The organism is Sphingobium fontiphilum (genome assembly GCF_014196635.1).
Taxonomy (GTDB): domain Bacteria; phylum Pseudomonadota; class Alphaproteobacteria; order Sphingomonadales; family Sphingomonadaceae; genus Sphingobium; species Sphingobium fontiphilum.
The window spans coordinates 1-56768 of sequence record NZ_JACIEB010000005.1; the positions used below are offsets into that span (position 1 = coordinate 1).

General features: G+C 65.5%; 50 protein-coding genes, 1 tRNA gene and 1 CRISPR repeat array (1 of these 52 running past the window's edge). Of the genes, 35 read left to right on the forward strand and 16 right to left on the reverse strand.

What is annotated here, in order from left to right; all coding sequences use genetic code 11:
- The first annotated feature begins 687 nt into the window (after positions 1–687).
- The 8 genes from cas3 (at position 688) to cas2e (ending at position 9581) form a co-directional block, all read left to right on the forward strand.
- Complete coding sequence (gene cas3, locus GGR44_RS10890) at positions 688–3273, forward strand: CRISPR-associated helicase Cas3' (RefSeq protein ID WP_183955633.1); 2586 nt, start codon at positions 688–690, stop codon at positions 3271–3273.
- Positions 3274–3656: 383 nt separating this feature from the next.
- Complete coding sequence (locus GGR44_RS10895; RefSeq protein ID WP_183955634.1) at positions 3657–5144, forward strand: type I-E CRISPR-associated protein Cse1/CasA; 1488 nt, start codon at positions 3657–3659, stop codon at positions 5142–5144.
- Positions 5144–5683, forward strand: coding sequence for a type I-E CRISPR-associated protein Cse2/CasB (gene casB / locus GGR44_RS10900; protein WP_183955635.1), 540 nt, complete (start codon positions 5144–5146; stop codon positions 5681–5683). Before GGR44_RS10895 ends, casB begins: the two co-directional genes overlap by 1 nt.
- The gene (cas7e, locus tag GGR44_RS10905; RefSeq protein ID WP_183955636.1) at positions 5680–6867 is read left to right on the forward strand and encodes a type I-E CRISPR-associated protein Cas7/Cse4/CasC; all 1188 of its coding nucleotides are present in this window, start codon (positions 5680–5682) and stop codon (positions 6865–6867) included. The genes casB and cas7e overlap by 4 nt, the downstream gene beginning before the upstream one ends.
- The gene (cas5e, locus tag GGR44_RS10910; RefSeq protein WP_183955637.1) at positions 6867–7583 is read left to right on the forward strand and encodes a type I-E CRISPR-associated protein Cas5/CasD; all 717 of its coding nucleotides are present in this window, start codon (positions 6867–6869) and stop codon (positions 7581–7583) included. Before cas7e ends, cas5e begins: the two co-directional genes overlap by 1 nt.
- The gene (locus tag GGR44_RS10915; protein WP_183955638.1) at positions 7580–8350 is read left to right on the forward strand and encodes a type I-E CRISPR-associated protein Cas6/Cse3/CasE; all 771 of its coding nucleotides are present in this window, start codon (positions 7580–7582) and stop codon (positions 8348–8350) included. The genes cas5e and GGR44_RS10915 overlap by 4 nt, the downstream gene beginning before the upstream one ends.
- Positions 8350–9216, forward strand: a complete 867-nt coding sequence (gene cas1e, locus GGR44_RS10920; RefSeq protein ID WP_183955639.1) for a type I-E CRISPR-associated endonuclease Cas1e — start codon at positions 8350–8352, stop codon at positions 9214–9216. The genes GGR44_RS10915 and cas1e overlap by 1 nt, the downstream gene beginning before the upstream one ends.
- A gap of 17 nt (positions 9217–9233) precedes the next feature.
- Positions 9234–9581: a type I-E CRISPR-associated endoribonuclease Cas2e gene (gene cas2e, locus GGR44_RS10925; RefSeq protein ID WP_183955640.1), complete on the forward strand. Its 348-nt coding sequence runs from the start codon at positions 9234–9236 to the stop codon at positions 9579–9581.
- Positions 9582–9600: 19 nt separating this feature from the next.
- Positions 9601–12190: a CRISPR direct-repeat array (repeat unit 29 nt; unit sequence GGTTCCCCCGCACCCGCGGGGATAGTCCC).
- 224 nt (positions 12191–12414) lie between these two features.
- Here cas2e and GGR44_RS10930 read toward each other — a convergent pair.
- The 3 genes from GGR44_RS10930 to GGR44_RS10940 form a co-directional block, all read right to left on the reverse strand.
- A tRNA-Gly gene (locus GGR44_RS10930) sits at positions 12415–12488 on the reverse strand.
- Positions 12489–12571: 83 nt separating this feature from the next.
- The gene (trpE, locus tag GGR44_RS10935) at positions 12572–14086 is read right to left on the reverse strand and encodes an anthranilate synthase component I (protein ID WP_425511315.1); all 1515 of its coding nucleotides are present in this window, start codon (positions 14084–14086) and stop codon (positions 12572–12574) included.
- A gap of 2 nt (positions 14087–14088) precedes the next feature.
- Positions 14089–16038 carry a peptidylprolyl isomerase gene (locus tag GGR44_RS10940; RefSeq protein ID WP_183955642.1) on the reverse strand — a complete coding sequence of 650 codons (1950 nt, stop codon included), beginning with the start codon at positions 16036–16038 and terminating at the stop codon, positions 14089–14091.
- Positions 16039–16232: 194 nt separating this feature from the next.
- Here GGR44_RS10940 and tpiA point away from each other — a divergent pair, with 194 nt between their 5' ends.
- The 8 genes from tpiA to GGR44_RS10980 all read left to right on the forward strand — a co-directional run bounded on the left by tpiA (position 16233) and on the right by GGR44_RS10980 (position 23084).
- Complete coding sequence (gene tpiA / locus GGR44_RS10945) at positions 16233–16973, forward strand: triose-phosphate isomerase (protein WP_183955643.1); 741 nt, start codon at positions 16233–16235, stop codon at positions 16971–16973.
- 306 nt (positions 16974–17279) lie between these two features.
- On the forward strand, positions 17280–17654 hold the full coding sequence (secG, locus tag GGR44_RS10950) for a preprotein translocase subunit SecG (RefSeq protein ID WP_183955644.1): 375 nt from the start codon (positions 17280–17282) through the stop codon (positions 17652–17654).
- Between the two features lie 86 nt (positions 17655–17740).
- Positions 17741–19375 carry a CTP synthase gene (gene pyrG / locus GGR44_RS10955; RefSeq protein ID WP_183955645.1) on the forward strand — a complete coding sequence of 545 codons (1635 nt, stop codon included), beginning with the start codon at positions 17741–17743 and terminating at the stop codon, positions 19373–19375.
- A 134-nt stretch (positions 19376–19509) separates the two neighbouring features.
- Positions 19510–19689, forward strand: coding sequence for a TonB-dependent receptor (locus tag GGR44_RS10960; RefSeq protein WP_183955646.1), 180 nt, complete (start codon positions 19510–19512; stop codon positions 19687–19689).
- Positions 19683–20498 (forward strand): hypothetical protein, encoded by an 816-nt coding sequence (locus GGR44_RS10965; protein WP_183955647.1) that lies wholly within the window; start codon positions 19683–19685, stop codon positions 20496–20498. Before GGR44_RS10960 ends, GGR44_RS10965 begins: the two co-directional genes overlap by 7 nt.
- 51 nt (positions 20499–20549) lie before the next feature.
- The gene (locus GGR44_RS10970) at positions 20550–21053 is read left to right on the forward strand and encodes a sterol desaturase family protein (RefSeq protein ID WP_183955648.1); all 504 of its coding nucleotides are present in this window, start codon (positions 20550–20552) and stop codon (positions 21051–21053) included.
- A 65-nt stretch (positions 21054–21118) separates the two neighbouring features.
- A complete protein-coding gene (lgt, locus tag GGR44_RS10975; RefSeq protein ID WP_183955649.1) occupies positions 21119–22003 on the forward strand; it encodes a prolipoprotein diacylglyceryl transferase in 885 nt (294 codons plus the stop codon).
- A complete protein-coding gene (locus GGR44_RS10980) occupies positions 21993–23084 on the forward strand; it encodes a class I SAM-dependent methyltransferase (RefSeq protein ID WP_343052327.1) in 1092 nt (363 codons plus the stop codon). The genes lgt and GGR44_RS10980 overlap by 11 nt, the downstream gene beginning before the upstream one ends.
- 4 nt (positions 23085–23088) lie before the next feature.
- On the opposite strand, the gene GGR44_RS10985 is transcribed toward GGR44_RS10980, so the two are convergent.
- Both GGR44_RS10985 and GGR44_RS10990 read right to left on the reverse strand, forming a co-directional pair.
- Positions 23089–23955: an alpha/beta fold hydrolase gene (locus GGR44_RS10985; protein ID WP_183955650.1), complete on the reverse strand. Its 867-nt coding sequence runs from the start codon at positions 23953–23955 to the stop codon at positions 23089–23091.
- Positions 23948–24616: a TetR/AcrR family transcriptional regulator gene (locus GGR44_RS10990; RefSeq protein ID WP_183955651.1), complete on the reverse strand. Its 669-nt coding sequence runs from the start codon at positions 24614–24616 to the stop codon at positions 23948–23950. The genes GGR44_RS10985 and GGR44_RS10990 overlap by 8 nt, the downstream gene beginning before the upstream one ends.
- A gap of 121 nt (positions 24617–24737) precedes the next feature.
- On the opposite strand from GGR44_RS10990, the gene GGR44_RS10995 reads away from it, so the two are divergent.
- Genes GGR44_RS10995 through GGR44_RS11005 form a run of 3 tightly spaced genes read left to right on the forward strand, consistent with a single transcriptional unit; the run spans position 24738 to position 28888 of the window.
- On the forward strand, positions 24738–26207 hold the full coding sequence (locus tag GGR44_RS10995; protein ID WP_246344563.1) for an efflux transporter outer membrane subunit: 1470 nt from the start codon (positions 24738–24740) through the stop codon (positions 26205–26207).
- Positions 26200–27351 (forward strand): EmrA/EmrK family multidrug efflux transporter periplasmic adaptor subunit, encoded by a 1152-nt coding sequence (locus GGR44_RS11000; RefSeq protein WP_183955653.1) that lies wholly within the window; start codon positions 26200–26202, stop codon positions 27349–27351. Before GGR44_RS10995 ends, GGR44_RS11000 begins: the two co-directional genes overlap by 8 nt.
- A gap of 7 nt (positions 27352–27358) precedes the next feature.
- Positions 27359–28888, forward strand: a complete 1530-nt coding sequence (locus GGR44_RS11005; protein ID WP_183955654.1) for a DHA2 family efflux MFS transporter permease subunit — start codon at positions 27359–27361, stop codon at positions 28886–28888.
- Here GGR44_RS11005 and GGR44_RS11010 read toward each other — a convergent pair.
- Positions 28842–29822 carry an NAD(P)/FAD-dependent oxidoreductase gene (locus GGR44_RS11010; RefSeq protein ID WP_183955655.1) on the reverse strand — a complete coding sequence of 327 codons (981 nt, stop codon included), beginning with the start codon at positions 29820–29822 and terminating at the stop codon, positions 28842–28844. The two genes, GGR44_RS11005 and GGR44_RS11010, sit on opposite strands and share 47 nt — an antisense overlap.
- A 147-nt stretch (positions 29823–29969) precedes the next feature.
- Between GGR44_RS11010 and GGR44_RS11015 the strand changes: the two genes are divergently transcribed.
- Positions 29970–30557, forward strand: a complete 588-nt coding sequence (locus tag GGR44_RS11015; RefSeq protein WP_221214353.1) for a LuxR family transcriptional regulator — start codon at positions 29970–29972, stop codon at positions 30555–30557.
- 33 nt (positions 30558–30590) lie between these two features.
- On the opposite strand, the gene GGR44_RS11020 is transcribed toward GGR44_RS11015, so the two are convergent.
- Positions 30591–30965 carry a DUF805 domain-containing protein gene (locus GGR44_RS11020; protein WP_343052336.1) on the reverse strand — a complete coding sequence of 125 codons (375 nt, stop codon included), beginning with the start codon at positions 30963–30965 and terminating at the stop codon, positions 30591–30593.
- 158 nt (positions 30966–31123) lie between these two features.
- Complete coding sequence (typA, locus tag GGR44_RS11025; protein ID WP_183955657.1) at positions 31124–32944, reverse strand: translational GTPase TypA; 1821 nt, start codon at positions 32942–32944, stop codon at positions 31124–31126.
- A gap of 219 nt (positions 32945–33163) precedes the next feature.
- Between typA and GGR44_RS11030 the strand changes: the two genes are divergently transcribed.
- The 3 genes from GGR44_RS11030 to GGR44_RS11040 are packed head-to-tail and all read left to right on the forward strand — an operon-like array spanning position 33164 to position 35271.
- On the forward strand, positions 33164–34381 hold the full coding sequence (locus tag GGR44_RS11030; protein ID WP_183955658.1) for a toxic anion resistance protein: 1218 nt from the start codon (positions 33164–33166) through the stop codon (positions 34379–34381).
- A gap of 4 nt (positions 34382–34385) precedes the next feature.
- Positions 34386–35102: a hypothetical protein gene (locus tag GGR44_RS11035; RefSeq protein WP_183955659.1), complete on the forward strand. Its 717-nt coding sequence runs from the start codon at positions 34386–34388 to the stop codon at positions 35100–35102.
- 16 nt (positions 35103–35118) lie between these two features.
- Positions 35119–35271, forward strand: a complete 153-nt coding sequence (locus GGR44_RS11040) for a hypothetical protein (RefSeq protein ID WP_183955660.1) — start codon at positions 35119–35121, stop codon at positions 35269–35271.
- On the opposite strand, the gene GGR44_RS11045 is transcribed toward GGR44_RS11040, so the two are convergent.
- From GGR44_RS11045 to GGR44_RS11060, 4 genes are all read right to left on the reverse strand, one after another.
- A complete protein-coding gene (locus tag GGR44_RS11045) occupies positions 35246–35584 on the reverse strand; it encodes a PilZ domain-containing protein (RefSeq protein ID WP_246344565.1) in 339 nt (112 codons plus the stop codon). The genes GGR44_RS11040 and GGR44_RS11045 overlap by 26 nt on opposite strands.
- A gap of 169 nt (positions 35585–35753) precedes the next feature.
- Positions 35754–36881, reverse strand: a complete 1128-nt coding sequence (prfB, locus tag GGR44_RS11050) for a peptide chain release factor 2 (RefSeq protein WP_183955661.1) — start codon at positions 36879–36881, stop codon at positions 35754–35756.
- A 131-nt stretch (positions 36882–37012) separates the two neighbouring features.
- A complete protein-coding gene (locus GGR44_RS11055) occupies positions 37013–39541 on the reverse strand; it encodes a penicillin-binding protein 1A (protein ID WP_183955662.1) in 2529 nt (842 codons plus the stop codon).
- Positions 39542–39756: 215 nt separating this feature from the next.
- Complete coding sequence (locus GGR44_RS11060) at positions 39757–41013, reverse strand: N-acetylmuramoyl-L-alanine amidase (RefSeq protein ID WP_183955663.1); 1257 nt, start codon at positions 41011–41013, stop codon at positions 39757–39759.
- Between the two features lie 533 nt (positions 41014–41546).
- On the opposite strand from GGR44_RS11060, the gene GGR44_RS11065 reads away from it, so the two are divergent.
- From GGR44_RS11065 to GGR44_RS11085, 5 genes are all read left to right on the forward strand, one after another.
- Positions 41547–44279, forward strand: a complete 2733-nt coding sequence (locus GGR44_RS11065; protein ID WP_221214354.1) for an Rne/Rng family ribonuclease — start codon at positions 41547–41549, stop codon at positions 44277–44279.
- 137 nt (positions 44280–44416) lie between these two features.
- Positions 44417–45757: a M48 family metalloprotease gene (locus GGR44_RS11070; RefSeq protein WP_183955895.1), complete on the forward strand. Its 1341-nt coding sequence runs from the start codon at positions 44417–44419 to the stop codon at positions 45755–45757.
- Entirely contained in the window at positions 45754–46521 is a 768-nt protein-coding gene (locus GGR44_RS11075) for a DsbA family protein (protein ID WP_183955664.1), read from the forward strand. The genes GGR44_RS11070 and GGR44_RS11075 overlap by 4 nt, the downstream gene beginning before the upstream one ends.
- A gap of 12 nt (positions 46522–46533) precedes the next feature.
- A complete protein-coding gene (locus tag GGR44_RS11080) occupies positions 46534–46758 on the forward strand; it encodes a DUF2188 domain-containing protein (protein ID WP_183955665.1) in 225 nt (74 codons plus the stop codon).
- A 104-nt stretch (positions 46759–46862) separates the two neighbouring features.
- The gene (locus GGR44_RS11085; RefSeq protein WP_183955666.1) at positions 46863–47297 is read left to right on the forward strand and encodes a response regulator; all 435 of its coding nucleotides are present in this window, start codon (positions 46863–46865) and stop codon (positions 47295–47297) included.
- On the opposite strand, the gene GGR44_RS11090 is transcribed toward GGR44_RS11085, so the two are convergent.
- From GGR44_RS11090 to GGR44_RS11100, 3 genes are all read right to left on the reverse strand, one after another.
- Positions 47245–48768, reverse strand: a complete 1524-nt coding sequence (locus GGR44_RS11090) for a PAS domain-containing protein (protein ID WP_183955667.1) — start codon at positions 48766–48768, stop codon at positions 47245–47247. The genes GGR44_RS11085 and GGR44_RS11090 overlap by 53 nt on opposite strands.
- On the reverse strand, positions 48761–50044 hold the full coding sequence (gene murA / locus GGR44_RS11095) for a UDP-N-acetylglucosamine 1-carboxyvinyltransferase (RefSeq protein WP_183955668.1): 1284 nt from the start codon (positions 50042–50044) through the stop codon (positions 48761–48763). Before murA ends, GGR44_RS11090 begins: the two co-directional genes overlap by 8 nt.
- Before the next feature lie 83 nt (positions 50045–50127).
- Positions 50128–50694, reverse strand: a complete 567-nt coding sequence (locus tag GGR44_RS11100; protein WP_183955669.1) for an HNH endonuclease — start codon at positions 50692–50694, stop codon at positions 50128–50130.
- Positions 50695–50794: 100 nt separating this feature from the next.
- Here GGR44_RS11100 and gluQRS point away from each other — a divergent pair, with 100 nt between their 5' ends.
- Genes gluQRS through GGR44_RS11115 form a run of 3 tightly spaced genes read left to right on the forward strand, consistent with a single transcriptional unit; the run spans position 50795 to position 52522 of the window.
- Complete coding sequence (gluQRS, locus tag GGR44_RS11105; protein ID WP_246344597.1) at positions 50795–51703, forward strand: tRNA glutamyl-Q(34) synthetase GluQRS; 909 nt, start codon at positions 50795–50797, stop codon at positions 51701–51703.
- Between the two features lie 9 nt (positions 51704–51712).
- Positions 51713–51949 carry a twin transmembrane helix small protein gene (locus tag GGR44_RS11110; protein WP_183955670.1) on the forward strand — a complete coding sequence of 79 codons (237 nt, stop codon included), beginning with the start codon at positions 51713–51715 and terminating at the stop codon, positions 51947–51949.
- A 3-nt stretch (positions 51950–51952) separates the two neighbouring features.
- Positions 51953–52522 carry a cob(I)yrinic acid a,c-diamide adenosyltransferase gene (locus GGR44_RS11115; protein ID WP_183955671.1) on the forward strand — a complete coding sequence of 190 codons (570 nt, stop codon included), beginning with the start codon at positions 51953–51955 and terminating at the stop codon, positions 52520–52522.
- Between the two features lie 7 nt (positions 52523–52529).
- On the opposite strand, the gene GGR44_RS11120 is transcribed toward GGR44_RS11115, so the two are convergent.
- Positions 52530–54560 (reverse strand): lytic transglycosylase domain-containing protein, encoded by a 2031-nt coding sequence (locus tag GGR44_RS11120; RefSeq protein ID WP_425511318.1) that lies wholly within the window; start codon positions 54558–54560, stop codon positions 52530–52532.
- 149 nt (positions 54561–54709) lie between these two features.
- Here GGR44_RS11120 and dapA point away from each other — a divergent pair, with 149 nt between their 5' ends.
- The 4 genes in view from dapA to GGR44_RS11140 are tightly spaced (at most 52 nt apart) and all read left to right on the forward strand, a layout consistent with a single transcriptional unit that may run on beyond the window.
- Positions 54710–55588 (forward strand): 4-hydroxy-tetrahydrodipicolinate synthase, encoded by an 879-nt coding sequence (gene dapA, locus GGR44_RS11125; protein ID WP_183955673.1) that lies wholly within the window; start codon positions 54710–54712, stop codon positions 55586–55588.
- 46 nt (positions 55589–55634) lie between these two features.
- Positions 55635–56117: an SsrA-binding protein SmpB gene (gene smpB / locus GGR44_RS11130; protein WP_183955674.1), complete on the forward strand. Its 483-nt coding sequence runs from the start codon at positions 55635–55637 to the stop codon at positions 56115–56117.
- Complete coding sequence (locus GGR44_RS11135; RefSeq protein WP_183955675.1) at positions 56117–56710, forward strand: DUF2062 domain-containing protein; 594 nt, start codon at positions 56117–56119, stop codon at positions 56708–56710. Before smpB ends, GGR44_RS11135 begins: the two co-directional genes overlap by 1 nt.
- Before the next feature lie 52 nt (positions 56711–56762).
- Positions 56763–56768 carry the 5' portion of a hybrid sensor histidine kinase/response regulator gene (locus tag GGR44_RS11140; protein WP_183955676.1) on the forward strand. Its footprint extends 2415 nt past the window's final position, so 6 of the gene's 2421 nt are visible here — the first part of the coding sequence; its start codon is at positions 56763–56765; the stop codon falls past the right edge of the window.

The window sequence follows — 56768 nt, forward strand, 5'->3', positions numbered from 1 at the left end:
GCAAGCAGGTCAGGAACGGAATGCTGTCACCTCTCGAGTTCGAACGGCAGCAGATTTTGAAAGCGGAAGGCGTCTAGAAAACTAGGGGCTACTCAGTGTAGCAAAGCGGAACAAACGCCGCACTGGAAGCCTTGAAGGTTTTTTGTCGCCTGGGAGCGATCGTTTGCTTTCGTTTCCAAGCGGTTCAGAGCTCAACCGAGCAAGTGATTGGTTTTGGGATGGGCCATCTTGATGCTGACGGACCGATTATATGGCGCACTGTTTCCGGCCTGCTCATGGACGCACGAATAGCGGGTTTTGGCAACGGCAGCCGTTCGGGCACGGGTTAGGAACGTCTTGAGTTGGTCGGCAGCCGCCGGCTCGGCCAGACGAGCAGAGCCGCCAACAGAGTCGCCATTAGCTGCGCCGAATCTGGTCTTCAGAACCGGCCGTTCATTAAGTATTATTGCATAGTCACTGTATGAGCGTAGACTGGGATGTCTAGCACCAGCCTCGTCGGCTACTTCCTCGGGGAATTCAGCTCGTCGCGTTGCCTATCCTTGACGCGCTACGCGGGCCCACGCGACCCTCCCGCGAAAGCGTTCGTGCTGGGGTCGCGAAGAGACATTCAGGTTCCGGGAGGCCGACACAGATAGCCATGCTTCGCGACCAGGACTACGCTGTCATGACAAAGCCGATTGCTAAATAGTGTTCGTTGCGATTACCAAGCACGAGATGGATCAATTTCGGGCTGCAACACCTTACGCCTGGGCCAAGCTCGATGAAACCGGTGCTCTCCCGTTATCCGATCATGGGGCGGACGTCGGCGCGACGCTGGGTGCCCTGCTAGAACAACCGCACTGGATCGCGCTTCTCGAACATGCGGCGCAGCGCCCGCTTTCGCCGCTCGATCTGGAACGACTGCGTGTGCTGGCCTATCTGCATGATCTTGGAAAAGCCAACCGGGGGTTCTGGGCCCGTCAGTTCGCCGGATCGCCCATTGTGGGACACACTAACGAAACGGGTGCGTTGTTCTTTTCCCGCCTTGCTCGTGAGCCCGCTGTCGTCCCGCTCAATGCGCTGATCGACGATTGGGGGTGCTGGGAGCATTTCGTGGCGGTGATGGCGCACCACGGCACGCCCTTGCGCATCTATACTTCGGAAACGAAAAATCTCGAACCGGGCAATCGGTCCCAAAACTGGCAAGCCGATGCGCATTATGACCCAATGGCGCAGCTAGCTGCGCTTATGGGCGACGTCGGGCAGCGGTTTCCGGCAGCGTTCGGGCCGGGACGGCACCTGCCCGACAATCCCGCCTTCGTCGCGCTGCTGGGTGGGATGGTGACGCTGACCGACTGGCTCGGCTCGGACCCCACCTTGTTCCCCGTTGGCGAGCCGCATCTGGAAATGCGGGAACGCCTGCGCGCGGTCTCGGCACCGGCGGCGATCCACTCACGCGGGCTGGCTCACGAATCAATCGTGGTTCGCAATTTCCACGAAGCATTCGGCTTTGGACCGCGCGGCGCACAAGCGGAGGCGAGCGATCCGGCGCTGGGGCGCATCGCCCTGCTGGAAGCGGAGACAGGTTCCGGCAAGACAGAGGCCGCGATCTGGCGCTGGCTGGCCCTGCGCGAGGCGGGAGCCGTCGACGGCCTCTACTTTGCCTTACCCACCCGCGCGGCGGCGGTACAGTTGCACGGCCGAATCAACGCGGTGCTCGAACGATTGACTGGCGGCGCCGTCAACGCCGTTCTTGCCGTTCCTGGCTATATCCGCTCAGGCAGGGATGAGGCGGACCGTGTGCGCGACGATGAGGAGCGCTTGCTGCCCGGCTTCGATGTCGTCTGGCCGGATGGACAGGCGAACGACGGACGTTGGGCCGCCGAACATCCGAAGCGCTTCCTTGCCGCGCGCGTGGCGGTGGGAACGATCGATCAGGCGCTCATGGCTGGCCTGCAATTGCGCCACGCGCACTTCAGGGCGACGATGCTGGCCCGCAGCCTGCTGGTTGTCGATGAAGTGCACAGTTCCGATCATTTCATGGGCGAGGTGCTGCGCGCGGTCTTGCGCAATCACACCACGCTCGGCGGTCACGCCTTGCTGCTTTCCGCGACGCTCACCGCCGAGATGCGCGCAAGATTGCTCGATCCGTTCGCCCCCGCGCTCGAATTTCCTGCGCTCGATGAAGCAGTGGCGACGCCTTATCCCGCGCTTTCGGGATCCCACGCCCCGCCCCGCCCAGTCGGAAGCGATAAGAGGCGGGAAAAGCCTGTAAAGCTGACGCTGCTCGGCGCGATCGACGATCCCCAAGGAATCGCGGCACGGGCGGTCGAGGCAGCGCGAAAGGGAGCCTCGGTACTGATCGTGCGCAACAGCGTGAATGGCGCTGTCGCGGTCGCGCAAGCTGTGGAAGCGCTGGCTCCCGAACTAGCATTTCGGGCCGGGCACGTCGCCACGCTTCACCACAGCCGCTTCGCCCCCGATGATCGGCGGCTGCTGGATGCGGCAGTGGAAACGGCGTTCGGCAAGGGACGCAGCGCGCAGGGTCGCATCTTGTGCGGCACCCAGACGCTCGAACAAAGCCTCGACATCGACGCTGACTTGCTGCTGACCGACCTTGCCCCGATGGATGTGCTGTTGCAGCGGATTGGCCGCCTGCATCGGCATGACCGGCATGACCGGGGTACGTTCCTGAACGCTGAAGCCATCGTCCTCGCCCCAAAAGAGCGCGATCTTTCCCTATATCTCGGCCGAGTGCGCGATCGACACGGGCTTGGCCCCATGGCCGATGGTGGTGGCGTCTATCCCGACATGCTGGCGATCGAGGCCACATGGCGGCTGATCGAAACCAATTCCGAAATCGCCATCCCAGCAGACAATCGCCGCCTTGTGGAAGAGGCGCTTCATCCGGATCGGGCCGATGCGCTCCAGCAGGAACTGGGTACCGACTGGATGAACCACCTTGCCCAGCAACAGGGTATCGCCATAGCAGACCGACAAACCGCTCAAGCTGCAGCGCTGGACGTGCGGATACCATTCAGTGAGCTAGTCTTCCCCAAGGACATGGCAATCGCGACTAGGCTTGGCGCGCGGGACAGGCTGGCTATGTTCGATTCGCCGGTGCCAGGGCCGTTTGGGACGCAAGTCGAGCGCTTGACCGTACCCGATTGGATGGCTCGGGGCATTTCGACGGAGGCGGTCCCAGAAGTTTTGATATCCGGCGACGTCTTGCGCTTTGCTTGGGATGACGCCAGCTTCATCTATGACCGCTTCGGTTTGCGGCGAAGCACATGATGCGGGCCAGAGCGGAGCCTGCATGCCAGACTCCGCTCTGGCCTTTTCATGATGAGCATGCCATTAGCAACATGGCACAATTCTCCTTTCTCCCTAGGCTGGGAAACGAGGCTGTGTCGCACAGGCGGCGCCGTCAGCGCCCCTCGACTGAGTGGGATCACACTCCCACTCAGTCGAGATATCGAAAGCAACGCGGCAGATCAAGAAGAAAGATCACAACAAAGTCCGACTTCAATAAAAGGTTGTATTGACAATTGACCTCCTTGCGCTACCACTGCTCCGCATTCCACGTCTTTGCGTGGATAGCCCCCTTTTAATTGAAGTCGGCCTTTGGGGGATTAAGGTTCCCCCGCACTCGCGGGGATAGTGATGGTGGAGAAAGCATGCTTCGCTGGATCGGGCCAAGAATGGAGGAACAAGGCGATCTGTTCGCCTTGTTCGCTGCGCTTTCGCGGAGCGAAGTGGAGAGCTTTCCCGCGCTGCGTCCGCATCAGCGGCAGGCATGGCATTCATTTCTGGTGCAATGCGCGGCGATGGCGCTCATCCGAGCGGGGCAAGCCTCCTTGCCAGCCGACCCGGCGGCATGGCGCGCGTTGCTGATCGGCCTGACCCCTGAGTGGCCGGAAGGCGAGGCGTGGGAACTGGTGAGCCAGGACTGGCTGAAGCCCGCCCTGCTCCAGCCCCCGCTCGAAACGGCTGAAGATCGCAAGGATTTCAAGACGACCATCGAAACCGCCGATGAACTCGACATGCTCGTCACCTCGCGCAACCACGATGTGAAGGCGGCGCGGATCAGCGCCGGGCGCGATGACGACTGGCTGTTCGCGCTGGTCACTTTGCAAACGATGGAGGGCTTTCTCGGCGCGGGCAATTACGGCATTTCGCGCATGAACGGAGGCTTTGCCAACAGGATGGCCTTGGGCATCCAACCTGCGGGCAACCTCTCCGCCGCTTTCGCACGCGATGTGAAGAGGCTGGTCGAGGTTGCGGCAAGCAACGCCCGGTCGGGCAAGGGAATCGCCGTGCTCTGGGCCATGCCGTGGGACGGGACGCGACAGTTGTCATTTGCGCAGCTCGATCCCCTGTACGTCGATATCTGCCGCCGGGTGCGCCTGAAACGCGACGCGGACGGCGCGCTTTGCGCGATGACGGCGGGTTCGAAAGTAACGCGCGTGGCAGCGGCGGGGCTGAACGGCAATACCGGCGATCCGTGGGCGCCGATCCGCTTGTCGGACAACGCCAGCATCTCTGCTTCGCCTGGCACATTCGGCTACCGCAAATTCACGGAATTGCTCGACCGGGCAAAAACCGGACGGCCCTTGCTCTCCCTCCCCACTGAAAGCGACGCTGCCGAAGGGCTGGCCATCTTTGCCACCGCTCTGGTGCGCGGACAGGGCAAGACCGAGGGCCTTCATCGCCGCGTTATCCCGGTTTCCCGGTCCCGAAAGGGAGGGCGTCTTGGCGATGCGTTTCTCGACCGCATGGGGCAGGTGGCCCAGGTTCGTGCGGTCGAAGCGGGAGAAGTCCGCAAGCGGCTGCGGATGGCGACAATGTCGCTGATGCAGGGTGGTCCGACATCGCTGAGGCTGGACGACGATTCCAGTGCGCGCAAGTGCGAGACGTGGCTGCAATCCTTTGAGCTTGGCGTTGATCGCGTCTTTTTCGATCCGGCTTTCTGGGACGAATTCGAAGAGGCGGAAGGCAATCACCGTCTTGTCTGGCGCACCATGCTGACTGGTCTTGCCAACGACGTTTTCGAACAGGCCGCCGAAGCCGCGCCGCGCACCGACGTTCGCCGGGTCCGCGCCCAAGCGATTGCTCGCAACATGCTGGACGCCACACTGGCGGCCTATATCAGGGAGGTTCGCTGATGGACGTTGACGGCCACGAAGGCGGCGCCACGCCAAAAGACCCCGTCGCATCCATCGGCGGCCAGCTGCCGCACCTTTCCACCGGCAACCGTGCCGCGTTGCGCCGCATATTCCTGACCAGATCCGCCGACGCGGACGGTGTAGTCATGGGTCTGCTCAGCGCGGCTGAGGTCCCCGAGGCCGAATGGCGCGGGCCCGCATCGTTGAAGCGATGGCGGCTGATCGCGCATGTCGCAGCAACCTTGTCGGGCACGGCGGGCGTGAATCCCCATTCGCCCATGCGTCCGCTGGGGCAAGCGCTCCAAGCCGCCGGTTTCTCCGAAAACCGGCTGATGCGGCTTACCACCGCCCGTGGCCCTGCGCTCATCGATCAAATCGTTCACGCCGCGCGGTATCTGGCGCAGGCCGGGCAAGTGCAGATCGATCTGCGCACCGTCCGCGCGCTTGTCAGTGACCGCGCGGATATTGCCGAGGATGCGCGCCTGCGCATCGCTCGCGACTACTATTCGGCTGCCTACAAAGCCAAGGAGAAGCCATGACACCGCGGTTCTTACAGATCCACTTCCTCAGCGCATGGCCGGGCGCACTGCTCAACCGTGACGATGCGGGGCTCGCCAAGCGCCTGCCGTTCGGCCCGGCAACCCGCACGCGAATTTCCTCGCAGTGCCTCAAGCGGCACTGGCGCATGGCTGACGATCCGCGAGGGCTTCACGCGCTAGCGATGGAAAACGGCGTCGCAGGCGAACGCAGCAAAGTCGCCATCGAGCGGCTGGTCACAGGGCCACTGCGCGACAAGTTCGCGACCGATCTTGTCGATGCGGTAGAGGCTGAATTCATCGCGAAATACTACGGCAAGAAGGCGATCGACCCCAAGCAGCGGCAGGCGCTGCTGTTTGGGCAGCCGGAAGTGTCATTCCTGCGTGACGAAGCCGAAAGAATACTGGCCGAAAGCACGACCGCAAAGGAAGCCGCCGCCGCCGCGCAGGCCTTTGCGAAGGAGCAGCGGGCCAATCTTTCCGCGCTCGGCGATCAAGTCGCGCTGGCGCCGGGGCTTGAGGCCGCCCTGTTCGGTCGGATGATGACGTCCGATGTGCGCGCCAACACCGATGCGGCCATTCACGTCGCCCACGCCTTCACCGTCCACGACGAACAGCCCGAACTTGATTACTTCACCGTGGTTGACGATTTGCGGAGCCGCGAGGACGATGGTGATTCCGGCGCCGCCGGCGTGTTCGACACCGAACTCACCTCCGGGCTTTATTACGGCTACGTCGTAGTCGACGTGCCGCAGCTGGTTTCCAACCTGACTGGCTGCCACCGCAAGCATTGGGACAGCGAAGAAGACCGCGAATTGGCCGCCCGCGTGGTCGAGAACCTCGTTTGGCTGATCGCGGAAATTTCGCCGGGAGCCAAGAAGGGCTCAACCGCGCCATACAGCCGCGCCGAATTCATCCTGATCGAGGCTGGAGAACGTCAACCGCGCACACTGGCCAACGCCTTCCGAGAGCCGGTGTCACTGGCGTCGCACCACAACGAAAGCCTGGGACGTCGCAGCGCCGATGCGCTTGCCCGCCACCTTGCCGATCTCGATGAAACATACGCCACGGGCGAGGTGCGCAGGCAGATGGCGTTGCCCGACATGGCCTTGGGTGGGGTCGAGCGCCAGCCTCTCGCTGCCATCGCAAGCTGGGCCGGCGGACTGGTGCGGGATGCCCGCTGCTGATGTCCGCACATCTCGTCCTGCGACTTGAAGCGCCGCTGATGAGCTTTGGCGGCGACATGGTCGATGCCTTCGGCGTCGTGCGCGATTTTCCGTCGCGATCCATGATCACCGGCCTTATCGCCAATGCGCTGGGCTGGGACCGTGCGGAGGCGGATCGACATGAGGCGCTGCAGGCGCGCCTCGTCATGGGATCGGTCCGCCTTCGCGAAGGGCGCCGGGTGCGGGATTTTCAGACTGCGCAACTCGGGGCTGCGGACAAGGGCTGGACAACTCGGGGCAGGCCCGAAGGACGGTCAGGCGGGGCGGGAACTTACAACTCGCCTCACATCCGCTATCGCGATGCCGATGCCGATGCACTGGTTCTTGTCGTCCTCCGCCTCGGTCCGGCAGACGGCGCGCCCGATTTGGGCACCGTTGCTGCGGCGCTGAACATGCCGGAACGACCTCTTTTCATCGGCCGTAAGCCGTTCCTGCCATCCACCCCCGTCGTTGCCGGACACGTCGAGGCCGAAACCGTGCTAGATGCCTTGCGCGCCGTGGTCGCGCGCTTCGCCCCCGCTCCGACCGGAAGCTACGCTGCGCAGTGGCCCATCGGCGAAGGCAACGCGGAGCAGGCGCGGATCGAGGAGTTGACCGACGGGCGCAGCTGGCCTTCGGGCGTCCATGCCGGTCTGCGCCGCACGATGAATGCCCGGATCAGCGGAGAAGTCGCATGAGCGGGCTGCACCTCGTCCGCATCGCGCTCGATCGCCCGGCGCTGATGGCTTTCGCCGTCGCCCGCCACCGGTCCGACGATGATTTGGGATACGCGCTACACCTGGCGTTGCGGCTGCGCTTTGGCGATGCCGCGCCGCAGCCGTTTCGCCTGGAAGAGCCGCCGGGGCGCGCGCCGTTCTTGATCGGCTATACTGCAAACGGTGTTGCGCTTAACGCAGCCCACGCGCTCCCGCCGGTGGATGCAGCGTTGGAGGCGATCTTTCCCTCGGCTCCCGAATGCCGCCCGATGCCCGAATTGTGGCAGCCGGGCGCACGGTTCCGCTTCAAGGTCCGCGTCCGGCCGGTGGTGCGTTACGGCACCCGCATCCGCGCGGAGCGTGCGAGATCGACGACGGCTCTATTGCCGAAAGCGGGAGAGGTGGATGCCTTCGTTGCTGCCTGTAGCAAAGCCGACCCCAGCACACCGCTCGACCGCAAAACAGTCTATCGCGACTGGCTGAAGCGTCGCTTTTCGCCCGCAGCCCTCCTGGAAGACGCGCGGATTGAGCGGATGCAGCGGGTCCGCACCCGCCGATCGCGCCACGACGGGAACGGTACGCGCCTCACGGAATCTTATGAAGTTGTCTTTGTCGGCACACTGGAAGTTGCCGATCCCGGAAGGTTCGCCGATCTTCTTGCGCGCGGCGTCGGCCGACATGGCGCATTCGGCTTCGGAATGCTGACGCTTGCCCCGCCAGGCCCCCAAAGCGTAGTGAAAGCGGGCTGATGCTGCACGGCCGTCTCGGTCTGGAAAAGGCGCGAATTCCGCACGCCGACCGGCACGGCCTTGTCTGGCTAGATCGCGGGCGTCTGGAAGTGGAAGACGGGTGCCTGCGCTTCGTGACTGCGGGTGGCGGCGATCTTGCGCCCGGCGACTACCAGATACCGCATCAGTCCATCTCCATTGTACTGCTCGGCCCCGGATCCAGTGTGACCCACGATGCCTTGCGGCTTCTCGCACGTCATGGCTGCGCGCTTGCGGCGATCGGCACGGGGGCGGTGAGGTTCTACACGGCGCCCCCGCTGATGCCAGACACTTCTGCCATCGCCCGCAACCAGGTGCGCCTGTGGAGCAGCCCACAAAAGCGCATGGACGTGGCGCGCGCAATGTACGCGCTGCGTTTCGGCGAAATCGTGCGCACGCGCGACATCGAAGTGTTGCGCGGGCAGGAAGGCGCACGCATCAAGCGTGCCTATGTTCTGGCCGCCGAACGCCATGGCATCCGCTGGTCCGGCCGCAATTATGATCGCGCCAGCCCGGAAGCGGGCGACCTTGCCAATCAGGCCATCAACCACGCCGGCTCAGCCATGACCGCCGCCGCCAGCGTGGCGGTGGCGTCGGTGGGCGCCATCCCGCAGCTGGGCTTCGTGCATGAGGATAGCGGCCAGTCATTCGTGCTGGACATCGCCGACCTCTATCGACACGATGTGCTACTCGATATCGCATTCGGCGCGGTGAAAACCGCGAAAGGCGAGCCGATAGAGCGCGTCGTGCGTCGCCACGCGGCACAGTTGTTCCGTCAGCGGGAAGTCATTTCCGGCATGATCGACAGGATCAAGCAGCTGCTCGCGCCTGACGCTCAGGCCGATTGACGGTCCGATCGAAAGCCATGCCCCTTGTCGTCGTCATTACCCGCGATGTCGAAAGCCGGTACAGGGGCTTTCTCGGCTCGGCTATGCTGGAACTGGCCCCCGGAGTATATGCGCAACCGCGCATGTCGGCAGGCGTGCGCACGCGCATTGCGGACGTCCTGTCCGACTGGCACGGCCGCCTGCAACGCGGCAGTATCGTGATGTGCTGGGCCGAACCGAAAGCGCACGGCGGTCTCGGCCTGCAAACTTGGGGAACCCCGCCCCGGGACATCGTGACACACGATGCCATGCTGTTGGTGCGCCGCGCTTGCCAAAGCCCGAGAAACGGTGAAGATGCGAGGCAAACCGATCTTTCCAAGTGTTAATAATGCGTTAGAATGCAGAGGTTCCCCCGCACCCGCGGGGATAGTCCCAGGACGAAGGTTTCGCTGTCCTCGCCCACGGTGGTTCCCCCGCACCCGCGGGGATAGTCCCACCATAAGCCGGTCTATCTCACCGCGTTCCACGGTTCCCCCGCACCCGCGGGGATAGTCCCTCGATGGCTGATTTCTCCTGCCGGAAAACGCCGGTTCCCCCGCACCCGCGGGGATAGTCCCCAGTCAGGCATCGGGCGTTCCTTCGGTCGGTAGGTTCCCCCGCACCCGCGGGGATAGTCCCATAAGGGCATGTCATATGTGCCCGAACATCACGGTTCCCCCGCACCCGCGGGGATAGTCCCCGCTTCACGCTCAGCATCACTGTCTAAGGAGCGGTTCCCCCGCACCCGCGGGGATAGTCCCGCCATCGGCACGGGGATCAGCGCGGCAAGCACGGTTCCCCCGCACCCGCGGGGATAGTCCCGCCCTGACCGTCGCTGGCGCGTTGATTTTGGAGGTTCCCCCGCACCCGCGGGGATAGTCCCAACGGCGTCGTCGCTGTCGATCATCGCGCCTAGGTTCCCCCGCACCCGCGGGGATAGTCCCCTGCCCGAACGATTCTTCGGCGGTGACCGGCAGGTTCCCCCGCACCCGCGGGGATAGTCCCGCCCGATCAGGCGGCGCAGCTCGCCGCATACGGGTTCCCCCGCACCCGCGGGGATAGTCCCGCCCTCACTGATTTGAACGGCGCACCATAGACGGTTCCCCCGCACCCGCGGGGATAGTCCCTGGAAGGATGGCGGCGCGCGCCCCAGGGCCATGGTTCCCCCGCACCCGCGGGGATAGTCCCTTGCGCAATTGGCTTTTGGAAAGCCATTCGCAGGTTCCCCCGCACCCGCGGGGATAGTCCCCACCTCGACCGTATTCTGTTCCTCGTTGAAGGGTTCCCCCGCACCCGCGGGGATAGTCCCCCCCGAAGCCCGCGCGCTGCTGACCGATTGCGGGTTCCCCCGCACCCGCGGGGATAGTCCCGCCAAGGCGCGCGATTTCCGCAGCCAGACCGAGGTTCCCCCGCACCCGCGGGGATAGTCCCGATATTCGCAATGAGCTTGATGTTGTGGATGAGGTTCCCCCGCACCCGCGGGGATAGTCCCTGCGGCCATGGCTCGATGACAAGGAAGTGCAGGGTTCCCCCGCACCCGCGGGGATAGTCCCTCATCCGTATCGGCGTGATCGCCTCGGTCGATGGTTCCCCCGCACCCGCGGGGATAGTCCCCCAACCCGCTGTTCGATGATGATCTGGGCTTTGGTTCCCCCGCACCCGCGGGGATAGTCCGCATTCCAGCATCGCCCAGTAGCGATAATGGACGGTTCCCCCGCACCCGCGGGGATAGTCCCTGGGATCCAGAAAGCATCTGCGGAACACTGGGGGTTCCCCCGCACCCGCGGGGATAGTCCCTGATCAGCAAGGGGCTGGCCGAACGGGGCATCGGTTCCCCCGCACCCGCGGGGATAGTCCCCAATGCTGGATCGTCGCGGCGTCTGGCGTTGTGGTTCCCCCGCACCCGCGGGGATAGTCCCAAGGCCACGCTCTACGCCGCGCATTTCCTCGGGGTTCCCCCGCACCCGCGGGGATAGTCCCCTGTTTGTTGATGGCGTCGCCCTGTTCGACCCGGTTCCCCCGCACCCGCGGGGATAGTCCCTATGCCCAGGCGCAGGCGCAGGCCGCTGCTGAGGTTCCCCCGCACCCGCGGGGATAGTCCCCCGATCGTCGAACTCATCAACACGATCGAATTGGTTCCCCCGCACCCGCGGGGATAGTCCCTCGCGCTGGGCTTCCTCACGCGGCGACAGAACGGTTCCCCCGCACCCGCGGGGATAGTCCCAACTTATCCACTGACCGACAGCGACGTGGCCGGGTTCCCCCGCACCCGCGGGGATAGTCCCGCTTGCCAGACCGGCCGTGGCTTCTCCAGTTCGGTTCCCCCGCACCCGCGGGGATAGTCCCCCCATGCCGGGCCGCGTCAGCGTGTCCGAAGGGGTTCCCCCGCACCCGCGGGGATAGTCCCCTGGGTGCCATGGCGTCAGTCGCGGCGGCGACGGTTCCCCCGCACCCGCGGGGATAGTCCCAAGCAGGCGGAAATCAACATCCAGCCCGGCGAGGTTCCCCCGCACCCGCGGGGATAGTCCCTTGACCTTGTCGCGGAAGATGTTCTCAGCGGAGGTTCCCCCGCACCCGCGGGGATAGTCCCATCGCGGGCCAGATCGATCACGACTGGAACGAGGTTCCCCCGCACCCGCGGAGATAGTCCCAATACGCTGACCGACTGGAGCGGCGGCCTCACGGTTCCCCCGCACCCGCGGGGATAGTCCCATGGCCGCCACTTTCGGCCCCATGTTGACGCCGGTTCCCCCGCACCCGCGGGGATAGTCCCATGGTCAGGTGCGCTTGAACCAGCGCGAGAGGGGTTCCCCCGCACCCGCGGGGATAGTCCTTTCGTCCGCGCGATTGCCGACGCGGCCGAAGCGGTTCCCCCGCACCCGCGGGGATAGTCCCAAGGCCACGCTCTACGCCGCGCATTTCCTCGGGGTTCCCCCGCACCCGCGGGGATAGTCCCAGGTGATCGCATACAAAGCCCATCTGGCAGCTCGTGCCCTCGCGAGCCAGTAAATGAAGCGGTGAGAGGGCCAGGCAGCGATCGCGGCGCATGAATCGACTAGGGATCTTTACTTCCCAGCCCCCTGACTTACCAGCCGAGGTGATTGCCAGGTGATTGCTACAGAATGACCTCAGCACCGCGGAGAGGTGCTCCGACATTCGTTAAGTCATTGATATCGTTTCTGGAGCGGGTAGCGGGGATCGAACCCGCATCACAAGCTTGGAAGGCTAGTGCTCTACCATTGAGCTATACCCGCGCGCCGATGGAGGAATTGCGCCCTGCCACGACAGGGCCGGGGCCGTCAACCGGGGAAATGCGAAGGCCGCCGCGCGGGCGGGCTTACTGGCCGAAGCCGCCCTCGCGCGCGATGGCGACGGCTTCGCGCGCGGCGGCGAGAAGCGCTCCGCTTTTCGCCTCGCATTCGCGCTGTTCATAGGCGGGGTCGCTGTCGGCGACGATGCCCGCGCCCGCCTGAACATGCATGACGCCATCCTTCAGCACGGCGGTGCGCAGCACGATGCAGCTGTCCATATTGCCGTCAGGCCCGAAATAGCCGACCCCGCCGGCATAGGCGCCGCGCGTTTCGGGTTCGAGTTCCGCGATGATTTCGCACGCGCGCACTTTCGGTGCGCCCGACACGGTGCCAGCCGGGAAGCCCGCGAACAGGGCGTCGAGCGCATCCTTGCCCGGCGCAAGGTCGCCCACCACGTTCGACACGATGTGCATGACATGGCTGTAGAATTCGACGGTGTAGCTGTCGGTCACGGTGACGCTGCCCGCGCTCGCCACCCGGCCGACATCGTTGCGGCCCAGGTCGAGCAGCATCAGATGTTCGGCCCGCTCCTTGGGATCGGCGAGCAGGCTTTCGCGGTTGGCGGCGTCCTCCACCGCTGTCTTGCCGCGCGGGCGGGTGCCGGCGATCGGCCGGATGGTGACCTCGCCATCGCGGGCCCGCACCAGGATCTCGGGGCTGGAGCCGATGAGCGAGAAACCGGGCAAGTCGAGATAATAGAGGAAGGGCGAGGGATTGATCCGCCGCAGCGCGCGATAAAGCGCGATGGGCGGCAGGGTGAAGGGGCTGGTGAAACGCTGCGCCAGCACGACCTGAAAAATGTCGCCCGCGACGATATAGTCCTTGGCCCGGCCGACCATGGCGGCATAGCGGCCGGGTTCCAGCACCGGCGTCACCGCGACATCGGCAATGTCGACGGGCGCATCGGCGCCGGGAATCGGCGCGGCGAGGCGCGCGGCGACGGCGTCGATCCGCTCCAGCGCGCCTTCGATCGCCTTATCGGCGTCGGTAAAGCCGCCCTTCCACACCGGCGCGACGAGGAACAGCGCATCGGCCAGCCGGTCGAACACCAGGATGACCGTGGGCCGCACGAACAGCATGTCGGGCAGGCCGATGGGATTGGGCGCGGGGCGCGGCAGCTTTTCGACCAGGCCCACCGTCTCATAACCGAAATAGCCGACGAGGCAGGCGAGCGCAGGCGGCAGCGCCGGGTCCATCTCCGCCCGGCATTCAGCGACCAGCGCGCGCAGCGCGGACAGGGCGTCGCCATCCTGCTGCACAAAGGCGTCGCGGTCCGTGGCCCATAAGCGGTTGATGCTGGCGCGCGCGCCATCGGCGAGGAAAACGAGGTCGGGCGCGAGGCCGATGAGGCTGTACCGGCCGCGCACAGCCCCGCCCTCCACCGATTCGAGCAGATAATCGCCCCGGTCGGGCTGAAACAGCTTGAGCGCCGCCGAAATGGGCGTGTCGGTGTCGGCGATCTGGCGCCGCCACACCAGCGCCGACCGGCCAGCGGCCAGCGCCGCGCGCGCGCCATCCAGCATGTCCCCCCCGGCCGTCATGCTCATTCCCCGACGGCGTTGGCGGACAGCGCCTTTTGCGCACGGGCCACGGCCCCGGCGTCGCGCGTCGTGCCGACATGGGCGGCGACGGCGCGCTGGAACTGGCGGCCATATTCCTCGCCGGTCACGGGCGCGAGCTGCTCGCGCACCTGGTCGACGAGGGCGGGCTGCGCGCCCGCGTCGCCCGCCTTCACCCCATCGAGGCGGATGACGAAATAGCCGCGATCCTGACCCATGGGCAGGGTTTTCACCGATCCCGTCGCCATGGAGAACATCATGGCGAGCGGCGGCGGCAATTGCCGTTGCCCCTGCATCAGTTCGGCGCGGCGGCCGCCTACTGTCTGCGGCGTGGGCAGTTTCACCTTGGCCTGCGCGACGGCGTCGGCGAGCTTTGCGCCCTTGGCCACCTTCGCGCGGATCTGTTCGGCCAGCGCCTTCGCCTTCTGATTGCCCTGGTTGAGCTTATACTGGGCGACGATGGCGGGCTTCACCTTAGCGAGAGGCGGCGGCGCGGCGGCGATGATGTCGCCGGGCGCAGCCAGCGCAAAACGCTTGTCGGGGACGATGGGGATCATCTGCGCATCGTCGTCCGCGCCCATGGCGAAGACCGGCTGCAACAGCGGCTTCACATCGTCGGGCAGGACATAGGCAGAATCGTCGACATTCTGGCCAGTGGCGATGATCGGCGCGGTCGTTTCCAGCTTCAGGCCGTTATCCTTCACCACTTCCTCGAAGGTGCCGCCCTCGGCGATCTGGTCCTCGATCTTGCCGGTGAAGTCGGCGAGCAGCGCCTTTTCCTTCTGCTCCTTGAGCGCGGCGGTGATTTCGGGCGTCACCTGCGCCAGCGTGCGTGCGGGAATGGTGTTGATGGCAACGACCTTCACCAGTACCCAGCCGAGCGACCCGCGCACCGGCCCGGCGAGCGCGCCCGGCGCCGCGCCGAACGCGGCCGAGGCGACCGCTTCGGACGATTGGGCCGCGAGCGCGGCGCGGCTCTGGTCCTTGATCGTCGCGACGGCAAGGCCAGCGCCCTTCGCCGCGTCGGCCAGCGACTTACCGCCCTTCACCTGATCGGCGATGGCCTTGGCCCCGGCCTGCGTCGGCAGCACCAGTTGTTCGATGGTGCGGGTCTCGCTGGCGGCGTAGCGCGCCTTGTTCTGGTTATAATAGGCCGCGATTTCCGCCGCCGTGGGGGCCGCCGCTTGCGCGAAGCGGGCAAGGTCGATGACGGCGTAGCGGATGCGGCGCTGTTCGGGGACGGTGAACCGGTCGGCGTTCGCCTTGTAATAATCTGCGAGCTGCGCGTCGGTAGGATCTTGGATGTCGGTGAAGGCGGCCGCGGGAATGGCCGCGATCGTGCCCTGGCGCGCTTCGAGCAGCAGCGAGGCATAGGGCAGCACCAGCGAATCGGGCAGCTTGGGCCCCAGCGTCGCGGGCAGCACCATCTGCCGCGCCAGCAACACGCGGGTGATGTCGTCGCGCAGCGATTGTTCGCTGAACCGCTCCCGCGCCAGCCATGACCGGAACGTCTGTTCGTTGAAATTGCCCGATGCGTCCTGGAAAGCCGGAATCCGCGCGATTTCCGCGTCGACCAGCCGCTTGGAGATATGCACGCCTTCATCCCCGGCGAATTCGCCCAGCGCCAGCGCCGACACCAGCTCGTCGAACACCGCCGCGGCCCCGCCCTGTTCGAAGAAAGCGGCGCTGGTCAGCCCCGGATTGTCGCGACGAGTCGATTCAAAGGCGCGCTGGATGCGCGATTCCAGTTCGGCCTGGCTGAGCTTCGCGCCGCCCGCCTTCGCCGCCGAAGCGCCGCCGCCGCCCAGGGCGCTGAGCCCCCCGCTGCCCGTCACATCGCCCAGCACGAAAGCGAGCGCGATCAGGCCCAGGAACAGCAGGGCGAAGGCCGCGCCGAATTTGGATTGGACGAAACGACGAAAGGCAGGAAGCATGGCGTATCCCGAAAAACAGGCTTTATGCGTTGGACCCTTTAGGGGCCAAGGGGGCTGGCGGCAAGTGCGACCACCCCCGGAGAGCCCGGCAGCCGCCGTCACGCGCCCCATCCCCTCGCCGGTCTGGACAAATGCGCCTCGCCCGTCCATCGGCTGCATGACATCCACATGACGACAGGGGCAGCGACGGGACGATGAGCAGGCGCAAGCTGGTAGTGGGCAACTGGAAGATGAACGGGCTGCGCGCGCAATTGCCGCAGGTGGAAGCGATCGGCGCGCTGGCCGCCGCGCATCCGGCGGCCGAGGTTGGCCTGTGCCTGCCCGCGACACTGATCGCCGCCGCCGATGCGGTCAAGGGCGCGGCCTTTGTCGGCGCGCAGGATTGCCACATGAAGGACAGCGGCGCCCATACCGGATGCCTGTCCGCCGCGATGCTGGCGGAGGCGGGCGCGACATGGACCATCGTGGGCCACAGCGAACGGCGGCAGGACCAGGGCGAAAGCGACGCCGACATCGCGGCCAAGGCGCTGGCGGCGAAGGCGGCGGGCCTGAAAGTCATCCTGTGCGTGGGCGAAAGCCTGGACGTGCGCGATTCGGGCGACGCGGAAGCGGTCGTATCGGCGCAATTGCTGGCGTCGTTGCCGGAGGGCGCGGCGGCCGACTGGCTGGCCATCGCCTATGAACCGATCTGGGCGATCGGCACCGGCCGCATCCCGACCATGGACGCCGTGGCGGCGATGCACGCCGCCCTGCGCGGCGCGCTCGCCAGTCGCATCGGCGCGGAAGCCGACGGCATGCGCATCCTCTATGGCGGGTCGATGAACGGCGACAATGCCGCCGACCTCATGGCCATTGCCGACGTCGACGGCGGGCTCGTGGGCGGCGCGAGCCTGTCCGCCGACAAGTTCGCGCCGGTGATTGCCGCGGCGGGGTAGTGGGGGCCTTTGCAAGCGGGATGAAAATAAGGGGCGGTTTCAAACAGCAAGAGACATTTGCCTCTTTGTCATGCTGGACTTGGCTCAGCATCCTTCGCGCCTCCGGAGACGGCTGTTGATGGGGAGAAATGGACCCTGAAACAGGTTCAGGGTGACGAAGGCGGAAGGTGACTTCAACCCACCCGAAGCGGACTTGCGCGCTGTCGAGGGGGCGCCACCGGAATCCCACAGGTTGCCCCCGCGCGGCTTCGTCGCTATGTGCGCGCGCAGGTCTTTATTCCAAAATAGTCTGGACAGTCGCAGCCCATGTTCACCTTCCTCCTTGTCGTGCAGGCCATTATCGCCGCCTGTCTCGTGACCGTCATCCTGATGCAGCGGTCGGAAGGCGGCGGCCTGGGCATGGGCGGCAGCCCGTCGGGCTTCATGTCGGCGCGCGGCGCGGCGGATTTCCTGACGCGCTCGACCACGGTGCTGGCGACCGTCTTCGTCCTGCTGTCGATCGCGCTGGCGGTGATCGCTTCGGTGCGCCATGCGCCCGGCAGCATCGACACGTCGCTGGTGAAGCAGGCGACGCCCGCGACATCCGGCCCCGTCCCCGCCGGCGACGATCCGCTGGCCGGTGCGGCGCAGGCCGTCGGCAACGGCGCGGCCAGCAACGGCGCGGTCCCGCTCGCCAACTGATTTTATCGTCAATTCATCTTTTTTTGAGCGTGCGGGGCTTCGCGCGCTTGCCCTTTGTTGTTCCGAAAGGCTAAGCCTCCTCTCCCATGGCGCGGTATATTTTCATCACCGGCGGCGTGGTCTCCTCGCTCGGCAAGGGCCTTATGGCCGCATCGCTCGCAGCCCTGCTGCAGGCGCGGGGTTTCCGTGTTCGCATTCGGAAGTTCGACCCTTATCTGAACGTCGATCCGGGGACGATGAGCCCCTATCAGCATGGCGAAGTCTATGTGACCGACGACGGGGCCGAAACCGACCTCGACCTGGGCCATTATGAACGCTTTACCGGCGTTTCGGCGCGGCAGGCGGACAATGTGACGCAGGGCCGCATCTACCAGACGATCATCACCAAGGAACGGCGCGGCGATTATCTGGGCGCGACGGTGCAGGTTATCCCGCACGTCACCGACGAGATCAAGGCGTTCGCCATGGCGGAGACGGACGATCTGGACTTCGTGCTGTGCGAGATCGGCGGCACCGTCGGCGACATCGAATCGCTGCCCTTCATGGAGGCGATCCGCCAGCTCCACAACGATCTGGGCCGGGGCCAGTCGATCTTCGTCCATGTGACGCTGGTTCCCTATATCGCTGCGGCGGGCGAGCTGAAGACCAAGCCGACGCAGCACAGCGTGCGCGAACTCACCTCGCTGGGCATCCAGCCCGACATATTGCTGTGCCGGTGCGAACAGCCGTTGCCAGAGGGCGAGCGGCGCAAGATCGCGCTGTTCTGCAACGTGCGGCCCGAAGCCGTCATCCCGGCGCTGGACGCGAAGAGCATCTATGCCGTGCCCCAGCAATATCATGCCGAGGGGCTGGACGCCGAAGTGTTGCGCGCCTTCGGCATCGAAGGGTCGCCGCAGCCCTCGCTCGACCGCTGGGCCGACATCATGGACCGGCAGCAGAACCCCGAAGGCGAAGTGACCATCGGCGTGGTCGGCAAATATGTCGGCCTGCCCGACGCCTATAAATCGCTGCACGAGGCGCTGACCCATGGCGGCTTCGCCAATCGGGTGAAGGTGAACATCAAGTGGCTGGACGCCGAGCTGTTCGAGGCAGAGGGCGCGGACATCGCCGCCCGGCTGGAGCCGATGCACGGCATCCTCGTCCCCGGCGGCTTCGGCGTGCGCGGTTCGGAGGGCAAGATCGCATCGGTACGCTTCGCGCGTGAACGCAACGTCCCCTTCTTTGGCATCTGCCTGGGGATGCAGATGGCCTGCATCGAGGGCGCGCGCAACACGGCGGGCATCGCGGCGGCGTCGACCACCGAATTTGGCGACACCAGCGAGCCCGTCGTCGGCCTGATCACCGAATGGATGAGCAAGGAAGGGTTGCAGAAGCGCACGGCGCAGACCGATCTGGGCGGCACGATGCGGCTGGGCGCCTATCCCGCCAAGCTGGACGGCAACAGCGTCGTTTCGGGCATTTATGGCGCGACCGAAATCAGCGAACGCCACCGCCACCGTTATGAGGTGAATGCGGGCTATCGCGAACCTTTGGAAAAGGGCGGCCTCATCTTCTCGGGCATGTCGCCCGACGGCACGCTGCCCGAAATCGTCGAGCGGCCCGACCATCCCTGGTTCGTGGGCGTGCAGTTCCACCCGGAACTCAAGTCCAAGCCTTTCGACCCGCACCCGCTGTTCGCCAGCTTCATCGCGGCCGCGGTCAAGCAGAGCCGCCTTGTCTGAAACCTCTCGATGACGGTTATGATGCGGCGCAATAGAACCGTCATCCGGCCGTCATTACGGCTTCATCGCCGCGCCATGGCGACGTAGCGCGCGCGCCCTAGGCGCTTCCCCGACCATCAGGGGAAAATCCGACCATGCGCCTGCTGGACGCCAAGGTCGCGGTTGACCTGACCCGCAATATCCGCCTGTTTGCCGAAGGACAGAATCTGACCGATGAGCCGACCCGGCAATATCAGGGCGGCGTACGCAACTGGGTGACGCAGGATGAACGCTATGGCCGCACCTTCTATATTGGCGCATCGCTGAAATGGTAAGCGGCATCGCGCTGCTGCTGGCGCTGGCGGCGGGAGGGACGCAGGCGGACCTGCCCCCTTCCCCGCCGCCCGCGCCGGTGACATTGCGGATGCCCGCCCCCGAAGCGCGGCAGGGCGCGGCGTCCGACGGCGAATTTGTCTATGCCATCGACAATGACCGGATCGGCAAATATCGCATCGCCGACGGCCAGCGCGTGGCGCAATGGCAGGGCGAGCGGCGGCTGTTCCCGCACATGAACAGTTGCACGGTGGTTGAGGCGCAGTTGGTATGCGCCGCGTCCAACTATCCCGCCGTGCCGCAGACCAGCGCCATCGAGTTTTTCGACACCGCAACGCTGCGCCACGTCCGCACCGTCAGCCTGGGCTTCGGCCCCGGATCGCTGACCGCGCTCGACCGGCATGCCGGCAAATGGTGGGCGGTCTTCGCCCATTATGACGGCAAGGGCGGCGAGCCGGGCCGCGACCATCGCTATACGATGCTGGCGCGGATGGACGATGATTTCCGCGTCGAACAAAGCTGGGCCTTTCCCGCGCCGGTGCTGGAGCGGATGGCCCCCTATAGCTGTTCAGGGCTGAGCTGGGGCGCGGACGGGCTGATCTACGCCACCGGGCACGACCGGCCGGAACTCTATGCGCTGAAACTGCCCGAAGCGGGATCGGCGCTGGAACTGGTGACGACGCTGGGCATCGCGTCGCCCGGACAGGCGATCGACTGGGATCCCAGGGCGCCGCGCCGCATCTGGTCCATCGACCGCGCGGCATCGGCCATGGTGGCGAGCGAGATGCACCGACCTAAGGACAAGCCCTGATAGACGATTTGCCCATGGCGCAGGGCGTCACAGGCCTCTAAAAGGGGCGACATGAGCCCTGTCGTCCTCATCCTGATCTTCATCGCCACGGTCGCGTCGATGGAGGGTTTCGCCTATGTCATGCATCGCTGGGTGATGCACGGGCCGGGCTGGTTCCTGCACGCCAGCCATCACCGCCCGCGCAAGGGCGCGTGGGAGTGGAACGACCTGTATTTCGTCATCTTCGCCCTGCCCTCCATCCTGATGCTGCTGGGCGGGGTGCAATGGGGCTGGGGCGCATGGGCGACGGCGATGGGCGCGGGGATCGCGGCCTATGGCGCCATATATCTCGGCTTTCACGACATCATCGTCCATCGCCGGGTGGCGCACCGCTATGTGCCCCGGTCTCGCTACATGAAGCGGATCGTGCAGGCGCACCGGCTGCACCATGCGGTCGAGACAAAGGCGGGCACGGTCAGCTTCGGCTTTCTGGTCGCGCCCCACCCCGCCGCGCTCAAGGCGCAACTCGCGCGTGGCGGGCGGGCGGGCGTGCGCAAGAGCGCCGCTTCCTCCTGAACCCCCTTGGGTTTGGGCGGCAATCCCATTATGGAGGCTGCGCTTAGCCGCGAAGGAAACGCATTTTGATCCTGGACATCGCCGCCGCCGCTTCGGGCGCCATCAGTTTCAAGGATCTGGGGCTGGACCCGGTCGCCATCGACCTCGGCTTCTTCACCATCAAATGGTATAGCCTCGCCTATCTGGCCGGGATCATCATCGGCTACTGGTATCTGCTGAAGCTGATTGCGCAGCCCGGCGCGCCGATGGCCCGCCGCCATGCCGACGACATGATCTTTTATGCGACGCTGGGCATCATCATCGGCGGGCGCATGGCCTATGTCATCTTCTACCAGCCCGAAATATTGCAACGTCCGGCCGACATCTTCAAATTGTGGAATGGCGGCATGTCGTTTCACGGCGGCGCGATCGGCATGTTCGCGGCGGTGCTGTACCTTTCGTGGAAGGACAAGCTCAGCTGGATGCGGGTGGGCGACTATATCGCCTGTTGCGCGCCCTTTGGCCTGTTCTTCGGCCGCCTCGCCAATTTCGTGAACGGCGAATTGTGGGGCAAGGAAACCGATGTGGCCTGGGCCATACGCTTTCCTGAGCATGTCGCGGGCGTTTGGATCGAAGGGCCGCCGCGCCACCCGAGCCAGCTTTACGAAGCCGGGCTGGAGGGGCTGGCGCTCGGCCTGATCCTGGCCTTCGCCTTCTGGAAGACGAAGGCGCGCTATGAGCCCGGCAAGCTGGGCGGCATCTTCATGCTGGGCTATGGCCTGTTCCGCTTTTTCGTGGAATATTTCCGCGAGGCGGACGCGCAACTGATGGAATTCGCCGAGCGCACCGGGCTGCACATGGGCCAGTGGCTATGCGTGCCGATGATCCTGGGCGGCGCATGGCTGATCGCGACCGCCAAGGGGCGGCGGACCCGGGTGGAGCCGACCGCCGGCAACGCCAGTGTCGGCTGACCGCTCGTCGGTTGATCCGGGCGCACTGCCCCTGCCGCAACGGCTGGCGCGGCAGATCGAGGCGGGCGGCCCCATTTCCATCGCCCATTATATGGCGGAGGCGAACGCCCATTATTATGGCGGCCGCGACCCGCTGGGCCAGGATGGCGACTTCACCACCGCGCCGGAAATCAGCCAGATGTTCGGCGAACTGGTGGGCCTTGCGCTGGCCGACATGTGGATGCGCTCGGGCCGTCGTCCTAACCCGCTTTATGTCGAACTGGGGCCGGGCCGGGGCACGCTGGCCGCCGACGCATTGCGCGCGATGGAGGGGGCGGCGCTTGCCCCGCGCGTCCATTTCGTCGAGACGAGCGAAGCGCTCAAATCCCGGCAGAGGGTGCTGCTGCCCCACATCACCCATCATGATTCCATCGACGGGCTGCCCACCGAAGGGCCTTTGCTGGTCGTCGCCAATGAATTTTTCGACGCCCTGCCGATCCGCCAGATCGTCCGCACCGGATCGGAATGGCGCGAGCGGGTCGTCATTCGCCGGGAAAGCGGCGAGGGCATCCAGTTCCTCCCCATGCCCGGCTACCGCCAGATCACATCCGGCCTGCCGGCGCTGGCCGAGCAGGCGCAGGACGGCGCAGTGATCGAAACGCCGCCCGCCGGGGCCGCCATCGCCCTGACGCTGGCCAACCGCATCGCGCGGCAGGGCGGCGGCGCGATCATCATCGACTATGGCTATGAAGGCCCGGCCATTGGCGACACGTTGCAGGCGGTGCGCCGCCACCGCTTCGTCGATCCCTTCCGCGATCCGGGCGAGGTCGACCTGACCGCCCATGTCGACTTCGCCGTGATCGGCAACATGGCGCGTCAGGCGGGGCTGCGGGTATTGGGTCCGGTCGGCCAAGGCGATTTCCTGCGGCGGCTGGGCATCGACGTGCGCGCCGCGCAACTGGCCGCCGCCCGGCCCGACCATGCGCAGGCGCTGGAAATCGCGCGCCAGCGGCTGACCGCCGACGATCAGATGGGAACCCTATTCAAGGTGATGGCCTTTGTGCATCCCGACTGGGCCGAACCGGCCGGGTTCGAGGGCTGAGCGCCTAGGCCAGGAAATCCCGCAGTTCGGTAACGAAATCGTCGAAACGGTCATGCTGCACCCAGTGGCCCGCCCGTTCAAAACTGGTGACGCGCGGATCGCGGAACTGCGCCAGCCGATTTCCCTCTGAAGGGTGGCGGGCCCAGCTATCCGCGCCATGGACAAGCCAGACCGGGCAATCGATCCGCCGCCACAGGACAAAGCGTTCCTGATCGCTCAGATCGTCGGGATAGAAGGCGGTGAAATAGGGATCATATTTCCAGCGGAAGCCGCCATCCTCATCGCCGGTCACGCCATGAATAGCGAGGTGACGGGCCAAATCCTCGTCCAGATGCGGATGGGCCTGCCGCATCCGCGCCAGCGCATCATCCAGCCGGGGATAATGACGGGGCGTCAGCCTATGCAGCCTGATCCGCCGGTCGAGGAAATTGCCCCAGCGGCTTTCCACCGGTTCGCGCCCGGAGAAACTATCGAGCCCGATGCCTTCGATTGCAGCAAGGCGTCGCACATTCTCGGGGAATACCCCGGCATAGCGAAGCGACAGGGCGGCCCCCAGGGAGTGGGCCACGATGGCGACCGGACCATCGCCCAGATGTCGCATCAACGCCAGCAGGTCGCCCACCATATAGGCGGAGGCATAGGCGCCGTCGGGCGACCAGGCGCTGTCGCCATGGCCGCGCAGGTCGAGCGCCACGACATGCCAGTTCGCCCGGAAGGCGCGCGCCACCCGGTCCCAGCTGCGCGCATGGTCGCGCCCGCCATGGACCAGCACCAGCAAAGGCGCGCCTTCATTGCCCCAGTCGACATAATGCATCTGGAGCCGTTGCGACGCAAAATAATGGGACGCGGGTTCGTCCGTCCCGTCAGCCATGCTGTGCAACCTCCGCCGTCGGGGCGTAAGCACGCAGAAAGGTCGCAACCGCAAAGCTGGTATCGGCCTCGATCTGTTCGTCGGTCATGCCGTGGATGATGCCGACGAGCACCTGTTGATAATCATTGGCCTGGCACAGGCTGACCAGACAGCGGGCCGCAAATAGCGGGTCGTCGCGGCGCAGCACCCCGCGATCCATCGCCTTGACCAGATAGTCGGCGAGCAGCAATTTCATGCGACCAGGCGCGCGCTCGTAAAAGATGCGGCCGATTTCCGGGAAGCGCCCGGCTTCGCCAACAATCAGCCGGTGCAAAGCGATTGCTTCGGGAGACGCGATTCGCACGAGCAGGGCGCGACAGACGTTGCGCAGCGTCGCTTCAATGTCGGCGCAAGGGTTGAACAGACGCATGATCTGGCCTTGCAAAACACCCGTCGCCTGATCGAGCACCGCCGCGAACAGCGCCTCCTTGGAGGGAAAATAGCTCCACAAAGTGCCTTTCGATCCACCCAGTTCCGCAGCGACGGCGGACATGCTGGTGGCGGCATAACCCTGATCCAGAAAGGTGCGGCTGGCGATGCGCACGATTTCGTCGCGCCGCTGCTGACGGCGCGCTTCCCTTCTGCTCGCAGTGGAGCCACAAGAGGAGGAACTGCAATTCATATTGCCGTACCATATAGTACGTTTTTTCTGTTGACAAGCGACCGGCAGCGGCGGCAAAGGCGCATTCATACTGGATGGTACGGTTTTAATGCAATTGAGTCGACACATCGCTCCCCTGTTGATGCTGGCGCTGGGCGCCTGTGCGGCAGTTCCCGATCTGGGGCCCGTCCCGACGCCGCTTGCGGGCCAGGATGTCGCCGCCAGCCAGAGCCTGCCTGCGAGCGAAGGCGTGTGGCCGGTTGATCGCTGGTGGACGGTCTATGGCGATCCGCAGCTGGACGCGCTGATGCAGGAAGGGCTGCGCGGCGATCCCGACCTGAAAGCGGCGATGGCGCGCTTCCGCAAGGCGACAGGCATGGCGCAAAGCGCGGGCGCGGCGCTTGCGCCCTCCGTTGACGCCAATCTCGACGTCAAGGCGAGCAAGCAGAGCTATAACAACGGGTTTCCCTCCGATTTCGTGCCGCAGGGCTGGCTGGGTCAGGGGCAGGCGACGCTGAACGTCGGTTTCGATCTCGACCTGTGGGGCCGCAATCGCGCGGCGCTCGCCGCCGCCACTTCCGAAGCGCAGGCCGCACAGATCGAAGCTGCGCAGGCCCGGTTGACGCTGACCACCGGCATTGCGCAGGCCTATGCCGATCTGGCGCGGCTGCACGACGAACGCGCCATCCGCGCGGCCACGCTGGAGTTGCGCGAATCCACCCGCAAGCTGGTGAACAACCGCCTGAAAAGCGGGCTCGATACGCGGGGCGATCTGCGTCAGGCGGATGCCGGGGTCGCAGCCGCCCGCGCCGACCTCGGCGCGATCGACGAATCCATCGCGCTGCGCCGGAACCAGATCGCCGCATTGGTCGGCGCCGGGCCCGACCGCGCCCTGTCGATCAGCGCGCCGCACGCAGCCGCGCTGGCCGCCCGGCCACTGCCCGGCGATGTCACCACCAACCTGATCGCCCGCCGCCCCGACGTGGCCGCCGCCCTGGCCCGCACACAAGCGGCCGCCAGCCGGATCAAGGTCGCCCGCGCCGATTTCTTCCCGGCGGTCAGCCTGGGCGCGATGGTCGGTTTCCAGGCGCTGGGCTATCAGACCAGTTTCAGCGATGCGGGCATATCGGGGCAGGCCAGCCCGCTGGCCAACCTCTTGTTCGACAAAGGATCCTTCATTGGCGGCGTCGGCCCGGCGATCAACCTGCCGATCTTTCATGGCGGGGCGCTGAAGGGCCAGTATCGCAGCGCCCGCGCGACCTTTGACGAGGCCGTCGCGCTCTATGACCGCACAGTGATCGACGCCTATCGCGACGTTGCCGACGCGGTGACCAGCCAGGCGTCGCTGGCCCGCCAGATCGCCGACGCCCGCATCGCCCTGGCCGCGTCGGAAGACGCCTACGCCATTGCCCGCAAACGCTATGAGGGCGGGCTTTCCACCTATCTCGACGTGCTGGTCGTGGAAGAAAAGCTGTTGCAGGCGCGCCAGATGGTGGCCGAACTCGACAGCCGCGCACTCAGCATCGACATCGCTCTTATTCGCGCGCTCGGCGGCGGCTTCGCCTCCAGCCCGGCCCAAGACCCCGCTGCCAAGGATCCCTCGCATGGCTGACATTGCCGTCCCCGTTGAACAGCCCGAGACACAGGACGACGCGGCGCAGGCCCGGCGCGCCATGCGCCGACTGTGGCTGACGCGCCTGGCCGTGATCGTCGCCCTCGGTCTTGCCCTGTGGGGCGGATGGTATCTGCTGGTCGGCCGCAACCATGTGAGCACCGACAATGCCTATGTGAACGCCGAAGTGGCGCAGGTCACGCCCCTGCTCTCCGCGCAGGTCGTTGAGGTGCTGGTCAGCGATACGCAGACGGTGAAGAAGGGCGACGTGCTCGTGCGGCTCGACAGCGCCAATGCGCGCATCGCCTTTGCCCAGGCGGAAGCCGACCTTGCCGAGGCCCGCCGCCGGTTTCGTCAGGCCGTCGCCACGAGCGGCGCATTGTCGGCCCAGGTCGACGCCCGCGCCGCCGAAATAGCCCGCGCCCGCGCGCAGATGGTGAGCGCGCAGGCCGACTTCGACAAAGCGCGAATCGACCTGCAACGGCGCGAGGCGCTGGCGCCCAGCGGCGCCGTATCGGGCGATGAACTGACCAGCGCGCGCAAGGCCTATACCGCCGCGCGGGCCGCCTTCGACCTGGCCCGCGCCGGCGTGGCCCAGGCCGAATCGACCCGCGGCGCGGCATCGGGCGAACTGGCCGCCAACGACGCGCTGGTGCGCGGATCGACGGTGGAAAGCGACCCGGCGGTGATGGCCGCCAAGGCAAAGCTCGATTCCGCGCGGCTCGACCTGGATCGCACGGTCATCCGCGCGCCGATCGACGGCATCGTCGCCAAGCGACAGGTGCAGGTCGGCCAGCGCGTGGCGCAAGGCGTGCCCATCATGATCATCGTTCCCATCGATCGCCTCTATGTCGACGCCAATTTCAAGGAGCGCCAGTTGCGCGACGTGAAGGTGGGAATGCCCGCCACGCTGACCGCCGACATCTATGGCGGCGACGTCGTCTATCACGGGCGGGTTGCCGGCCTGTCCGGCGGCACCGGCGCGTCCTTTGCACTGATCCCCGCCCAGAACGCCACCGGCAACTGGATCAAGGTGGTCCAGCGCCTGCCCGTGCGCATCGACCTCGACCCCAGGGAACTGACCGCCCACCCTTTGCGCGTTGGCCTGTCCATGGAAGTCGAGATAGACCTGGCGGGCGATTGAACCGACCATGGCGAATACTGACGGTTTTCAGGGGCAGATCCCTCCATCAGGGCGGATGATCGCCGGGTTGATCCTGGCGCTCAGCAACTTCATGGTCGTGCTGGACATGACCGTGGCGAATGTGTCCGTGCCCCATATTGCCGGCAGCCTGGGCATCACCATGGAACAGGGCACCTGGATCATCACATCCTATGCCGTGGCGGAAGCGATCTGCGTACCGTTGACCGGATGGCTGGCGCAGCGGTTCGGCACGGTCAGGATGTTCATTGCCTGCATGATCGGTTTCGGGCTCTTCTCGGTGCTGTGCGGCCTTTCGCTGACCCTGGGCATGATCGTGGTCGCGCGCATCGGCCAGGGATTGTGCGGCGGCCCGCTGATGCCGCTCAGCCAGACATTGCTCTTGCAGGTCTTTCCGCCCGAACAGCGCGGTCGGGCCATGGGCCTGTGGGCGATGACGACGCTGCTCGGCCCCGCCATGGGGCCGATCGTCGGCGGCTCTATCAGCGACAACTGGAGCTGGCACTGGATCTTCTTCATCAACGTGCCGGTGGCGGCGATTTGCGTTTTCGGCGCGATCGCCACCTTGCGGCCGCTGGAAACGCCCATCCGCCGGGTGCCGATCGACCGCATTGGCCTTGTCCTGCTGATCTTCTGGATCGGCTGCCTCCAGATCATGCTGGACATCGGCCGGGACCATGACTGGTTCGCCGATCCGATGATCCTTGCGCTGGCGATCACGGCCCTTGTCGGCTTTCTGGCGTTTATCATCTGGGAATTGACCGAGGAACATCCGGTCGTCGACCTGCGGGTGTTCCGCCATCGCGGCTTCTCCTTTGGCGTCATGTCGCTGACGCTGACCTTCGGCGCCTATTTCGCCAGCATCGTCGTCATCCCGCAATGGCTGCAATCATCCCTTGGCTATCCCGCGGCGGACGCGGGCCTCGCCACGGCGTTGACCGCCATCGCATCGCTCTCCACGTCGATGATTGCCGCGCGCCTGATGATGCGGTTTGATCCGCGCCTGATGATATCGCTGGGCGTCGCCTGGATCGGCGTGATGGCCATCGTGCGCAGCCACTGGACCAGTGGCGCGGATTTCTGGACTTTGGCCCTGCCCCAACTCTATCAGGGGTTTGCCGTGCCGTTTTTCTTCGTGCCGCTGACCGCCGTCACGCTGGGCGCTGTCCTGCCCGAAGAAACGGCGTCCGCCGCGGGTTTGCAGAGCTTCCTGCGCACTCTGGCATCCGCGATCGCGACATCGCTGGTGCTGACGGCATGGGGAAATTCCCAGCGGGTGGCCCAGAGCGAGATGGCCGGGAGGCTGAACCCCGCCGACGCACAGCGTCAGCTAGCGCAGATCGGCGCCGATCCCGAAGCCAGCCGCCATATCATCAACAGCATCGTCGGACAGGAAGCGATGGTCGTCGCACTCGACCATATTTTCCTGTTGACGGCGGTCTTGCTGTTTACGGCGTCCTTGCTGGTTTGGATTACGCCGCGGCCGACCCGGTCGATCGATCCGTCGGTTGCCCACTGATCGCGCCTGTCATTTGCCGGGCAAGGGCGCGGCCGGTGTCCCAGGCCAGTTCGACAAAGCCGTGGGACAGCCAGTCACCGCAGGCGCCCAGGGCAATCGCCGGGTTCCACAGCGCCTGAGCAAAGCTGCCCGACGGCGTGGCATAAAGCCAGCGATGGGCGGCGGCGGCGACAACGGGCGGCAACGCCGCGCCGGACAGGCGCGCCAACTGCCCCAGCAATGTATCGATCACGGCTTCGGGCGGCGCCTCGCCATGCTGTTGCGACCAGGCGGCGCTGCCCTGCAACACCCATGATTCCGGCCCCGTTCGGCCGGGTTTGGCGCTGTTGCGTACGGCGCAGGCGATCATGCCGCGGTCCCGGATAAGGTCGGGCAATGCTGCGACCGGGGCTTCAAACGCGGCCATCACCGACCAGCATAGCGACGATTGCACCGCCATCGCCGCGCGCGCCATCGGAAAATCCTGAAGGCACAGCATCGTCGCCGCCTGCTCGGCCGGTATGGCGAGCACCAGCGCATCGAATCCGCAAAACACGCCCTGGTCGCTCAGGCAGGTCCAGCCCGCGCCCTCCCGGATCATGCCGGTCACGCGCGTCGCCCAGCGCACATTATGTCCGGCCGCCATGGCGCGCACCGGCGCGTTCATGCCGGGCACGCCGACCCAGGCGTCGCGGCCGGCAACGGGCCATGGCGCGGCGCAGCCCGCCGCCCGCCATGTCTCCACCTGGGCCCTGAACGCGCGGCCGCGCGCGGTGAAATGGGTCGCGCCATGGTCGAAGGACAACTCGCCCGATGCCGTCGCGATCCGGCGGGTGGACATGCGCCCGCCCGGCCCCCGCCCCTTGTCGAACAGGGTCACGCCATGGCCCTGATCCCGCAGCCCATCGGCGCAGGCCAACCCCGCTATCCCCGCCCCGATGATCGCCACTTGCATTCGCGCCACCCGTTGCAACAGTTCATGGAGCGAACGTCACGCTCCGGCTCTTGCGGGTCTTGCGTCCGCTGCCCCTTTTCGCGCAACATGACCTATCGGCCATCGGGGCTTTCAGCGCCCCGAAAAACAGTGCAAAGAAGCGCAGCCATGTCTATCCATCACATGATCGCCAACAGCCCGATCGCGGCCATCATCACCGACCCGCTTCAGACTGACAATCCAATCATCGAATGCAATGAAGCGTTCCTCGCGCTGACCGGCTATGCGCGCGAGGAGATTGTGGGGCGCAATTGCCGGTTTCTGACCGGACCGGGCACCGAGCCCGCGCTGACGGCGGTGCTGCGCGACGCCGTGCGCGAACATCGGCCGGTGCTGGTGGAAATCCTGAATTATCGCAAGGACGGCACGCCGTTCCGCAACGCGGTGATGGTCGCGCCGATCTTCGACGCCGACGGGGCCATCGAATATTATCTGGGGTCGCAGGTCGAGGTGGAGGAACCCGGCGCCGCCGATTCCACCCGCAAGGCCGCCGCACGCGCGCTGATCGACTCTTTATCCGATCGCCAGCGCGCGGTGCTGATCGCGATGGCGGCGGGCCAGCTCAACAAGCAGATCGCCTGGCAACTGGGGCTGACCGAACGGACGGTGAAGATGCACCGCGCGGCGCTGTTCCAGTCGCTGGGCGTCACGACATCGGCCGACGCGATCCGCATCGCGGTGGAGGCGGGTTACTAAAATAAGGTGCGAAACCCGCACGATGCCCGTCAGCTATATCTTGCCAAGATAGTCGGAGGGCAAGCCTGGCTCCGCGCCGTAGTTATTATCCCCTCTTGTTCCCGGCAGGATGCAGAGGAAAATCGCGGCAATCACATTCACGCCCGGAATAAGCACGCCAACAAGTACCAGAAAGCCGGGAAGATTGAGATCATGCCATCGCCTGATCGTGACTGTCCACAAGGGTATGATAAACACGATCAGCGCAACAATCGCAAAGACGCCAATAAACGGCACCATACCCACTAGGATTGCCGCAATCATCGAACCGACAGCAGCAATATATTCGCGACGCTCCGACCTGCCCGATGTGTCGCTCCACCTCTTTAAGAACAATCTAACCCAGTCCATGTGCCCCCCAAACAACATTGATGGGAATGCTTGATCCAAGACGCACTTGAGGTCAACGGCCCCCAAGGCCGATATGGTTTTGGATAAGGTCGAATATTATGGTAGCCATTTTGTGTATACCGCACCGCCTTCCCGCGCCAGCAACATGCGCGGGGAGGTTCGGCATCGGTCCTGCTTCAGGCGGCGGCCTTGGCCCGGCTCATCCGCTTGCGTTCATTGGGATCGAGGTAGCGCTTGCGCAGACGCACGGTCTTGGGCGTCACTTCGACCATTTCATCGTCGTCGATATAGGCGATGGCCTGTTCCAGCGTCATCTTCTTGGGCGGGGTCAGGCGGATGCTGTCGTCCTTGCCGCTGGCGCGGAAGTTGGTCAGCGCCTTCGACTTCATCGGGTTGACTTCGAGGTCTTCGGGCTTGGCGTTTTCGCCGATGACCATGCCTTCATACAACGCTTCGCCCACGCCCACGAACAGGATGCCGCGATCTTCCAGCGGGCCCAGCGCATAGGCATTGGCTTCGCCCGCGCCGTTGGAGATCAGCACGCCATTCTTGCGGCCTTCGATCTTGCCCTTGTGGGGGCCATATTTCTCGAACAGGCGGTTCATGATGCCGGTGCCGCGCGTGTCGGACAGGAATTCGCCATGATAGCCGATCAGGCCGCGCGACGGCGCGGAGAAGGTGATGCGGGTCTTGCCGCCGCCCGAAGGACGCATGTCGGTCATCTCGGCCTTGCGGATGTTCATCTTGTCGACGACGGTGCCGGAAAATTCATCGTCCACGTCGATGACGACGGTTTCATAGGGCTCGGTCCGGTTGCCCGCTTCATCTTCACCGAACAGCACGCGGGGGCGCGAAATGCCCAGTTCAAAGCCTTCGCGGCGCATGGTTTCGATCAGCACGCCCAACTGAAGTTCGCCACGACCGGCGACTTCGAAACTGTCCTTGTCGGCGCTTTCGGTGACCTTGATGGCGACGTTGGATTCCGCTTCGCGCATCAGGCGGTCACGGATCATGCGGCTGGTCACCTTGGTGCCTTCGCGGCCCGCCATGGGCGAATCATTGACCGAAAAACGCATCGACAGGGTCGGCGGATCGATCGGCTGGGCCTGAATCGGCACAGACACCGACGTGTCGCAAATGGTGTTGGCGACGGTCGCGACGGTCAGGCCGGCAAGGCTGATGATGTCGCCGGCCCTGGCTTCATCGACAGGCACGCGGTCCAGCCCCTGGAAGGACATGATCTTCGACGCGCGGCCGGTTTCGATCACATTGCCATCCATGTCGAGCGCGTGGATCGGCTGGTTGACCTTCACCGTGCCCGACTGGACCCGGCCGGTCAGGATACGGCCGAGGAAATTGTCGCGGTCGAGCAGGGTCACGAGGAAGCTGAAGGGCGCGTCCTGATCCAGCGCCGGTGGCGGCACATGGTCGACGATCTTCTGGAACAGCGGCTCCAGCGTGCCTTCGCGGCGCTGCGGATCTTCGCTGGCATAGCCATTGCGGCCCGACGCGTAGAGCACGGGGAAGTCGAGCTGCTCGTCGCTGGCGTCCAGGGTCACGAACAGGTCGAACACTTCGTCCAGCACTTCCTGAATGCGTTCGTCCGGGCGGTCGACCTTGTTGACGACGACGATGGGCTTGAGGCCGAGCGCCAGCGCCTTGCCGGTCACGAACTTGGTCTGCGGCATCGCGCCTTCCGACGAATCGACCAGCAGGATGACGCCGTCGACCATGGAGAGGATGCGCTCCACCTCGCCGCCGAAGTCGGCGTGGCCGGGCGTGTCGACGATGTTGATGCGGGTGCCGTTCCATTCGACCGAGGTGGGCTTCGCCAGAATGGTGATGCCGCGCTCCTTTTCCAGGTCGTTGGAATCCATGGCGCGTTCCTCGACGCGCTGGTTGTCGCGGAAGGTGCCGGACTGGCGGAAAAGCTGGTCGACAAGGGTAGTCTTGCCATGGTCGACGTGCGCGATGATCGCGATATTACGCAGGGACATGTTATGCCTTCGGGATATGGGGTCCCCCGGTCGACACCATGCCGCGCAGAGGTTTCGGGCGCGCCCCTACAGGAAATGATGCGCCGCGGCAAGAGTGGCGCGGGAAAGGCCAAGCGGGACTGATTGCATCGCAGGCGGTGTCGGGCCATAGCTGGGGGCGGATCGAAGCCCTTGCGACCGGACTGTGTTGTTCTCATATAGCAGTCCAGAGGAGACGATATGGCCAGCACCGCGCCCACGACGACCGCAACCGCCGATACGCTCAACCTGACGCCGCCCGATCCGGTGCCCGCCGTCGCGCCGGAAAAGGCGGCCGGGCTGGTGCCGATCGACGAGGAGAAGAAGTCGAAGCTGGACCAGAAGGTCGACGCCTTCATCGACGATCTGGTGGCGCAGGACGCCAATTCGCCCGAATTCGGCGCCCGGGTGGACCAATTGACCAATATGGGCCGCAAGGAGATCGCCGAGGCCGCAGGGCACTCCAACCGCTTCCTCGACCGGCCGGTGCGTGCGATGGACAGCGACAGCAAGGTCGGCGCGGACCTCGCCGAACTGCGCCGCACTGTGGAGGATCTTGACCCCGGCAAGCGCGGCAGCCTGCTGGCGCCGAAAAAGCTGTTCGGCATCATCCCCTTCGGCAACAGGATGCGCGATTATTTCGACGGCTACAAAAGCGCGCAGAGCCACATCAATTCGATCCTGGGGAGCCTTGCCAGCGGCAAGGACACGCTGATCAAGGATAATGCCGCGATCGACGTGGAGCGGCAGAATATGTGGGCGACCATGGGCCGCCTGGAACAGATGATCCACATTTCCAAGACCATGGACGCCCGGCTGGAGGCCAAGGCGCTGGAACTGGATGCGACCGATCCGGCCAAGGCGAAGGCGATCCGCGACAGTGCCTTGTTCTATATCCGCCAGCGCACGCAGGATTTGCTGACGCAGATGGCGGTGACAGTGCAGGGCTATCTGGCGCTCGACCTCGTCAAGAAGAATAATGTCGAACTGGTGAAGGGCGTCGACCGCGCCAGCACGACGACCGTGGCGGCGCTGCGCACGGCGGTGACGGTGGCGCAGGCGCTGGTCGGCCAGAAACTGGTGCTGGAACAGATCACCGCGCTCAACACCACCACCGCCAACATGATCGACAGCACCGGCGAGATGCTGAAGACCCAGACGGCGCAGATTCACGAACAGGCCGCATCCAGCACCATCCCAATCGAAACGCTGCAACGCGCATTCCAGAACATCTATGACACGATGGACAATATCGACACGTTCAAGCTGAAGGCGCTGGAGAATATGAAGACGACGGTGAACACGCTGTCGAACGAGGTCGAAAAGTCCAAGGGCTATATCGCCCGCGCCGAAGGACAGGCGCAGGCCGCCGCGCAGGCCCGGGTCGAAAACCCGCTGCTAAGCAGCATCGAGGGGTAGGGACATGTCCACCGATGTCGATCGCTATATTCGGGATCGTGTCAGCCCGACCCTGCGCCGACAGGAGGAACGCTATCAAAGCCTGTCGGCGCGCGCGCGGCAAAGGCGCAACGCCGGGCTGTTGCGGAAAGTGCGGCTGGCGCTGGGGGCCTTGCTGGCGATTATCATCGCCAGCGCGGCGACAGGCTTCATCATGCCGCTGGGCACGACCGGGGTGATGGTGGCGCTGGGCGTGATGATCGCCGCCGTGCTGCTGATCGCGGTAGCGCCCACCGAGAAGCGTGTGCGGACGGAGGCGCTGGCGACGACGGAACTCAAGGCCCTGCCACTCCAGACCGAAATATGGCTGGAAAACCAGCGCAGGGCGCTGCCCGCCCCGGCCGTGACTTTGGTCGACAGCATCGGCGTGAAGCTGGAGACGTTGGCGCCGCAACTGGAGCGACTGAACCCGCAGGAACCGGCCGCGCAGGAAGTTCGCCGCTTGCTGGCCGACCATCTGCCCGAACTGGTCAACGGCTATCAATCCATTCCCGCGCCGCTGCGGCGGGAGGAGCGCAACGGCCGCGTGCCCGAAAAGCAACTGGTCGAGGGGCTGTCGGTGATCGACGCGGAAATCGGCCGGATGAGCGAGGCGATGGCGTCCGGCGACCTTGACAAGCTGGCGACGCAGAACCGCTTTCTGGAACTCAAATATCAGGAAGCAAGGGAATTGGGGCAATAACCGCCCCTGCCCCGGCATGATCCACCTGACCCGCATCATCGTCGACCTGCTGACCGGGTTGCTGGCGGCGGGCGGATGGGCATTGTTGATGGTGGGCGGCGCGCTGACCGCGATTGTCGGCGGCGGCGCGGGCGCGCTGATGCTTATCCGGGTCTGGAAACGGCGTTGACAACGGTTTCGATCAGCCCCTGCAACAGCGGATCGGGCAGCGCCTGATCGAAGCGGATGCCGAAACGGCAGGCCTTTTCCCAGATCACCCGGCCGCGCAGCAGCAGACCGAACAGCTCAACCTCCACCCATTGATCAACATGCGGCGGCAGGTCGGCATGAAGCCGCGCGCCCGTGCGCGAAAGATCGAGCAGATGCGCGCGCCAAGTTTCGCCATCCCGGTGCAGCCGCACCGGTTCAAACATCTTGTGACGGGCGGCCATGCGTCGCGAGGGCCCTGAAGCCCCCGCCGTGATGGCGGTCATGTGGGTCATTCCGCTCCCCTCTCGCCGGCGCAGCATAGCCGCAAGATTCGGGTCGATTCGCGCTTTTTCGTCACCAACGCGGCATTAACCGCGATTTTCCCGACGAACGCCCTTGTTTTGGCCGCGAATCGGAAAGGGCGCGCCCGCTCCCATGCAGCTCAGCCATCGGCCGGGGCTGTCAGTCGACATCCTCGACATCGACCTTTTCGCCCGTCACCTTCTGCGACAGGGCGGCGGCCATGAACGGATCAAGCGCGCCGTCCAGCACATCGTCGGGCGCGGTGGAGGTGACGCCGGTGCGCAGGTCCTTCACCAGCTGATAGGGTTGCAGGACGTAGGAGCGGATCTGATGGCCCCAGCCGATCTCGGTCTTGGCCTGGTAATCGCTCGACGCCGCTTCCTCGCGCTTGCGCAGTTCCGCTTCATAGAGGCGCGCCTTCAGCATGTTCATCGCGGTGGCGCGGTTCTTGTGCTGGGACCGGTCGTTCTGCGACGCGACGATGATGCCCGAAGGGACGTGGGTGATGCGAACGGCGGAGTCGGTCGTGTTGACGTGCTGCCCGCCCGCGCCAGACGCGCGATAGGTGTCGATCTTGAGGTCGCTTTCCTTGACCTCGATGTCGATGTCATCGTCGATCACCGGATAAACCCAGACCGACGAAAAGCTGGTGTGGCGGCGCGCGCTGCTGTCATAGGGGCTGATGCGGACCAGGCGGTGGACGCCGCTTTCGGTCTTGGCATAGCCATAGGCGTTCTCGCCCTTGATGAGGAAGGTGGCGGACTTGATCCCCGCCTGGTCGCCCGCCTGATAATCGACCAGATCGACCTTGTAACCGCGCCGTTCGGCCCAGCGGCGATACATGCGGCTCAGCATCTCGGCCCAGTCCTGGCTCTCCGTGCCGCCCGCGCCGGCGTGGATTTCGAGATAAGTGTCGTAGCCGTCGGCCTCGCCCGCCAGCAGCGCCTTGATCTTGTCTTCGTCGGCCCGCTCGGCCAGCGCCTTCAGGGACGCGATGGCTTCGGTCACCATCTCTTCGTCGCCTTCCGCCTCGGCCATTTCGATAAGGTCGGCGGTGTCGGTCTTTTCCGTGTCGATGGCGCGGGTGGCGCCGATCGCGCTGTCAAGCCGGGTGCGCTCGCGCATCACCTCCTGCGCCTGTTTGGCGTTGTCCCACAGGGTCGGATCCTCGACGCGCGCGTTCAGCTCGTCCAGACGGCGCAGCGCCACGTCCCAGTCGAGGAAGCGACGCAACAGGCTGAGCGCGGCGTCGATGCGGTCGATATATTGCTGCGCTTCGGCGCGCATGGGCCTTCTCCAGAATAGTCGCGTGCGCCTCAACGCATCAAGCGACCGCCCCTATCCCAGACCGAGAGGCTTGGAAAGATTCAATCCTGCGCCGGGAAAGGAAGGCGGCGGGGCTGTAACGCCCGTCCGCCTCAATAAATCCCGCCCTGATCCTGCAGGAAATCGGCGTCGCTGCGCTGGCGGCGCTGGGTGGAGGCGGCGCGCGCGGCGGCTTTTTCCTGCGCTTCCACTTCCTCGGTGCGGATGGTGCGGCGCGGTTCGGTTTCGGGCTTGAACGCTTCCCAAATGACGGCGGCCTTGGGCTCGTGCGTCGGCCATGCGCCATAGACGCGCTTGCCCGAGCGACGGTCGATGGCGACCATGCGGATGCCCGCAGGCGCGACGAAGGGCGTTTTGGGCATGTTTTCGAGGATCGGGGCCATCGCCGCTTTCCAGATCGGCGCGGCGATGCGGCCGCCCTGCGCCCAGCCGCCCAGGCTGCGCGGCTGGTCGTAGCCGATATAGACGCCGGCGACGAGGTCGGGCGAACCGCCGACGAACCAGACATTGGTCGGACCATTGGTGGTGCCGGTCTTGCCGAACAGCGGGCGATCAAGGTCGGCCAGCACCGTCGCGGTGCCGCGCTGGACGACGCCTTCGGCAATATGGACGACCTGGTAGGCGGTCATCGGGTTCATCACCTGCCGCCCTTCGAACCCGAAACGGGGCATCGGTTTGCCGTCCCAATTGGCCATATTGCACCCGTCGCAGGCGCGCCAGCGGTCGGGCCAGATCACCTTGCCGCGCCGGTCCTGAACATAGTCCATCACCTTGGGCGCGAATTGCTTGCCGTGGTTGGCGAGCGTCGCATAGGCGTTGACCATGCGTTCGACGGTGGTTTCGCCCGCGCCCAGCGCAAAGGACAGATAGGGCTGATAATCGCCGATGCCCATATTTTTGATGGTGCGCACGACACGGTCCATGCCGGTCTGGCTGGCGGCGCGCACGGTCATCAGGTTGCGCGACTGTTCGACGCCCCAGCGCATCGTCTGCGGCCCGGCGCTGCCGCCCGAGAAGTTGCGAAAGCATTTCTGCCCCAGCCCCGCGCCCTGATAGACGCAGAGCGGCCCGTCGACGATGATCGACGCGGGCGTCATGCCATTGTCGAGCGCGGCGGCATAGACGAAGGGCTTGATCGTGGAGCCGGGCTGACGCTGGGCCTGGGTCGCGCGGTTATAGGCGGACAGGCGCGCGTCGAAGCCGCCCTGCATGGCGTGGATGCGGCCGCCATGGGTGTCTTCGATCACCATGCCGCCCGACACTTCGGGGATGGAGCGCAGCGCATAGCTGGAGCCGTTGGCGACGACGACGATCAGGTCGCCGGGTTTGAGCGCGGCGAAAGCCGTGCCGCCCGTTTTGCGCGCGGGCATCTGCGCCGCGTCGGCGGGCAATGTGCCGGTGGCGCCGTCGGCAAAGCCGATGCTGGCGCTGGTCGCGCTCTTGTCGATCACGGCGGCGACGCGCCAGCCGCTATAGTCGACATCGACATAGCTGGCGGCCAGTTCGCGTTTCCAGCCATTGGCGATGTTGATCCTGCCCACCGGGCCGGACCAGCCGCGCCCGGCGTCGAACCGAAGCAGCCCGCCGCGCAGCGCATTTTGCGCCTGTTCCTGCATCATCGGGTCATAGGGGCTGCGCACCCACAGCCCCCCGGCATAGACGCTGTTGGGACCATCGGCCGCCTTTTCGCCGAAGCGTTCGATCAGGCGGCGGCGCACCTCTTCCATATAATAGCCGCCCGCGCGAGCGTCGAAGCCGGAACCATGAGCGGTGACGGCGCCCAGCGGCTGGGCGCGGGCCGCATCGCGCTGCGCCGCGCTGATCCAGCCATTTTTCTCCATCTCGCCCAGCGCCCAGTTGCGCCGGTCGAGCGCGCGTTCATGACCGGTCGCGCTTTCCGGGCGGTAATTGGCCGGCCCCTTGGGCAGGATCGCCAGATAGGCCATTTCATGGAGCTTCAGGTCGGCCACATCCTTGTCGAAATAGGCGCGCGCCGCCGCCTGAACGCCATAGGCGTTGCGCCCCAGGAATATCTGGTTGAGGTAGAGTTCAAGGATCTGCTGCTTGGTCAGCACCTGTTCCATGCGATAGGCAAGGATCATTTCCTTCACCTTGCGCGTGGGAGAGTAGGCGTCGCCGATCAGCAGGTTCTTCGCCACCTGCTGGGTGATGGTGGAGCCGCCGCGCGCACGCTGGCCCGATCCCAATTTGCTGGCGTAATCGACCACGGCGCCAAAGAAGCCGGGAATGTCGACGCCATGATGTTCGAAAAAGGTCTTGTCCTCCGCCGCCAGATAGGCGCGGATCAGCAACGGCGGATAATCGCTATATTGCAACTGCACGCGCCGTTCGCGGGCATAGCTGTGCACCGGTGAGCCATTGACGTCGCGCACGATGGTGGGCAGCGGCGGCTCATATTCCAGCAGTGACGTAGCATCAGGCAGGTCGCGCGCAAATATCAGCCAGAAGATCGCGCAAAAGGCGATGAAGCCGCCGCCCAGGATCGACAGCCAGCGGAACCAGCGGCGGCCCCACAGGCTGCGCAGACGGGCGAAAATGCCGCGCGCGTCCCGCCGGAGGCGAAAGGCGGTGGTCGGCGATGTCGAAGCGGCCTCTTCCATTCTGGGAAGAGGCTCTAGGGTCAAAAACCAGCGCTGTCGAGGCGGCCCGCGCCGGTCGGAGGTCATTTGGGAAATGCGCGTGGCCCATTTCCGATTCGGCGCCGGCCCGCTCCCCCACCCGGCCACCCAACGGCAGTATCATTTGGGCGGCCGGGTGGGGGCGCGGGCCGGTGCGACACAAAAAGTCCGGCCTTCGCCGGATTTTCTCACAACGCTCAGTTCATCGCCAGCTTGCGGGCGAAGTGGATTTCGATGGCGCTGGCGACGCCGCGGGCGATCTGGGCCTGGCCCTCGCGCGAACTCAGGAAGGCGGCGTCATGGGCGTTGCTGATATAGCCGGTTTCGAACAGGACCGATGGAATATCGGGCGCTTTCAGCACCATCAGCGAGGCGAAGCGGTGATAGGCGCTGCGGAAGGGCACATAGGGCGCGGCCGATCGTTGCAGCAGGCGGGCGAAATTGGCCGAGATGTTCATCGATTCGCGCTGCGTCAGGTCGATAAGGATCGACGACACCTCGCCAGACTGGTTGCCCAGGTTGACGCCGTTGATGATGTCGGCCTTGTTCTCGCGCGCGGCAAGCCGGGCGGCCTCGCGGTCCGACGCGGTTTCGGACAGGGTATAGACGGTGGCCCCCTGCGCCTCGCGATTTTCAGCCGAGTCGGCATGGATGGAAATGAACAGATCGGCATTCATGCGCCGGGCGATGCCATAGCGTTCCTGCAGCACCAGAAAACGATCATCATCGCGGGTCAGCGCCACCCGCACCCGACCCGACTTGACCAGCCGGTCGCGGATCGCCTGGGCGATGGCCAGCGTCACATCCTTTTCGCGGCGGCCGTTATCGGGGTCGATCGCGCCCGGATCATGGCCGCCATGGCCCGCGTCGATGACGACGAGCGGACGCCCTGCGTCTCGCGGTCCTTCGACCTGGGGCAGGGCGAGCGCCTTGGACGCTGCGGGAATGGGCACGGTGATGCTATGCACACGATGGGGCGGGCGCGCTGCGTTGGCGGGCGCGTCGAACCGCATCCGGCCCTGACCCAGGGCGGAACGGAACGCGCCCGACGATACGTCCTGCAGGGTGAAACTCAATGAGCGGCCGTCTTCGGAGAAGCGCGCGCCGGTGGGCACGGCCGGGCTGGCGAGGTCGAGCACGACGCGGGCGGTCTGCGCATCCACCTGCCCCTGGCGAACGGCGGCGACGGCGGGGGCCGATCCGGCAAAGCCCCGCCCGGCCTGCGCGCCGCTGATGTCGAGGGCGATGCGCTGCGGCCCGTCGAGCAGGAAGGCCGACGCGCCGTCGACCGGCTCGTCAAAGCGCAACGTCACCTGGTTGGCGGTCATATCGACGCCGGCAATTCCGCCCGCCGATCCGGGGGTCGTCGCGAACAGCGCGCCCGCCAGTGCCATGCCGTAAACCATGCGCCGCTTTTGCAACGCGAGCGATCCGGGCGTCCAGCCGAATTTCATATAGGACAACATCCATCCAGCGTCCCCACGCTGAATGCCTGATTAAGGATGCTTCCCTTTTCCGCCGCTGAAAGGATGGGGTTAACATGATCTTCAGCACGTTTCGATCATGGCGGCCCTATGCGGCATTATTTGGCGGCAGGCGTTGCCCGTTGCCTATTTGGCTGCTACCCCTCTTCATTCCCGCAAGGTGGGCTCTTATCTCAAGTGCCCGAACCCCAACGGAACCATAGGTACTATTTTGCGCGATCCGGCCCCTATGTCCGCATCGCACATGACAACAGGTTGACGCTGCATGTGGCATTTTTCCCATCCTTCGCATTGCCCGGTTCCGGGCGAGGCGACGTTGATGGGCGTTTACGGGGCCGGCGCAAAGCCCGCCCATGCCCGCGCAGCAGACGCGATCTTCACCCCTCAATCCGGAACAGGCGCGCCCATGGCGTCCCCATGGACGCCCCCAGGCGCGCCGTTCCGCCTTTATCGCGTGGCCCGGCGGCCCCTGGCCCCCGCGCGTCCACGCCGGAGAATCATCAATGACCATGCGTATGCTGATCGATGCGCGCCACCGGGAAGAAACCCGGGTCGCCGTCGTCAAGGGAAACCGGATCGAGGAATTTGACTTCGAATCCGCCGAGCACAAACAGCTCAAGGGAAATATCTATCTCGCCAAGGTGACCCGCGTCGAACCGTCGCTGCAGGCGGCGTTCGTCGATTATGGCGGCAACCGCCACGGCTTCCTGGCCTTTTCCGAAATCCACCCCGATTATTACCAGATCCCGCGCGAGGACCGCGAGGCGTTGCTGCGCGAAGAACGCGCCCATGCCGAGGAAGAAGCCGCGCTGCGCGCCGAAGCCGACGAGGACGATGACGAGGGCGTGGAAGCGGCCGAAGGCGGCGTCGAGGATGTCGATGCGCCCGATCTGGACGACGAGGAAGGCGAAGCCGCCGAAACCGCCGAGGGCGAGGAACGCCCGGCCAGAGGCGGCCGCCGCAAGCGCGACAAGGGCGGCGACGACGCCGCCGACGAACTGCGCCGCAAGCGCATGGCGCTGCGCCGCCGTTACAAGATTCAGGACGTCATCAAGCGCCGCCAGGTGCTGCTGGTGCAGGTCGTCAAGGAAGAACGCGGCAACAAGGGCGCGGCGCTGACCACTTACCTGTCGCTGGCCGGCCGTTATTGCGTGCTGATGCCCAACACCAGCCATGGCGGCGGCATTTCGCGCAAGATTTCGAACGCGGCCGACCGCAAGCGGCTGAAGTCGATCATTGCGGAAATGGCCCTGCCCTCGTCGATGGGCTGCATCGTCCGCACCGCCGGGCTTCAGCGCACCAAGCCGGAGATCAAGCGCGATTTCGACTATCTCGCCCGCCTGTGGGACGAGATTCGCGAACAGACGCTGAAATCGGCCGCGCCCGCGCTGATCCACAATGACAGCGACCTCATCAAACGCGCCATCCGCGACATCTACAACAAGGATATCGAGGAAGTCATTGTCGAGGGCGAGGAGGGATATCGCGCCGCGAAGGACTTCATGAAGCTGCTGATGCCCAGCCACGCGCGGCGGGTGAAGCAATATGCCGACGCCGTATCGCTGTTCCAGCGCGCCAGCGTCGAGGATCAACTGGCGGCGATGTACAACCCGGTCGTGCAACTGAAATCGGGCGGCTATCTGGTCATCAACCCGACCGAGGCGCTGGTGTCGATCGACATCAACTCGGGCCGGTCGACCCGCGAACATGGCATCGAACAGACCGCCGTCGCCACCAACCTGGAGGCCGCGCGCGAGATCGCCCGCCAGTTGCGCCTGCGCGACATGGCCGGCCTTGTCGTCATCGACTTCATCGACATGGAGGTGAACTCCAACATCCGCAAGGTCGAGAAGGCGATGAAGGAGGCGCTGAAGGACGATCGCGCCCGCATCCAGGTGGGCCGCATTTCGGGCTTTGGCCTGATGGAAATGAGCCGCCAGCGGCTGCGCACCGGCGTGCTGGAGGCATCGACCCGCGAATGCCCGCATTGCGAGGGCACGGGCCTTGTCCGCACGGCGTCGTCGGCGGGCCTGTCGGCGCTGCGCATGCTGGAAGAGGAAGCCGCGCGCGGTCGCGGCAGCCTGATCACCCTGCGCGCCAGTCAGGAAGCGGCCTTCTACGTCCTCAACAACAAGCGCCGGGAGCTGGACGAGATCGAACAGCGTTATGGCGTGCGCATCGCCATCCTGCCCGATGGCGAGGTGGAAGGCGCGCGCATGTCGGTGGAGGCCAGCGGCCCCCGCCCCGAGCGAGTCGTCCACTATGCCCCGCTGCCGCAGGACGATGAAGACGACCTGCCGGAAGAGGATGAACTGCTCGACGAGGTCGAAGAGGCCGAGGAAGCCCATGCTGGCGAAGCGCAGGCCGATCGTGGCGAGGATCGCGAAGGCGGCCGCCGTCGCCGCCGCCGCCGCCGCCGCCGGGGCGGCAACCGCGAGGGCGGAACCGATGCCCCCGTCACCACCGCCGAAGAGGGCGAGGACGGGACCGGGCCTGATGAATCGTCGGATGAGGGCGAGGAAGCCGGGCCGGTCGAAGAGGCGGCAGACGGTGAAAGCGGCGAAGGCCGTCGTCGCAATCGTCGTGGTCGCCGTGGCGGTCGCCGCCGGCGCGAAGGCATGAGCGATGTCGCGGGCGAAGCGACGGAAGGCGCGGAAGCGACCGAGGGCGCCGCCGCGGCTGCTGCCGAAGAACCGGTCGCCGAGGCCCCTGTCGAGGAGCCTGTCGCGGAGGAAGCGCCCAAGACTCGCCGCCGCCCGCGCGCGCGCAAGAAGGTGGAAGCGGCCGAAGAGGCCGCCTCTGAACCAGCGACCGAGGCCAGCGAAGCGCAAGCAGCCGCCCCGGTTGCCGAGGAAGCGCCCGCCAAGCCCAAGCGCACCCGCCGCAAGAAAGCCGAGCCAAGCGAGGCGGCAACCGCCGAAGCGGCCGAGGCTGCCCCGGAGGCCGAGGCCCCCGCCAAGCCCAAGCGCACTCGCCGCAAAAAGGCCGAGCCAAGCGTGGTTGAAGCTGTCGAGGCCGAAGTTCCGGCTGCTGAAGCCGCCGCGGCCGTCGAACCGGCGAGCGCCACCGCCGAAGACGCCGTCGCCCCGCCCGTTGAAACGCCGGTTGCCGAACAGCCGGTGATGGTGGAGGCCGTTGAGGCCGCTGAAGCCCCCGCCGAAGCGGAAGCGGAAGGCGACACCGAAAGCGATGGCGAGCCGCGCCGCGGCTGGTGGCAGCGCACCTTCGGTCAGTAAGAAAGCAAGGGGGCGTTTCCGGCATGGCCCGGCCCGCTGGCGACGCCCCCCTTTCACCCCCGGTTCATCACCGCCATGGCAAGCCCCGGCGCGTGATCCGGCCTGCGAACAATCCCTCCGGCCGCGCCCTGCGCCGCATGGCCCGCGCCGCATCCATGGCGATGCTGGCGCTGGCGGCCTTTGCCCAGACCGGCCATGCCCAGTCGGTGCTGCGCGATGCGGAAACCGAGGCCTTCATGGCCGACATGTCGGCGCCGCTGGTCAAGGCGGCGGGCATGGAGCCGCGCAATGTACAGGTGCTGGTCATCAACGACCCGGAAATCAACGCCTTCGTCGCGGGCGGCCAATATGTCTGGGTGCATAGCGGACTGATCGCGCAGGCCGACAATGTCAATCAGGTGCAGGGCGTTGTCGCCCATGAACTGGGCCATATCGAGGGCGGCCATATCATCCGCTCGTCCGAGGGGATCAAGGCGGCGACGGGCATCACCCTGCTCAGCCTGATCGTCGGCGCCGCGGCGATCGCGGCGGGCGGCGGCGAAGCGGGCATGGGCATCATGGGACTGGGCCAGCAAGCGGCGATGAGCAGTTTCCTGGCCTTTTCCCGCGCACAGGAAAGTTCGGCGGACCTTGCCGGCGCGCGTTACCTGTCGGCGGCGGGCATTTCGGGCAAGGGCAGCCTGGAGTTCTTCAAGAAGCTGCAGAATCAGGAATATCGCCTCGCGATCCCGCAGGACAATAGCTACGGCCGCACCCATCCGCTGTCGGGCGAGCGCATCAACGTGCTGCGCGAGGTCTATGAGGTCGACCCGGCGTGGAACAGGCCGGTCGACCCGGCGCTGGAGGCGCGGTTCGAACGGATCAAGGCGAAGCTCGTCGGTTTCGTGTCCGAACCCGCCCAGACACTCATCAAATATCCCGAGAGCGACCAATCGATCCCGGCCCATTACGCCAGAGCCTATGCCTGGCACAAAAGCGCCTATCCGCAAAAGGCGCTGGCGGAGGTTGATGCCCTTTTGAAGGCCGCGCCGCACGACCCCTATTTTCTGGAGTTGGAAGGTCAGATCCTGCTGGAAAGCGGGCGACCGCGTGAAGCCATTCCACCCTTGCGCGAAGCGGTGGCGAAGACCAGCCAGCCGCTGATCGCCACCCTGCTGGGCCACGCCCTGATCGCCAGCGAGGATGAAGCGAATTTTGCCGAAGCCGAACAGGTTTTGCGTAACGCCGTTGCCCGCGACCGCGAAAACCCCTTTGCCTGGTATCAGCTTGGCGTCGTTTATGAACGGCGGGGGGACACGGCGCGCGCCGCGCTCGCCACCGCCGAACGCTATGCCATGATGGGTCAGGACATGCTGGCGCTGCGCAGCGCCGACATGGCTGTGCAGGGCCTGAAACCGGGCACGGTCGATTATCTGCGCGCGCAGGACATCGCCATGGTATCGCGCGCGGCCGTGGAACAACAGCGGAAGAAGAAATGACCGACCAGAGCAGACCCGATTTCCGATCCGCCCTCTCCAACAGAAAGATTCAGATGACGCTCGGCTTCCTTATCGCCACCACCGCAGCGGCAGGCACGGCTCTGGCCGTCCAGTCGCCCACCGCCGTAGGCGCTGCTGACAAGGTCGCGATCGAGCAGATCGTCCATGACTATATCATGGAGCATCCCGAAATCATTCCGCAGGCGATCGAGAAATTGCAGGCCAGGCGCCTGTCGGGCACGATCAACGCCCATCGCAGCGCGCTGGAAACCCCTTATGCCGGCGCATGGGAGGGCGCGGCGCAGGCCGATGTCGTGCTGGTCGAATTTTTCGATTATGCCTGCGGCTATTGCCGGTCTTCGCTGCCCGACCTTGCCAAGCTGGTGGCGGCGGACAGGGGGCTGAAGATCGTCTATCGCGAATTGCCGATCCTGTCGGAACAAAGCGGCGACGCGGCAAAGGTGTCGTTGCTGGCGGCCGAACGGGGCCGTTATATGGGCTTTCACAAGGCGCTTTATGGCGCGGGCAAGGTGACGCGGGACACGATCTTTGCCGCCGCCCAATCCGTCGGCATCGATCGCAAGGCGGCCGAGGCGGCGATGGTCGACAGCAAATATGAAGCCGAGGTCCAGTCGAACATCGCGCTCGCCCAGAAAATCCAGGCCACCGGCACGCCGACCTTCATCGTCGGGGATCAGGTGTTTTCCGGCGCCGTCGGCTATGATGCGTTGAAAGACGCGATCGCAGCCGCGCGCAAGCGTTAAGGGGCGACCGCCATGGCCCGCCCCCATGCCCGCTACATCGTCGTGCCCCATGAGGGCGTATGGAAGATCAACCTCGACAACCGCTATTTCGGACCGTTCGACAGTCAGGAAAAGGCGACGGAAGCGGCCGTGGCGACCGCGCGCAAGGCTGCTGACGCGGGTTTCCCGGCCAGCGTCCTGCTGATGCGGGACGGCGAATTCGATACGGTCTGGACCAGCCAGACCGACGAGAATTGACCGTTGCTGAAAATTTTTCCTCTCCGCGCAGGAACCTGTTGACCCATCCGGCATTAAAAACCTTCAATCGCCATTACAGATGAAGGGATTTCGGGTCAGTTGCGATGTCTAAGCGGGTTTTGATTGTCGAAGACGAGATTTTCGTGGCGCTCGAAATCGAACAGGCGGTCGAGGCGGCATCTTTCGATGTCGTCGCCATCGCCGCCGACAGGGCGTCAGCTCTGGCTGTCGCTGACCAGTGCGATATCGCTCTGGTCGACCTCAACCTGCGCGACGGGCCAACGGGCACGGTCATCGGCACCACCCTGGCGCAAAGCCACGGCGTTCGCGTCATCTATGTCACCGCCAATCCCGCCCAGATCGGCGGCGCGTCGTCATCCGCGCTGGGCGTTGTGGTAAAGCCGTTCCGCGAAGCAAGCATCATCGCAGCGCTCAAGCTGGCGGCGACCGACAATGGCGATCCGCTGGCCGCCGACATCAGCGGCTTTACGCCATTTCCACCGCCCGGCTCATTGAGCGGGATGGGATCGTCAGCCTGACGACCAGCCCTTCGGCCAGCCATTGCCGGTCGACCTTTCCGCCCAGCTGCCGTTCCGCGCTGAGCGCCATCAGGCGGGTGCCAAAACCGGTTGACCCTGTCTCTACCGGCGCAGGGCCGCCCAGTTCGCGCCATTCCACAATCCAGCCATCGATATCATCGGCGGGCGACAAGGCCAGTTCGACGCGCCCCTCCGGCACGGACAGCGCCCCATATTTGGCGGCGTTGGTCGCCAGTTCATGGAATATCAGCGCCAGCGGCGTGGCCGATCGGTCGTCAATGCGGGGATCATCGCCGCTCACCAGCACGCGATCGCCATAGGGGGCAAAAAGCTGGTGCAGCAGACCCTGCAGGCTGCTCTGTTCGAAATCCAGCCCACGCCGGGATTCCGCGCTATGCGGACGGACGAAATCATGGGCGCGGCCCAGCGCCAACACCCGGTCGCGCAGATCGTCGGCTGCGTCGCGGAGCTCCGGGCGCTCGCGCGCGGACAGGCCGATGAGCCCGGCAATAACCGAAAATATGTTTTTGATGCGATGCGAAAGTTCATGCGCGATCATTTCGCGCTCCTCGATCATCAGCGCCTGTTCGTGAATGTCGGTGCAACTGCCGATCCAGCGGGTGATGCGCCCGGCGCTGTCCCGGATAGGCAAGGCCCGTCCCAGCGCGCTGCGATATTCGCCGCTGCGATGCCGCAACCGATATTCGATCTCATAGGGCTGGCCCGTTTCCAGACTGCGTCCCCACACCCGCCCTGCCCGTTCGCGATCATCGGGATGGACCACATCGACCCAGCCATCGCCGTTCGACGCCCCTTCGGTTACGCCGGTAAATTCATACCAGCGTTCGTTGAAATAATCGACATGACCATCGACCGACGCCGACCACACCATTTGCGGAATGGCGTCGGCCAGCGCGCGAAAGCGCGTTTCGCTGTCGATCATCGCCTCGCGCTTGCGCTTCAGCCGCGCCTCGACCTCGCGACCATAACGGCGATCGTGAAGAAAGGTCATGACCTGCTTGGACAGCAGCACCAGGCCCTGCCTTTGCAACGGCGTCAGGTCGACGCGCGGCTCTCGGTCGATAACGCACAGGGCCCCCAGTTGCGCCCCATCGGTGTCGACCAGCGGCGCGCCGGCGTAAAAGCGGATATGCGGTTCGCCAGTGACCAGCGGGTTGTCGGCAAAGCGCGGATCCCGACGCGCGTCGGGAACCAGCATCAGTTCGGAATGACGCATGGCATGGTTACAGAAGGACATGGACCGGGGCGTGCCATCGGCATCCAGCCCGGTGCGCGACACGAAACGCTGGCTGTCCTGGTCCACCAGACTGACGACGCAGATCGGCGCTTCGCACAGGGCGGCGCCAAACGCCGTCATCTCGTCCAGCGCCTCAAAACCACCAGCGTCGATGTCGTAAAGCGCAAGCAGGGCCGCGCGGTCGATGGCGCCGTCGGGGAGGAGTTCAGCCATCGCCGACGCGTTCGATGTCGGCGCCCACGGCCGACAATTTTTCCTCCAGCCGTTCATAGCCGCGGTCGAGATGATAGACGCGGTTGACCTGCGTTTCGCCTTCGGCGGCGAGGCCCGCCAGCACCAGGCTCATCGACGCGCGCAAGTCGGTCGCCATTACCGGCGCGCCGACCAATTTGGGCACGCCGCGCACCACGGCCGTGCGGCCGTTCACAGAAATATCCGCGCCCATGCGCGCCAGTTCGGGCACATGCATGTAGCGGTTCTCGAAAATCGTTTCGGTCAGCACCGACGCGCCATCAGCCAGCGCCAGCATCGCCATGAACTGGGCCTGCATATCGGTGGGGAAGGCAGGAAACGGAGCAGTGGACAGGGTCAAGGGTTTCAATCTCCCGTCAGCGGAAACGCGTATCCCCTCCTTATGTTCCTCCACCACGACGCCCGCTTCGCGCAGCGCCGCCAGAATCGCCATCATGTCGGCCGCTTCCGCGCCGATCAGGTCGAGCGAACCGCCGGTAATGGCGGCGGCGCAGGCATAGCTGCCCGCCTCGATCCGGTCGGGCATGACGCGATAGGTTGCGCCATGGAGCCGTTCGCGGCCATGGATCACGAGTCTGGACGTGCCCACCCCTTCAATGTCCGCGCCCATGGCGATCAGCAGCCGGCACAGGTCGACGATCTCCGGTTCGCGCGCGGCATTTTCCAATATGCAGGCGCCATTGGCGAGCACGGCGGCCATCACCGCATTTTCGGTCGCGCCGACCGACACCACTGGGAAGGTGTAGACGCCGCCGGGCAGGCCGCCATCGGGCGCCGACGCCTTCACATAGCCCGCCGCCAGTTCGATCACCGCGCCGAACGCCTCGAGCGCGCGCAGGTGCAGGTCGATGGGTCGGTTGCCGATGGCGCAGCCGCCGGGCAGCGACACCGTCGCTTCGCCCGCGCGGGCGAGCAGCGGGCCAAGCACGAGGATGGAGGCGCGCATCTTGCGGACGATGTCATAGGGGGCGACGGTCGATGTGACGCGGCTGGCCCGCATCGTCATCACGCGGCCGAAATCCTCCGGCCGGGCGCCCTCGATCATGGTCGACACGCCGAGTTGGTTGAGCAGATGGCCGAAGCTGTCGACATCGGCCAGGCGCGGCAGGTTGCGCAGCGTCAGCGGCTCATCGGTCAGCAGCGCGCAGGGCAGAAGCGTCAACGCCGCGTTCTTTGCGCCAGAAATGGGGAGGCGGCCGGAGAGCGGTTTGCCACCGCGAATGTCGATACGATCCATGGCCTGTCTCAATAACGGTTAATGCGCGGCGCGCAAGGCGGCCACGCTGTCAGGCGCATGGAAATCCGTCGCATTTTCACCGCTCAGGCGAGCAGTTCCACATCCCAGTACAGCCAGTCGTGCCAGCTTTCGTGCAGATAGCCGGGCGGGAAGGCGCGGCCATGATCCTGCAACTGCCAGCTGGTCGGGCGGATGGGCGCGACATGGATGTGCATCCCCGCCTCCTTCGGCGTCCGGCCCCCTTTTTTGAGGTTGCAGGGCGAACAGGCGGTGGTGACATTTTCCCATGTCGTGCGGCCGCCCGCGCGGCGCGGAATGACATGGTCGAAGGTCAGGTCGCTGAGCGATCCGCAATATTGGCAGGTGAACTTGTCGCGCAGGAACAGGTTGAAACGGGTGAAGGCGGGATGTTCCGAAGGCTTTACATATTGTTTGAGCGCGATGACCGACGGGATTTTGATGTTCAGGCTGGGGCTGTGGACTTCGCGTTCATAGCTGGCGACGATGTCCACCCGGTCAAGGAACACCGCCTTGATCGCGGTTTGCCAGGGCCACAGGCTGAGCGGATAATAGCTGAGCGGCGTATAATCTGCATTCAACACCAGCGCCGGACAATTTTCCGGATGCCGTATCAGGTCTGGGTGATACATGGATCTTCTCAACCCCCCTTCGCCACCCCCGCTGATTTGACCATGAGCGTGACAAGCGCATGACAGCATTAACGAATATGCCCCGTCAAGAGTCTGTATGATGCCACCCGACCCGCTACAGCATATGGTGACCCGCTTCGCCCCCAGCCCGACCGGCCGCCTGCATATCGGCCATGGCTGGTCGGCGCTGATGGCGATGGACATGGCGCGCGCGGCGGGCGGCGCGTTTCGCCTGCGGATCGAGGATATCGACGGCGCGCGCAGCCGGCCGGAGCATGTCGCGGGAATTGTTGAGGATCTGCGCTGGCTGGGCGTCGCATGGGACGGCGCGATGATGGCGCAATCAGAACGTCTCGCCCATTATGAATCGGCGCTGGACCGGCTGCGCGCCATGGGCCTGCTCTATCCCTGTTTCTGCACGCGCGCCGACATTCAGGCGCAATGGGCCGCGAGCGCAAGCGCCCCCCATGGGTCGGAAGGGCCGGTCTATCCCGGCGCGTGCCGGGGGATGCCCGCCGCCGAGCGAGCGGAAAAGCTGGCCGCCCTGCCCCATGCCTGGCGGCTGGACATGGCCGCGGCCATCGCCATGGCCGGGCCGCTCGACTGGCGGGACGCGCCCTTTCCCTATGAGGGCGGCGGCGGGCGCGCGCTCGCCGCCGATCCCGGAACGGCGGGCGACGTGGTGCTGGCGCGCAAGGATGCGCCGGCCAGCTATCACCTGTCCTGCACGCTGGACGACGCCGCCATGGGGGTCACCCATGTGCTGCGCGGCGCGGACCTGCGCAGCGCGACCCCTGTCCACCGGCTGTTGCAGGCGCTGCTCGATCTGCCCTCCCCGCTCTATATCCACCATCCGCTGCTGATAGGACCGGATGGCAAGCGGCTGGCGAAGCGGGCCGGCTCCATCGCGCTGGCGGAGCTGCGCGCGGCGGGCGTGGCGGCCGATGCGCTGGCCGCCGATCTGCGTGCGGCGCGCTTTCCGGTTGGCATTTCGCTGGGTCAGGCATAGATAGGGGACATGAACGTCGTCCTGATCCTCGCCCTGCTGGCGGCCATGGCCGCGACCCTGTTCGCGCTGATCCGCGGCATCGTCGCCTTCCTGCAAACCACCAAGGAAGAACTCAACTCGCCCGACGGCGGGCCGAGCCCGTCGAGCCTCAAACAGAACAAGATGATGTTCAACCGCATCCTGTTTCAGGCGCTGGCGATCATTATCGTCGTGCTGATCCTGTTGATGAGCGGCGGCGGCAAATAAGCCTTGGTCAAGCTCAACAAGATTTACACGCGCACCGGTGACGACGGCACGACCGGCCTCGTCGACGGATCGCGCCTGCCCAAATATGCCGCGCGGATGCGGGCGGTGGGCGATGTCGACGAAGCCAACAGCGCGCTGGGGCTCGCCGTCCTCGCCATGGGCGATTGCGCCGAGGCGGCGTGGGCGCGAACGATCCAAAACGACCTGTTCGACCTGGGCGCGGACCTGGCGACGCCGGTGCCAGAAGGCCAGGACGAACCCTGGGCGCTGCGCATCGTGGCGAGTCAGGTCGGACGGCTGGAAGCCCAGATCGACGCGATGAACGCGCGCCTCACCCCGCTCGACAGCTTCATCCTGCCCGGCGGATCGGCGGCGGCGGCGGCCGTCCACCTTGCTCGCGCCATCACGCGCCGCGCCGAACGCAGCGCGGTGGAGGCGGCGGCGGGCGTGGCGATCAACCCGCAGGCGCTCGCCTACCTCAACCGCCTGTCCGACTGGCTGTTCGTGCTCGCCCGCTGCCTGAACGACGACGGGCGCGCCGACATCAAATGGGTGCCCGGCGCGTCGCGATAAACGCGGTTCAGCCCGGCGTCCGCTTACCCAGATAGCGCGACAGCACCGCATCGCTGCCCTGGAAACGCGCCGCCGACGGGTTCATCGCGTCATAGACGACGGCGTTTTCCAGCACGCGCTGCACATAGTTGCGCGTTTCGAAAATCGGGATCTGCTCGATCCAGCGCAGCATGTCGGCGCCGGGCAGGCGCGGGTCGCCATTGGCGCGGATCCACTTGTTAACATTGCCCGCCCCGGCATTATAGGCGGCGACGGCCAGCGGATAGCTGCCCCCGAAATATTTGAGCATCCGCTGAAAATAGCTCGAACCCAGCATGATGTTGTAGCTCGGGTCATTGAGCGAGGCAGCGCTATAGCCCATGCCCAATATGCCCGCCTGTTCGCGCGCGGTGCCGGGCATCAACTGCATCAGGCCGCGCGCGCCCGCATGGCTGACGATCTGCTTGTCAAACTGGCTTTCCTGCCGGGCGATGGCATGGATCATAGTCCAGTCGGCCTGATATTCCGATGGCACGGGCACGCGCGGGAAGGCGCTTTCGCCATAGCCGCTCAGCCCGCTGGACAGCGCCCGTCGCCCGACCATCACGCCCATGTCGGGGCGACCGAGCGATCGGGCCAGTTCGACCGCCAATATATGATCGGCATCGCTGTCGGCGTTGGACGCGATGGCGCGGGCGAATTTGCTCTGGTCCTCCCAATAGCCCATCTGGCCCAGCGCGCGGGCGGCGCGGACCACCGAGCGGGCGTTGAAGGCGGCGCGATCGGCGTCGGCAATGGCGACCGGCTGTTCGGCTGCCGGCGGCGGCACCGGTCGGCTCAGCCGTTCAAGCGCCAACTGGCCGTAAAACTGGTCGGCATATTGCCCGGCCTGCGCGAAATAGCTGTTGGCGCTGGCGATGTCGTTGGCGGCGAGCGCGGCGCGTCCGGCCCAATAATAGCCCTTGGACTGGGTCTGCGGCGACTTCGCCCCTTGCGCATAGCGGCGGAACATCGTCACCGCATCGGCGGGGCGGTTGAGGTTGTAGAAGGCCGTCGTGCCCGCCAGCCAGGCGAGGCTGGTATAATCGTCGCGCTCGCCGATCGGCCGTTCCCGCACATCGACGCCCGGCGCATAGGCGTCGTCAATCTTGCTGGCGATGCCCCAGGCGAAGCTCCACTGGCTGTCATTGGCGGCGGCGCGCGCCTGCCCCAGCAGCAACTCATACCATTTTTCGACATTGGTCGGGCGGAAAACGGCGGTCGCGCGGTTGGCGAGCAGTTGCCGCGCCGCGATCCAGTTGCCAGTGTCGCGCAGCCACAGCGCCTTGTCGGCAATGAACCCGACGTCGGAGGCCGCGCCGGCCGCTTCGGCCGCCTGCATCAATGCCGGCGCGGTCGCGGCTTTGCGCCGGAAAGCGAAGCGCGCTTCATAAACCGGGCGGCGGGCGGCGGGAACATAGGCCAGCATCCGTTCGGCCCCCGCCACATCGCCCGCCCACAGCAGCGCGTCGGCCCGCTGGTCATGATCGGCGGGCGTCAGGGTCGATCCGAACAGGCCGAGCATCCGCGCCTCGTCGGTCGGCGACAGCGGCCCGGAAGTCCAGGCCGCGCGGGCGGCGGCGCGGGCCTCGTCCATCCGGCCCAGTTGCGTCAGCGCGATGGCGTGGCGCGCCTTGCCCACCGACGTGCGGGCGGGAAAGCGGGTGAAGAAGGCGACGACCTGCGCGGGATCATAGCTGTCGGGGTTGATGCCGCTTTCCGCGAGGCGGCGCATCCTGTCCTCCCCCGGCCAGCCGGGGTTGGCGGTGATGAAATTTGCATAGGCGGAAAAGCCCAGGCCATCGCTTTGCTGAAGCGTGCGCCACTGGCTGATCGCGGCGGCGACGCTGCTGTCCGACGCAACGCCGATGCGGCTGCTCGCCTGTCGCCAGGGGCTGGGATGATCCTGTCCGCCGCCGGGCAGTTGCTGCACCACCGCGCCGGGCGGGTCGGCGGGCATCTGGGTCATGTCCTGCGCGCTCGCCCCGGCGGTCGACGCCAGCAGGGCGATCAGCGTCATTCGGATCGCTGGTGATTTTTGCGCGGGCAGAAACGTCACCATGCTGGACATTATCGCAATTGCATCCTTATCAGGCCGTGAATGACGCGCTATAGCGCGCCTTTTCCGCATCATGCCCCGGAACCCCGGCGAATTGAAGGAGTTTGTGCATGTTTTCCGGGTCGATTCCGGCTCTGGTGACGCCCTTTCGCGACGGAGCGATTGACGAGGCGGCGTTTCGCGCCTTCGTCGACTGGCAGATCGCGGAAGGATCGAGCGCGCTCGTCCCCTGCGGCACCACCGGCGAAAGCGCGACCATGACGGTCGAGGAGCATAATCGCGTCATCGCCATCTGCGTCGATCAGGCGGGGGGCCGCGTGCCGGTGATCGCGGGATGCGGATCCAACGATACGCGAATCGCGCTGGAGCACATGTATGCGGCGCAGGGCGCGGGCGCGGACGCCGCGCTGGTCGTCGCGCCTTATTACAACAAGCCCAATCAGGAGGGCGTCTACCGGCATTTCGCCTATCTCGCCGAACGATGCGACCTGCCCATCATCCTCTATAATGTGCCCGGCCGCACCATCACCGACATTGGCGTGCCGGTGATGTATCGTCTGGCCGAGGAATATCAGAGCATTGTCGGCATCAAGGACGCGACCGGCAATCTGGGCCGGGTGACGGCGCAGCGTCTGGCCTGCGGCCCCGATTTCTGTCAGCTTTCGGGCAATGACGAAACCGCGCTGGGCTTCAACGCGATGGGCGGCGTCGGCTGCATTTCCGTGACCGCCAATGTCGCCCCGCGCCTGTGCGCCGAATTTCAGGCGGCGATGGCCGCGCATGACTGGGATGGCGCATTGCTGCTTCAGGATCGTCTCTATCCCCTGCATGACGCCCTGTTCAGCGATTCTTCACCCGGCCCCGTTAAATATGCGCTGTCGCGCGTACGGCCCGACATGCCCGGCGAAGTCCGCCTGCCCATCACATGGCCGTCGGAAGCCAGCCGCATGGCGGTCGACCGCGCACTGGAGATTGCGGGACTGGTTTAACCGCCCCGCGACCCCATATGGTGTCGACAGGAATGTAAGAAGAAAAATGGCCCGCCCCCGCCCCGCAACCTTCGACAAGAAGAAAATCGTCGCCGAAAACCGGCGCGCGCGTTTCGATTATTTCATCGAGGACGTGTTCGAGGCGGGCATCGCGCTGCAAGGCACCGAGGTGAAGGCGCTGCGCGGGGGCGAGGGCAATATCGCCGAAAGCTATGCCGAGGTGAAGGGGAACCAGGTGTTCCTGGTGAACAGCAACATCCCCGAATATAGCCATGGCAACCGCGAGAATCATGAGCCCAAGCGGCCCCGCAAGCTGTTGCTGCATGAGCGCGAGATCGAGAAGATGCACAGCGCCGTATCGCGTCAGGGCATGACGCTGGTGCCGTTGATGATCTATTTCAACTCGACCGGACGGGCGAAGGTGGAACTGGCGCTGGCCAAGGGCAAGAAGACCCATGACAAGCGCGACACCATCAAGGAACGCGACTGGAAGCGCGACCAGCAGCGCATCATGAAGGCGCATAGCTGATGAGCAATCGCCTGACCCGCTGGTGGAACGCCAATTGCCCGACCCGCGAATCGCTCGAACATAACCGTTTTCTGGCCCCCGTGGCGCACCGCGTGCTGGAGCCGTCGCTGTGGCGCTTCACCCGCCGGTCGGTGCCGCGCGGCGTGGCGCTGGGGCTGCTAGTCGGCATTTTCCTGCTGATCCCCGGCGTGCAGATCGCGGGCGCGGCGCTGCTGGCGCTGCCGTTCCGCGCCAATATCCCCGTCGCCGCCGCCATGACATTCCTGTCCAATCCCGCGTCGACGCCGTTCATCCTGTGGGCGTCGGTCTATATCGGCAACTGGCTGCTGGGGCGCGCCGCCGACGCTTCGGGCTTCATGGCGCTGGTCGATCATCATGCCAGCATCGGCCAATGGTGCGCCTGGCTGCTGTCCGACGCCGCGCCCGCCATGCTGCTGGGTCTGGCGCTGATTTCCATCGCTGCGGCGGTGGTCGGCTATGTGCTCGCCATCTGGTTCTGGCGCGATCGCATGGGCCGCAAATGGCGGTCGCGCAAATTGAGGATTGGCAATCGCGCCCAAAGCAGCGCATTGGAAGAGTCTGCGCCCGCCTGACGCCGGCGGTTGCGGAACGTGCCAATTGCGAATGTGGGGGAACCGGCCAGCCATGGCT

Excerpts from the sequence above, each read along its gene's own strand:
- GGR44_RS10895 (WP_183955634.1), top strand. The coding sequence starts at position 3,657 with ATGCTTCGCTGGATCGGGCCAAGAATGGAGGAACAAGGCGATCTGTTC.
- casB (WP_183955635.1), top strand. The coding sequence starts at position 5,144 with ATGGACGTTGACGGCCACGAAGGCGGCGCCACGCCAAAAGACCCCGTC.
- cas7e (WP_183955636.1), top strand. The coding sequence starts at position 5,680 with ATGACACCGCGGTTCTTACAGATCCACTTCCTCAGCGCATGGCCGGGC.
- cas5e (WP_183955637.1), top strand. The coding sequence starts at position 6,867 with ATGTCCGCACATCTCGTCCTGCGACTTGAAGCGCCGCTGATGAGCTTT.
- GGR44_RS10915 (WP_183955638.1), top strand. The coding sequence starts at position 7,580 with ATGAGCGGGCTGCACCTCGTCCGCATCGCGCTCGATCGCCCGGCGCTG.
- cas1e (WP_183955639.1), top strand. The coding sequence starts at position 8,350 with ATGCTGCACGGCCGTCTCGGTCTGGAAAAGGCGCGAATTCCGCACGCC.
- cas2e (WP_183955640.1), top strand. The coding sequence starts at position 9,234 with ATGCCCCTTGTCGTCGTCATTACCCGCGATGTCGAAAGCCGGTACAGG.
- trpE (WP_425511315.1), bottom strand. The coding sequence starts at position 14,086 with ATGACGGCCGGGGGGGACATGCTGGATGGCGCGCGCGCGGCGCTGGCC.
- GGR44_RS10940 (WP_183955642.1), bottom strand. The coding sequence starts at position 16,038 with ATGCTTCCTGCCTTTCGTCGTTTCGTCCAATCCAAATTCGGCGCGGCC.
- tpiA (WP_183955643.1), top strand. The coding sequence starts at position 16,233 with ATGAGCAGGCGCAAGCTGGTAGTGGGCAACTGGAAGATGAACGGGCTG.
- secG (WP_183955644.1), top strand. The coding sequence starts at position 17,280 with ATGTTCACCTTCCTCCTTGTCGTGCAGGCCATTATCGCCGCCTGTCTC.
- pyrG (WP_183955645.1), top strand. The coding sequence starts at position 17,741 with ATGGCGCGGTATATTTTCATCACCGGCGGCGTGGTCTCCTCGCTCGGC.
- GGR44_RS10960 (WP_183955646.1), top strand. The coding sequence starts at position 19,510 with ATGCGCCTGCTGGACGCCAAGGTCGCGGTTGACCTGACCCGCAATATC.
- GGR44_RS10965 (WP_183955647.1), top strand. The coding sequence starts at position 19,683 with ATGGTAAGCGGCATCGCGCTGCTGCTGGCGCTGGCGGCGGGAGGGACG.
- GGR44_RS10970 (WP_183955648.1), top strand. The coding sequence starts at position 20,550 with ATGAGCCCTGTCGTCCTCATCCTGATCTTCATCGCCACGGTCGCGTCG.
- GGR44_RS10985 (WP_183955650.1), bottom strand. The coding sequence starts at position 23,955 with ATGGCTGACGGGACGGACGAACCCGCGTCCCATTATTTTGCGTCGCAA.
- GGR44_RS10990 (WP_183955651.1), bottom strand. The coding sequence starts at position 24,616 with ATGAATTGCAGTTCCTCCTCTTGTGGCTCCACTGCGAGCAGAAGGGAA.
- GGR44_RS10995 (WP_246344563.1), top strand. The coding sequence starts at position 24,738 with ATGCTGGCGCTGGGCGCCTGTGCGGCAGTTCCCGATCTGGGGCCCGTC.
- GGR44_RS11000 (WP_183955653.1), top strand. The coding sequence starts at position 26,200 with ATGGCTGACATTGCCGTCCCCGTTGAACAGCCCGAGACACAGGACGAC.
- GGR44_RS11005 (WP_183955654.1), top strand. The coding sequence starts at position 27,359 with ATGGCGAATACTGACGGTTTTCAGGGGCAGATCCCTCCATCAGGGCGG.
- GGR44_RS11010 (WP_183955655.1), bottom strand. The coding sequence starts at position 29,822 with ATGCAAGTGGCGATCATCGGGGCGGGGATAGCGGGGTTGGCCTGCGCC.
- GGR44_RS11015 (WP_221214353.1), top strand. The coding sequence starts at position 29,970 with ATGTCTATCCATCACATGATCGCCAACAGCCCGATCGCGGCCATCATC.
- GGR44_RS11020 (WP_343052336.1), bottom strand. The coding sequence starts at position 30,965 with ATGTTGTTTGGGGGGCACATGGACTGGGTTAGATTGTTCTTAAAGAGG.
- typA (WP_183955657.1), bottom strand. The coding sequence starts at position 32,944 with ATGTCCCTGCGTAATATCGCGATCATCGCGCACGTCGACCATGGCAAG.
- GGR44_RS11030 (WP_183955658.1), top strand. The coding sequence starts at position 33,164 with ATGGCCAGCACCGCGCCCACGACGACCGCAACCGCCGATACGCTCAAC.
- GGR44_RS11035 (WP_183955659.1), top strand. The coding sequence starts at position 34,386 with ATGTCCACCGATGTCGATCGCTATATTCGGGATCGTGTCAGCCCGACC.
- GGR44_RS11040 (WP_183955660.1), top strand. The coding sequence starts at position 35,119 with ATGATCCACCTGACCCGCATCATCGTCGACCTGCTGACCGGGTTGCTG.
- GGR44_RS11045 (WP_246344565.1), bottom strand. The coding sequence starts at position 35,584 with ATGACCCACATGACCGCCATCACGGCGGGGGCTTCAGGGCCCTCGCGA.
- prfB (WP_183955661.1), bottom strand. The coding sequence starts at position 36,881 with ATGCGCGCCGAAGCGCAGCAATATATCGACCGCATCGACGCCGCGCTC.
- GGR44_RS11055 (WP_183955662.1), bottom strand. The coding sequence starts at position 39,541 with ATGGAAGAGGCCGCTTCGACATCGCCGACCACCGCCTTTCGCCTCCGG.
- GGR44_RS11060 (WP_183955663.1), bottom strand. The coding sequence starts at position 41,013 with ATGAAATTCGGCTGGACGCCCGGATCGCTCGCGTTGCAAAAGCGGCGC.
- GGR44_RS11065 (WP_221214354.1), top strand. The coding sequence starts at position 41,547 with ATGACCATGCGTATGCTGATCGATGCGCGCCACCGGGAAGAAACCCGG.
- GGR44_RS11070 (WP_183955895.1), top strand. The coding sequence starts at position 44,417 with ATGGCCCGCGCCGCATCCATGGCGATGCTGGCGCTGGCGGCCTTTGCC.
- GGR44_RS11075 (WP_183955664.1), top strand. The coding sequence starts at position 45,754 with ATGACCGACCAGAGCAGACCCGATTTCCGATCCGCCCTCTCCAACAGA.
- GGR44_RS11080 (WP_183955665.1), top strand. The coding sequence starts at position 46,534 with ATGGCCCGCCCCCATGCCCGCTACATCGTCGTGCCCCATGAGGGCGTA.
- GGR44_RS11085 (WP_183955666.1), top strand. The coding sequence starts at position 46,863 with ATGTCTAAGCGGGTTTTGATTGTCGAAGACGAGATTTTCGTGGCGCTC.
- GGR44_RS11090 (WP_183955667.1), bottom strand. The coding sequence starts at position 48,768 with ATGGCTGAACTCCTCCCCGACGGCGCCATCGACCGCGCGGCCCTGCTT.
- murA (WP_183955668.1), bottom strand. The coding sequence starts at position 50,044 with ATGGATCGTATCGACATTCGCGGTGGCAAACCGCTCTCCGGCCGCCTC.
- GGR44_RS11100 (WP_183955669.1), bottom strand. The coding sequence starts at position 50,694 with ATGTATCACCCAGACCTGATACGGCATCCGGAAAATTGTCCGGCGCTG.
- gluQRS (WP_246344597.1), top strand. The coding sequence starts at position 50,795 with ATGCCACCCGACCCGCTACAGCATATGGTGACCCGCTTCGCCCCCAGC.
- GGR44_RS11110 (WP_183955670.1), top strand. The coding sequence starts at position 51,713 with ATGAACGTCGTCCTGATCCTCGCCCTGCTGGCGGCCATGGCCGCGACC.
- GGR44_RS11120 (WP_425511318.1), bottom strand. The coding sequence starts at position 54,560 with ATGACGCTGATCGCCCTGCTGGCGTCGACCGCCGGGGCGAGCGCGCAG.
- dapA (WP_183955673.1), top strand. The coding sequence starts at position 54,710 with ATGTTTTCCGGGTCGATTCCGGCTCTGGTGACGCCCTTTCGCGACGGA.
- smpB (WP_183955674.1), top strand. The coding sequence starts at position 55,635 with ATGGCCCGCCCCCGCCCCGCAACCTTCGACAAGAAGAAAATCGTCGCC.
- GGR44_RS11135 (WP_183955675.1), top strand. The coding sequence starts at position 56,117 with ATGAGCAATCGCCTGACCCGCTGGTGGAACGCCAATTGCCCGACCCGC.